43 protein-coding genes, 1 tRNA gene and 2 pseudogenes are annotated in these 44,245 nt (G+C 69.6%); 34 read left to right on the top strand and 12 right to left on the bottom strand.

Annotation, left to right across the window (positions count from 1 at the left end):
• Both G5S38_RS15665 and G5S38_RS08450 read left to right on the top strand, forming a co-directional pair.
• Positions 1 to 258: pseudogene (locus G5S38_RS15665) on the top strand (hypothetical protein); the annotation flags it as partial.
• 51 nt (positions 259 to 309) lie between these two features.
• Complete coding sequence (locus G5S38_RS08450; protein ID WP_165067239.1) at positions 310 to 825, top strand: putative immunity protein; 516 nt, start codon at positions 310 to 312, stop codon at positions 823 to 825.
• Between the two features lie 94 nt (positions 826 to 919).
• Here the strand turns inward: G5S38_RS08450 and G5S38_RS08445 are convergent, their stop codons facing one another.
• Together G5S38_RS08445 and G5S38_RS08440 are read right to left on the bottom strand one after the other, a co-directional pair.
• On the bottom strand, positions 920 to 1,126 hold the full coding sequence (locus tag G5S38_RS08445; protein ID WP_165067237.1) for a helix-turn-helix domain-containing protein: 207 nt from the start codon (positions 1,124 to 1,126) through the stop codon (positions 920 to 922).
• Positions 1,126 to 1,575, bottom strand: a complete 450-nt coding sequence (locus G5S38_RS08440) for a DUF2975 domain-containing protein (RefSeq protein ID WP_165067234.1) — start codon at positions 1,573 to 1,575, stop codon at positions 1,126 to 1,128. Before G5S38_RS08440 ends, G5S38_RS08445 begins: the two co-directional genes overlap by 1 nt.
• 265 nt (positions 1,576 to 1,840) lie before the next feature.
• Here G5S38_RS08440 and G5S38_RS08435 point away from each other — a divergent pair, with 265 nt between their 5' ends.
• The 3 genes and pseudogenes from G5S38_RS08435 to G5S38_RS08425 all read left to right on the top strand — a co-directional run.
• The gene (locus tag G5S38_RS08435) at positions 1,841 to 2,455 is read left to right on the top strand and encodes a recombinase family protein (RefSeq protein WP_165067232.1); all 615 of its coding nucleotides are present in this window, start codon (positions 1,841 to 1,843) and stop codon (positions 2,453 to 2,455) included.
• A gap of 125 nt (positions 2,456 to 2,580) precedes the next feature.
• Entirely contained in the window at positions 2,581 to 3,141 is a 561-nt protein-coding gene (locus tag G5S38_RS08430) for a response regulator (RefSeq protein ID WP_165067230.1), read from the top strand.
• Positions 3,138 to 3,863, top strand: a pseudogene (locus G5S38_RS08425) (MBL fold metallo-hydrolase); the annotation flags it as partial. The gene G5S38_RS08430 and the pseudogene G5S38_RS08425, both read left to right, overlap by 4 nt.
• Positions 3,864 to 3,955: 92 nt before the next feature.
• Here the strand turns inward: G5S38_RS08425 and G5S38_RS08420 are convergent.
• From G5S38_RS08420 to G5S38_RS08410, 3 genes are all read right to left on the bottom strand, one after another.
• Positions 3,956 to 5,020, bottom strand: coding sequence for a zinc-binding dehydrogenase (locus G5S38_RS08420; protein ID WP_165067228.1), 1,065 nt, complete (start codon positions 5,018 to 5,020; stop codon positions 3,956 to 3,958).
• Between the two features lie 49 nt (positions 5,021 to 5,069).
• Positions 5,070 to 5,426: a hypothetical protein gene (locus tag G5S38_RS08415; protein ID WP_165067226.1), complete on the bottom strand. Its 357-nt coding sequence runs from the start codon at positions 5,424 to 5,426 to the stop codon at positions 5,070 to 5,072.
• Positions 5,427 to 5,538: 112 nt separating this feature from the next.
• Positions 5,539 to 6,144, bottom strand: coding sequence for a TetR/AcrR family transcriptional regulator (locus tag G5S38_RS08410; protein WP_165067224.1), 606 nt, complete (start codon positions 6,142 to 6,144; stop codon positions 5,539 to 5,541).
• 121 nt (positions 6,145 to 6,265) lie between these two features.
• Here G5S38_RS08410 and G5S38_RS08405 point away from each other — a divergent pair, with 121 nt between their 5' ends.
• From G5S38_RS08405 to G5S38_RS08370, 8 genes are all read left to right on the top strand, one after another.
• Positions 6,266 to 6,661 (top strand): TIGR03618 family F420-dependent PPOX class oxidoreductase, encoded by a 396-nt coding sequence (locus G5S38_RS08405; RefSeq protein WP_165067214.1) that lies wholly within the window; start codon positions 6,266 to 6,268, stop codon positions 6,659 to 6,661.
• A 92-nt stretch (positions 6,662 to 6,753) separates the two neighbouring features.
• A complete protein-coding gene (locus G5S38_RS08400; protein WP_165067211.1) occupies positions 6,754 to 7,167 on the top strand; it encodes a VOC family protein in 414 nt (137 codons plus the stop codon).
• Positions 7,168 to 7,328: 161 nt separating this feature from the next.
• Positions 7,329 to 8,591, top strand: a complete 1,263-nt coding sequence (locus G5S38_RS08395; protein ID WP_235928971.1) for an MFS transporter — start codon at positions 7,329 to 7,331, stop codon at positions 8,589 to 8,591.
• Between the two features lie 83 nt (positions 8,592 to 8,674).
• Positions 8,675 to 9,124 (top strand): type II 3-dehydroquinate dehydratase, encoded by a 450-nt coding sequence (gene aroQ / locus G5S38_RS08390; protein ID WP_165067208.1) that lies wholly within the window; start codon positions 8,675 to 8,677, stop codon positions 9,122 to 9,124.
• A 202-nt stretch (positions 9,125 to 9,326) separates the two neighbouring features.
• Positions 9,327 to 10,289: a 3-oxoacyl-ACP synthase III gene (locus G5S38_RS08385; protein ID WP_235928970.1), complete on the top strand. Its 963-nt coding sequence runs from the start codon at positions 9,327 to 9,329 to the stop codon at positions 10,287 to 10,289.
• A 44-nt stretch (positions 10,290 to 10,333) separates the two neighbouring features.
• Positions 10,334 to 13,081 (top strand): alpha/beta fold hydrolase, encoded by a 2,748-nt coding sequence (locus G5S38_RS08380; protein WP_165067202.1) that lies wholly within the window; start codon positions 10,334 to 10,336, stop codon positions 13,079 to 13,081.
• Positions 13,078 to 14,079: an NAD-dependent epimerase/dehydratase family protein gene (locus tag G5S38_RS08375; RefSeq protein ID WP_165067199.1), complete on the top strand. Its 1,002-nt coding sequence runs from the start codon at positions 13,078 to 13,080 to the stop codon at positions 14,077 to 14,079. The genes G5S38_RS08380 and G5S38_RS08375 overlap by 4 nt, the downstream gene beginning before the upstream one ends.
• A gap of 256 nt (positions 14,080 to 14,335) precedes the next feature.
• On the top strand, positions 14,336 to 14,662 hold the full coding sequence (locus G5S38_RS08370) for a hypothetical protein (protein ID WP_165067195.1): 327 nt from the start codon (positions 14,336 to 14,338) through the stop codon (positions 14,660 to 14,662).
• A 38-nt stretch (positions 14,663 to 14,700) separates the two neighbouring features.
• On the opposite strand, the gene G5S38_RS08365 is transcribed toward G5S38_RS08370, so the two are convergent.
• The gene (locus G5S38_RS08365) at positions 14,701 to 15,354 is read right to left on the bottom strand and encodes an MBL fold metallo-hydrolase (RefSeq protein ID WP_165067192.1); all 654 of its coding nucleotides are present in this window, start codon (positions 15,352 to 15,354) and stop codon (positions 14,701 to 14,703) included.
• Positions 15,355 to 15,463: 109 nt separating this feature from the next.
• On the opposite strand from G5S38_RS08365, the gene G5S38_RS08360 reads away from it, so the two are divergent.
• From G5S38_RS08360 to G5S38_RS08310, 11 genes are all read left to right on the top strand, one after another.
• Positions 15,464 to 15,536: transfer RNA gene (locus G5S38_RS08360), tRNA-Glu, on the top strand.
• A 160-nt stretch (positions 15,537 to 15,696) separates the two neighbouring features.
• Positions 15,697 to 15,945, top strand: coding sequence for a hypothetical protein (locus G5S38_RS08355; protein ID WP_165067123.1), 249 nt, complete (start codon positions 15,697 to 15,699; stop codon positions 15,943 to 15,945).
• Between the two features lie 163 nt (positions 15,946 to 16,108).
• Positions 16,109 to 17,134: a TerC family protein gene (locus G5S38_RS08350; RefSeq protein WP_165067189.1), complete on the top strand. Its 1,026-nt coding sequence runs from the start codon at positions 16,109 to 16,111 to the stop codon at positions 17,132 to 17,134.
• 230 nt (positions 17,135 to 17,364) lie between these two features.
• Entirely contained in the window at positions 17,365 to 18,849 is a 1,485-nt protein-coding gene (gene leuC, locus G5S38_RS08345; RefSeq protein WP_165067186.1) for a 3-isopropylmalate dehydratase large subunit, read from the top strand.
• Positions 18,849 to 19,445, top strand: coding sequence for a 3-isopropylmalate dehydratase small subunit (leuD, locus tag G5S38_RS08340; RefSeq protein ID WP_165067183.1), 597 nt, complete (start codon positions 18,849 to 18,851; stop codon positions 19,443 to 19,445). The genes leuC and leuD overlap by 1 nt, the downstream gene beginning before the upstream one ends.
• Positions 19,446 to 19,480: 35 nt before the next feature.
• The gene (gene murA, locus G5S38_RS08335; RefSeq protein ID WP_165067180.1) at positions 19,481 to 20,848 is read left to right on the top strand and encodes a UDP-N-acetylglucosamine 1-carboxyvinyltransferase; all 1,368 of its coding nucleotides are present in this window, start codon (positions 19,481 to 19,483) and stop codon (positions 20,846 to 20,848) included.
• A 169-nt stretch (positions 20,849 to 21,017) separates the two neighbouring features.
• Entirely contained in the window at positions 21,018 to 21,689 is a 672-nt protein-coding gene (locus G5S38_RS08330; protein WP_165067251.1) for a lysophospholipid acyltransferase family protein, read from the top strand.
• Between the two features lie 2 nt (positions 21,690 to 21,691).
• Positions 21,692 to 22,726, top strand: a complete 1,035-nt coding sequence (locus G5S38_RS08325) for an NAD(P)H-dependent glycerol-3-phosphate dehydrogenase (RefSeq protein ID WP_235928969.1) — start codon at positions 21,692 to 21,694, stop codon at positions 22,724 to 22,726.
• A 3-nt stretch (positions 22,727 to 22,729) separates the two neighbouring features.
• Entirely contained in the window at positions 22,730 to 23,503 is a 774-nt protein-coding gene (locus tag G5S38_RS08320; protein ID WP_165067177.1) for an alpha/beta fold hydrolase, read from the top strand.
• Positions 23,500 to 25,056, top strand: a complete 1,557-nt coding sequence (locus G5S38_RS08315) for a Mur ligase family protein (protein WP_165067174.1) — start codon at positions 23,500 to 23,502, stop codon at positions 25,054 to 25,056. The genes G5S38_RS08320 and G5S38_RS08315 overlap by 4 nt, the downstream gene beginning before the upstream one ends.
• Before the next feature lie 62 nt (positions 25,057 to 25,118).
• Positions 25,119 to 26,324: a D-alanine--D-alanine ligase family protein gene (locus G5S38_RS08310; RefSeq protein WP_165067171.1), complete on the top strand. Its 1,206-nt coding sequence runs from the start codon at positions 25,119 to 25,121 to the stop codon at positions 26,322 to 26,324.
• 12 nt (positions 26,325 to 26,336) lie between these two features.
• Here G5S38_RS08310 and G5S38_RS08305 read toward each other — a convergent pair whose 3' ends face one another.
• Positions 26,337 to 26,933: a DUF3515 domain-containing protein gene (locus tag G5S38_RS08305; protein ID WP_165067168.1), complete on the bottom strand. Its 597-nt coding sequence runs from the start codon at positions 26,931 to 26,933 to the stop codon at positions 26,337 to 26,339.
• 24 nt (positions 26,934 to 26,957) lie between these two features.
• On the opposite strand from G5S38_RS08305, the gene thiL reads away from it, so the two are divergent.
• Positions 26,958 to 27,938 (top strand): thiamine-phosphate kinase, encoded by a 981-nt coding sequence (gene thiL / locus G5S38_RS08300; RefSeq protein WP_165067165.1) that lies wholly within the window; start codon positions 26,958 to 26,960, stop codon positions 27,936 to 27,938.
• Here thiL and G5S38_RS08295 read toward each other — a convergent pair whose 3' ends face one another.
• Positions 27,939 to 28,544: an RsmD family RNA methyltransferase gene (locus G5S38_RS08295; RefSeq protein WP_165067162.1), complete on the bottom strand. Its 606-nt coding sequence runs from the start codon at positions 28,542 to 28,544 to the stop codon at positions 27,939 to 27,941.
• Between the two features lie 121 nt (positions 28,545 to 28,665).
• Here G5S38_RS08295 and G5S38_RS08290 point away from each other — a divergent pair, with 121 nt between their 5' ends.
• The 3 genes from G5S38_RS08290 (at position 28,666) to coaD (ending at position 33,183) form a co-directional block, all read left to right on the top strand.
• Positions 28,666 to 30,378: an acyl-CoA dehydrogenase family protein gene (locus tag G5S38_RS08290; protein ID WP_165067158.1), complete on the top strand. Its 1,713-nt coding sequence runs from the start codon at positions 28,666 to 28,668 to the stop codon at positions 30,376 to 30,378.
• Positions 30,379 to 30,434: 56 nt separating this feature from the next.
• A complete protein-coding gene (locus tag G5S38_RS08285) occupies positions 30,435 to 32,630 on the top strand; it encodes an ATP-dependent DNA helicase RecG (RefSeq protein WP_165067155.1) in 2,196 nt (731 codons plus the stop codon).
• Positions 32,631 to 32,694: 64 nt separating this feature from the next.
• Positions 32,695 to 33,183 (top strand): pantetheine-phosphate adenylyltransferase, encoded by a 489-nt coding sequence (gene coaD, locus G5S38_RS08280; RefSeq protein ID WP_165067152.1) that lies wholly within the window; start codon positions 32,695 to 32,697, stop codon positions 33,181 to 33,183.
• 12 nt (positions 33,184 to 33,195) lie between these two features.
• Here coaD and G5S38_RS08275 read toward each other — a convergent pair whose 3' ends face one another.
• The 3 genes from G5S38_RS08275 to G5S38_RS15525 all read right to left on the bottom strand — a co-directional run bounded on the left by G5S38_RS08275 (position 33,196) and on the right by G5S38_RS15525 (position 37,253).
• Positions 33,196 to 34,692 (bottom strand): HNH endonuclease signature motif containing protein, encoded by a 1,497-nt coding sequence (locus G5S38_RS08275; RefSeq protein ID WP_165067149.1) that lies wholly within the window; start codon positions 34,690 to 34,692, stop codon positions 33,196 to 33,198.
• Between the two features lie 174 nt (positions 34,693 to 34,866).
• Positions 34,867 to 35,628 carry a hypothetical protein gene (locus tag G5S38_RS08270; RefSeq protein WP_165067146.1) on the bottom strand — a complete coding sequence of 254 codons (762 nt, stop codon included), beginning with the start codon at positions 35,626 to 35,628 and terminating at the stop codon, positions 34,867 to 34,869.
• Positions 35,629 to 35,972: 344 nt separating this feature from the next.
• Positions 35,973 to 37,253 (bottom strand): helix-turn-helix domain-containing protein, encoded by a 1,281-nt coding sequence (locus tag G5S38_RS15525; RefSeq protein ID WP_201276626.1) that lies wholly within the window; start codon positions 37,251 to 37,253, stop codon positions 35,973 to 35,975.
• Between the two features lie 130 nt (positions 37,254 to 37,383).
• On the opposite strand from G5S38_RS15525, the gene fgd reads away from it, so the two are divergent.
• The gene (gene fgd / locus G5S38_RS08260) at positions 37,384 to 38,403 is read left to right on the top strand and encodes a glucose-6-phosphate dehydrogenase (coenzyme-F420) (RefSeq protein ID WP_235928968.1); all 1,020 of its coding nucleotides are present in this window, start codon (positions 37,384 to 37,386) and stop codon (positions 38,401 to 38,403) included.
• A 64-nt stretch (positions 38,404 to 38,467) separates the two neighbouring features.
• On the opposite strand, the gene G5S38_RS08255 is transcribed toward fgd, so the two are convergent.
• Complete coding sequence (locus G5S38_RS08255; protein WP_165067141.1) at positions 38,468 to 38,956, bottom strand: hypothetical protein; 489 nt, start codon at positions 38,954 to 38,956, stop codon at positions 38,468 to 38,470.
• A 163-nt stretch (positions 38,957 to 39,119) separates the two neighbouring features.
• On the opposite strand from G5S38_RS08255, the gene G5S38_RS08250 reads away from it, so the two are divergent.
• From G5S38_RS08250 to G5S38_RS08230, 5 genes are all read left to right on the top strand, one after another.
• Positions 39,120 to 39,539: an antibiotic biosynthesis monooxygenase family protein gene (locus tag G5S38_RS08250; protein WP_165067137.1), complete on the top strand. Its 420-nt coding sequence runs from the start codon at positions 39,120 to 39,122 to the stop codon at positions 39,537 to 39,539.
• A gap of 49 nt (positions 39,540 to 39,588) precedes the next feature.
• A complete protein-coding gene (locus tag G5S38_RS08245; RefSeq protein ID WP_165067134.1) occupies positions 39,589 to 40,596 on the top strand; it encodes a TIGR03557 family F420-dependent LLM class oxidoreductase in 1,008 nt (335 codons plus the stop codon).
• Positions 40,597 to 41,469 carry a coenzyme F420-0:L-glutamate ligase gene (locus G5S38_RS08240; RefSeq protein WP_165067129.1) on the top strand — a complete coding sequence of 291 codons (873 nt, stop codon included), beginning with the start codon at positions 40,597 to 40,599 and terminating at the stop codon, positions 41,467 to 41,469.
• Between the two features lie 395 nt (positions 41,470 to 41,864).
• The gene (locus G5S38_RS08235; protein WP_165067242.1) at positions 41,865 to 42,839 is read left to right on the top strand and encodes an AAA family ATPase; all 975 of its coding nucleotides are present in this window, start codon (positions 41,865 to 41,867) and stop codon (positions 42,837 to 42,839) included.
• A 6-nt stretch (positions 42,840 to 42,845) separates the two neighbouring features.
• Positions 42,846 to 44,147 (top strand): DUF58 domain-containing protein, encoded by a 1,302-nt coding sequence (locus G5S38_RS08230; protein WP_165067126.1) that lies wholly within the window; start codon positions 42,846 to 42,848, stop codon positions 44,145 to 44,147.
• The last annotated feature ends 98 nt before the right edge of the window (positions 44,148 to 44,245 follow it).

Raw genomic sequence — 44,245 nt, 5'->3', positions numbered from 1 at the left:
ATCCAGGGTGGACGCAGGCGAATCGCGGTCATTGGTGCCCATCTCGAAGAGGTGGTCGGGTCTGCAGCTCTTCGCTTGCAGGGGTACCGCCAGGCGCTTGAAACAGCGGGAATTCCCTTCGACCCCGACCTGGTCAGTTACACAACGCTTTGGCACCGGTCCGACGGTGCAGAGTCGATGCGAGCCTTGATCGCCAGCGGAGTCGAGGGACAGCCCGTTCCACCGTCCCGCAGGAGGATCTTCCTGCGCACGCACTAGCAGGGGTGGTGTGTTGCCGCCCGGGCCGGAAGGGGAGTAAGAAACAGTCTTATGATCCTTCCTGCTGTTCGCGATCCTCGTCTCGTGTCCATCCGGCGCGGTGGACTCCTGGCCGAAGCCGATCATCAGCTCCTGGCATTGTGGGCGGCTACCTGCGCCGAGCATGTTCTAGGGCTGTTCGAGACTTCAAACCGTGAGGATCACCGGCCTCGTGCGGCAATCGAAGCGGTACGAGCCTGGACGCGCGGCGAAGCGAAGATGATGGTCACCCGTGCAATCGGAGGACACGCGATGGGTTCGGCGCGTGTCTTGCGTGGTGCTCCACGGTTCGCGGCGTACGCAGCCGGTCAGGCGGCCTGTGTCGCCCACGTTCCCGAACACGACCTGGGGGCGGCCGCTTATGCCATCAAGGCCGCTGCAGCTGCAGCACCCCGCGATCAGGAACGAGGCGCCGCGCGTGCTGAGCGCGACTGGCAGCGTCAGCAGATTCCCGGGTACCTCCGCCCCCTTGTCCTCGAGGACCAAAGCCGCAGGAACAGCATCTGCTGGTCCGTTTTCGACGACTAAACACCGCTGGTGAGCAGTTCGTGAGCCATCCGTGAACGGTCGTTGGTATTCCGGGCCAGACGCGGGCCTGGAGGGATGGGCTGGGTGCTAGGGGTCACTCATCTTCCCAGAGCAGGATCTCGCCAGGTTGGCAGTCGAGCACACGGCAGATTGCCTCGAGGGTGGAAAATCGAACAGCTCTGGCCCGCCCATTTTTGAGGACGGCTACGTTTGCGGGCGTAATCCCCACTCTGTCTGCAAACTCACCCACTGACAGCCCGCGCTCGATCAGGAGAGCGTCGATCATCACACGGATAGGCATCAGACGACCCCGTCGAGTTCCGTTCTCATGGAAGCGGACTTACGCAACAGGGAGCGAAGCGTAAGCAGGACCAGAGTCAGCGTTACTCCCACGAGTGCGCCGCCGATCACAAGGAGGCCGAGTGCCGGAGGCCCGGGAATCAGGAACAGTGTTCCCACCACAATCGCAGTCGCGATAGCGAGGGTGGCGGCCATGACGTCTACCAGCTTGAGCGAAGACGACCCGAAGATACGGCTGTCCCGGATATATCCGACAAGGGCCCCGGTGATCACGAGAACGACCTGAATGCATATCCCGAACAGGATTGCAGCACTGACGAGGGGAGCCTGTAGATCGGAGAACTCCGGATAGTCCGCCACCATCGACTGAGCAGTGAGCACGACGACGATTTGTCCAGCGATGACCGCGATGAAAAGCAGGGCGAGTGCCACCCGCGTCACGAGCACCATCGTGGGTCCAACAGATTCCCCAAAATTCTCCATGCGTCAGTATCGATATTCAATCGATTGAATGTCAATAGATCAGAGTCCTACGGAGGGAACCGTCCGCAGGCGGCTCTAACCACGTACGGCGAAACGAGGGGTCCGCAAGCCGGTCCCTCACCGCACCACCGACCGGAACACAGAACAATGCTCATGCTGGTGGGTGTCATTTGCGCAAGACCCGCTCGATAAAGAGCACGGTGATCGGGGGCAAACTGCAACACTGACCCCCATGAAAATCGGGTACGCACGGGTGTCCACGACGGAACAAGACCTCACCGTCCAACGGATCGGTCTCGCTGCTTTGGGCGTCGAGCCGGACTACGTCTTCGTCGATCACGGGCTCACCGGCACCAATCGGGCGAGACCCGGGCTCGGATTGGCGCTGGCGGCCGTGCGCAGCGGCGACACCCTCGTCGTCACCAAGCTCGACCGGCTGGCGCGGTCGCTGCCCGACGCGCGCGACATCGCCGACGAGCTGACCCGCAAGGGCGTGGCGCTCAGCCTGGGCGGCAGCGTCTACGACCCCACCGACCCCGTTGGGCGGTTGCTGTTCAACGTGCTGGGCATGGTCGCTGAGTTCGAGTCCGACCTCATCCGAATGCGCACCCGCGAGGGCATGGCCATCGCAAAAGCAAAAGGGCGCCTGCGGGGTAAGCAGCCCAAGCTCTCCGCCCTGAAGCGCCGCTACTTGTTTCAGCTCGTCGACGCAGGCGAGCACACGCAGGCAGAGATGGCCGCGCTGTTCGATATCTCCCGCGCCACGGTCTACCGCGAGATCAGGCGCCGGGCGTCCGTTGCCACGCCGACCGCACGGGAACGGCCCGCTCAGCCGACTCGGCACTGACAGGCCGCCCGCGCGTACTGTCGAAGCCCCCGTTGACGGTCGCCCATCCCCGGAACAGCCCTTTCCTCACAACGGCCCTATCCTCGGAACGGCACGGTGGCACACGGCGACGATGGGGGAGTCCGGTGAAGAGCAGCGCCCGCATCGTGATCGTTGCCTCTGACCAGCCGCTGCCGCGCGCAATCCGCTCCGAACTCGAAGCGCGGCCCGGTTTCACCGTCGTCGACGACGTCAGCGACGGCCCGGCCGCGCTCGCCGCAGCAGAGGTGCACCGGCCTGACATCGTGCTCCTCGACGTGCAGCTGGTCTCCGGTGACGCGTTCGACGTAGCGCGACGCATCACCGAGGCATGGCCAGACACGTGGATGCTGGCGCTCACCCACCCCGCCGACTACCCGGTCGACGTGCTGATGAACGGCGCATCCGGGTTCCTGCACAAGGACGCGCGCCCCGCCGACCTCGTCGCCGCCATTCGGGCGGTGCTGCGGAACGACGTGGTCGTCGCCGACGACACCCCCCGCATCACCGCGCGGATGATCGAACGGCGTTCCCCGGCGACCGGGACGGCTACGCGACGACGGGAAGGAAGCGCCGGGTGCAGCTCATCAGCGTGGGCTTCGGGCTCGGGGTGCTGTCGCGAGAGACTGGAGCGACCCCCGACCCCCGACCCCTGGAGCTCCCCATGACACGCACGATCACCGTTCGCCACGGACGCCCGGATGCAGCCCTGACGGAGTCGACCACCCACTTCGACCGGGGCGTGGCGCCCGGCATCCATCGCCTGCAGCATGCGTTCGTCAACTGCTACATCGTCGAGGGCGACGACGGGGTGACCATCGTCGACACCGCGCTGCCCGAGACCTGGCCGTACCTGCTCGAGGCGCTCGAGCTGATCGGGCGGAGCGTCGACGACATTCGCGCCGTAGTGCTCACCCACGCGCACTTCGACCACCTCGGGTTTGCGCACCGTCTGCAGGAGCGCGGCGTGCCGGTGTTCGCGCACGAATCCGAGGCCTACATCGCCGAGCACCCCTACCGGTACGACCACGAGAGTCCGCGGTTCGTGTACCCGGTGCTGCACCCCGGGTCGATTCCCGTGCTGACCCGCATGGCCAGGGCGGGGGCGCTGCGGGTTCCCGGAATCACCGGCCTGCGCTACTTCGGCCCCGGCGAAACGCTCGATGTTCCGGGTGCCCCGATGGCCGTCTTCACGCCCGGTCACACCTACGGCCACTGCGGACTCTTTTTCATCGATGCCGACGCGCTCCTCACCGGCGACGCTCTCGTTACCCTCGACCCCTATACCGGGGCGACCGGGCCGCAGATCGTGTCGGGTGCGGCCACCGCCGACAGCCCGCTGGCACTGCTGTCACTGCGTGCCCTCGAAGAGACCGGCGCCACCACGGTGCTGCCGGGCCACGGTCAGCCGTGGCGGCACGGCGTGGAGAAGGCGGTGGAGCTGGCCCGCGCGGCCGGGGCGTCGCAAGCGAGGGTTCGCGGTCACGGCCGCAGGATGACCTTGCCGCTCGTGGTGCGGGCCTCGGCGAACGCGAACGCCGCTCGCACGTTTTCGAGCGAGAACTCGGCCGCGATCTCGGGCACGATCGCCCCGGTGCGCAGCAACTCGAATAGCTCGGCGAGGTCGCTCTCCAGGGCGGCGCGATAGCGTGCCGGCCGGATGCGGTGGCCGTCCCAGATGTTATAGAACGCCGCGCGTCGGCGGTTCGGCAGCAGGTTCCAGGCCGTGAGCTGGGCGATCGCCTTCATGTAGGGCCCGGCCGGGCTTCCGTCGGTGTCCCTGATCGACATGATCGAGTAGCAGAGCAGCATGCCGCCGGGCGCGACCATGCGCCACGCGGTGTACATCATCGGGCCGCTGACGTTGTCGAACACCGCCGCCACCCCCTGCGGGGCGAGCACCGCGACCTTCTCGGCGAGGGCGGGATCGGCGTAGTCGAGGGGTTCGACGCCCCTCTCCCGCAGGGCGTCGTGATGGCGGGGGGACGCCGTGCCGATCACCCGAACGCCGGCCCGCTGGGCGAGCTGCACCAGGATGCCCCCGACGCCGCTGCCCGCACCCTGCACCAGCACGGTCTGCCCAGCCGACACGCGCGCCTTTCGTAGCATCTGCACCGCAGTGACGCCATTCACGATCACGGCCTCGGCGTCGACCGACGAGATGTCGTCGGGAACCCGCACGGCATCGCGCGCCGGCACGATCGCGTGGGTCGCCCATCCGCCGGTCTTCGTCAGGCAGGCGACGCGCGCCCCGATGAGCGAGGGGTCGCCGTCCGCGGGCACGGCGGTCACCGTTCCGACCAGGTCGTATCCCGGCACGAATGGAAAGGCGGGCTGCCCGTAGTAGCGGCCGAGGCGCATCGCCTTCTCGGCTGCCGAGATGCCGGTCGCCTCGACCGCGACGAGAAGTTCCCCGGACTCGGGGTTCGCGAGGGTGCGCTGCCGCAACTCGACGCCGTCGGGTTCGACGACGGAGGGGAGGATCGCCTCGAGGGCGACGGTGGGGGCCGACGGTGATGTCGACGAGGAGCGGTTCGGGGAGGTCATTTCGGGTCTCATTTCTGGGTTCTGGGTGGGTTCTGGGCGGGTGCGCGGTCTACCGGCGGCGCAGGTAGGTGCGCAGCAGCAGCGCCAGCGAGGCGACGACGATCGCGGTGAGCAACGCCGGGTGCAGGTCTTTCGACAGGCTCTGCGCGCGGTCGGGCCGTGCGGCCCAGATCGCGATTCCGGTGGCGTAGAGCCCGACCAGTGCACCCGCGTAGGGAAAGAGGGGGTGGATGCGTCGGCGAACGATCACCGTCGCGAGCGCCACGATGGGCACGATCGCGAGCATGGCGAACTGCCCGACGAGAAGCACGGGTATCGACCACGCCGAGATGATCGCGAAGCGGGGGAGGCGCTGGCGGATGCTTCCGGCAGTGGGTTGGTTCGCGGTGGTGCGGGTGTCGTTCATGGTGTGCCTTTCTGCGGATGAGTGGATGGGTGATATTTTGGAGAAACGGGGGAGTGGTTGGTCACTCACTACTGGGGAGCAAAGTGCGCTGTGGGTAGCACGCGCTTTCCGATCAGGGGTGGCGGATACCGTGGGCAAGGATCGACGCCCAGGTGCCGGAGTCGTCGGCTGCGGCATCCAGCGCATCAGCGGTCTCGGTGGTCTCGGTGGTCCCGGCCGGGTCGGCGAGTCCGATCGTGACGATCAGGTGGCAGAGCTGCCCGTAGGCCATGAAGTGCTGCACCGCGTCGTCGCTCGCGCCCGAGCGGGTCTTGGCGAACATCGTGAGGCGCTGCAGGCCGGCTCGCAGTGCGCGTCGTACCTCGGGCACGTCGGCGACCGACTGCGCATGAACCTGCATGAGGATGAGCGTGCGGTCGCTGATGAGCTGGGCGTATGCCCCGCCCATCGAGTGGAGGATGGCGTCGGGATCGGAGGACGGTGCGGCGTCCGCACCTTCTTCGAGGGAGACCAGGATGCGGTCGAAGCAGTCGTCGAGCGCGTCGACGAACAGGCGTTCCTTGCTGGGGAAGAGCTTGAACACGTAGGCGGGGGAGATGCGCGCCGCGTTCGCGACGGTGGCGATGGTCGTGCCGTGGTAGCCGCCGCGGGCGAATTCCTGCAGGGCGCTCGCGATGACGATGGGCCTGCGCTGTTCGGCGGTGGAGAGGATCGACATATGAGTGACTGTACAGTCACTCTCTCGAGCGGCGCAAGGGTCTCGGCGACATTGCAGGACGCCGATGCCCAGCGACCTCGGCGAGACTGGGTACCCGCACCTTTTGCGACTGGAGCCCCGCATGGCCATGACCCTCACCGACGATGCGACCGCATTCGTCACCGACCGCCATCTAGCGATCCTCTCGACACACGCATCCGACGGGTCGATCCACTCGGTGCCGGTCGGGTTCACGGTCGAGAACGGCATCGCACGCATCATCACGTCGGACGGCACGCAGAAGGTACTCAACGTGGAGCGCGGCGGCCACGCAACCGTGGGGCAGGTAGACGGTGGGCGGTGGATCTCGCTCTCGGGCGACGCGAGCATCAACCGGCATCCGGACGCCGTCGCACACGCCGTCGAGCTCTACGCCGCGCGCTATCGGCAGCCGCGCGTGAACCCGAAGCGCGTCGTGATCGAGATCGCGGTGACCGGCATCATGGGCTCGTCGGGAATGGTGGACGCCCGGCAGTAGCGGCCAGGGGTGGGCGGTGGCGATAATCGGCACCATCGGCCACGACAGCCGACACCCGGCAGCTGTGCCACGACAGCAGAAAGAGGAGCCCCATGACTGTCACCCTCAACCCCTACCTCAACTTTCGCGACACCGCGAAAGACGCCCTGGCGTTCTACCAGTCAGTGCTCGGCGGTGAAGTCACCACCAGCACCTTTGCCGACTACCAGGTCAGTGACGACCCGGCCGAGAGAGACAAGATCATGCACGGGATGCTGGCCGCCGGCGACCTCGTGCTGATGGCGGCAGACACGCCCAACGCCATGGAGCTGACGCCCGGCACCAACTTCTCGGTATCACTCAGCGGGTCAGACGAAGACGAGCTGCACGCGCACTGGAACAAGCTCGCCGAGGGCGGTATCGTGACGCTTCCCCTCGAGAAGGCGCCATGGGGCGACAGCTTCGGCATGGTCATCGACAAGTTCGGCGTGAACTGGATGGTGAACATCGCGGGCAGCGCGAGCTGACGCGGTCGCGATCCCAGAACGGCCCGGCACGATGCGTGCCGGGCCGTTCTGCGTGCGAGGTCGTAGCACCTCTGCGCAAGCCCCTGTCACTCGCCTGACGCCACCGTAGGCTTGACCCACCGCTCGATGCCGAGTTCGCCCCTCGACCTCGAAAGCGTGCTGTGTCTTCTCCCGCCTCCACCCGCTCCCGCACCACCGACCCCGAGGTTCCCGCGCTCTCGGCCACCCGCCAGCGCCTGGCGCTACTCGCGCTCGCCCTCGGCGGGTTCGGCATCGGCGCGACGGAGTTCGTGGCCATGGGCCTGCTACCCGACCTCGCCGCCAACCTGTTGCCGACGCTGTACGAGCAGTCGCCGGAGGAGGGAATTGCGCGGGCCGGCTGGCTGATCAGCGCCTATGCCCTGGGTGTAGTGGTCGGCGCACCGACCATCGCGGCCGGCGCCGCCCGGTTCCCCCGCAAGAGCCTGCTGCTCGTGCTGACCGCCGCGTTCACGATCGCCACCGTCGCCTCCGCGCTGCTGCCGACGTTCGAAACCGTGCTGGCCGCGCGCTTCATCGCCGGCCTGCCGCACGGCGCGTACTTCGGCATCGCGTCGCTCGTCGCCGGCCAGCTGATGGGCCCCGGCAACCGCGGCAAGGGCATCGCCCTCGTGCTCAGCGGGCTTACCATCGCGAACGTGATCGGGGTGCCCTCCATCACCTGGCTCGGCCAGGTCGCCGGTTGGCGCGCGGCCTACCTCGTGGTCGCCGCCATCTTCGCCGCGACGTTCGTGGCCATCGCGCTCGTCGTGCCGCTCATCGCGGGCGACCCCTCCGCGTCGGTGAAGCGCGAGCTATCGGCGTTCCGCCGCCCGCAGGTGTGGATCGCCATCGGCCTCGGCTCCATCGGGTTCGGCGGGTTCTTCGCCGTCTACGCCTACATCGCGCCGGTCGTCACCGACGTCGTGGGCATGGGCGAGGGGTTCGTGCCGTGGGTGCTGGTGACCGTCGGCATCGGCATGACCATCGGCAACCTGCTCGGCGGGCGCATGGCCGACCGCAGCGTTCGCCTGACCCTCTACTCGGGGTTCGGCCTGCTGGTGCTGTCGCTCGTGGGCTTCGCGCTCACCGGCGGAACCGTCGTCGGCGTGCTGGTCTTCGGGTTCGCGATCGGCTTCACGAGCGCATACCTGTCGCCCGGCATCCAGGCCAGGCTGATGGATGTCGCGGGCGACAGTCAGACCATTGCGGCGGCCCTGAACCACTCGGCCCTCAACCTCGGTAACAGCCTGGGCGCGCTGCTGGGTGGCCTGACCATCGCCGCGGGGCTCGGCTACCTGTCGCCGGCCTGGCTCGGCGTGGGACTCGCGACCACGGGATGCATCATCGCCACGATCAGCTACGGACTCCAGCGACGCGGCGGTCGAATGGCGCCGACTCGGTAACCTGTAGACCGGCGCACAGCATCTCCGCCCGCGGGTAGCGGCGGGGGAGCACCGGCCCACCCGACTCGAGAAAGCGCGGCACCGTGAGCGACGACCCCCGCATCCTGGTTCTCAACGGACCGAACCTCAACCTGCTCGGCACCCGCGAGCCGCACCTCTACGGCACCGACACCCTCGCCGACGTCGACGCGCTCGTCACGGCGAAGGCCGCCGAGCTGGGGTTCGCGATCGACAGCCTGCAGTCCAATCACGAGGGCGTGCTGATCGACCGGCTGCACGAGGCGCGCACCACCCACGCGGGCCTCGTGATCAACGCCGGGGGGCTGACGCACACGTCGGTCGCCCTGCGCGACGCGATCGTCGCGTCGACCCTGCCCACCGTGGAGGTGCACGTCAGCAACGTGCACGCCAGGGAGCCGTTCAGGGCACACTCATACATCTCCGACATCGCGGTCGCCGTGATCGTCGGGGCGGGCGTCGCGGGCTACGGCTTCGCGGTCGAGGTACTGGCGTCGCGGCTCGCCGCGAGATAGCAGCCGGAAAGCCTACCCCACCGGCCCATGCGCCGCGACGGGTGCCCGGGTGGGACAACGCCCAGCCGTTTAAGGGGTAAATTTACGAGGCGGAAGTCCGACGGGCGCCACTGGATTTGAGATTTTTCGACAGGGAGAACCGTTGGACGGAAACGCCACGACAATGCATCGCAATGTCGCACTGCTATCGGTAGCGAGCAAGATGCCGACGCGCATCACGACCTCCGAGGAGATCGATCGCCGCCTGCACCCCGTTCTCAAGCGCCTCCGCCTGCCCACCGGGCTGCTCCAGCGAGTCGCCGGAGTGCACGAGCGCCGCAACTGGGAAGACGGTCAGAATTTCGACGACGCCGCGATCGTCGCCGGCAAGCAGGCCATGCGCGAGGCGGGTATCGACCCCAGCGAGGTCGGCCTGCTCATCAACACCTCGGTCACCCGCAAGCACCTCGAGCCCTCCGTCGCCGTGCGCATCCACCACGGACTCGGCCTGCCGTCGTCGGCCATCAACTTCGACATCGCCAACGCGTGCCTCGGGTTCGTCAACGGCATGAGCCTCGCCGCGACCCTCATCGACTCCGGCCAGATCAAGTACGCCGTGGTCATCGACGGCGAAGACGCCGACGAGATCCAGCACAACACCATCGAGCGCCTCGCCGGTTCCGACCTGGCCCGCTCCGACTTCATGAGCGAATTCGCCAGCCTGACCCTTGGCTCGGGAGCCGCCGCCGCCGTGCTCGGCCGCGCCGACGAGCACCCGGACGGGCACCGCCTGCTGGGCGGCGTCACCCGTGCGGCCACCGAGTTCAACGAACTGTGCGTCGGCAGCGTCGACGGCATGTTCACCAACGCCAAGGCGCTGCTCAAGGGTGGCCTCGACCTCGTGTTCTCGGCCTGGAAAGAGGCGCAGCGCGACTGGAACTGGTCGAGCATGGACCGCTACATCATCCACCAGGTCTCCGACGTGCACACCGACTCGATCGTCAAGGCGACCGGCATGGACCGCGCGAAGATCCCGCTCACCTATCCCCAGTACGGAAACGTCGGCCCGGCATCCATCCCCATCACCCTTGCGCAGGAATCGCCGCAGCTCTCGGCCGGCGACCGCGTGCTGCTGATGGGCGTCGGATCCGGCCTGAACACCGCCATGCTGGAGATCGCCTGGTGAGCTACCGCCTGCCACGGGCGGCTTCGGCGCCCGCGCGGGCAACGATGCCGCCACTCGGCCTCGACGGACTCGACCCGGCCTTCTCGCGCGTCGTCGAGGCGGCGGGACGCGGCTGGCACGTGCTCGACAACGGGCAGCAGCTCGCCGACCGTGGCATCGAGCCGGTCGGCACCATCCTGTGCGTGCACGGCAACCCGACCTGGTCGTACCTGTGGCGCAAGCTCGTCTCGGGCGCGACCGACGCCGCGATGAATGCTGGCACCGATGCTGCGATGGATGCCGCGGCGCCCGGTTCCGCCGGCGCGTGGCGTGTCATCGCCGTCGACCAGCTCGACATGGGCTTCTCGGAGCGCACGGCGCAGCGGCGCACGCTCGCGCAGCGCGTGCGGGATCTCGGCGACCTCACCGACGCCCTCGCGCTCGACGGACCGGTCGTCACCCTGGGGCACGACTGGGGCGGCGTCGTCTCCCTCGGGTGGGCGGTCGACCACCCCGACCTGCTCGCGGGAGTGATGCTGCTCAACACGGCCATCCACCAGCCGGAGCAGTACCCGATTCCCGCGCCGCTGCGGCTCGCCCTGCAGAAGTCCGTGCTGGGCGCGGCAACCGTCACCACCCCCGCATTCCTCGAGACCACGCTTGCCATCGCGCACCCGCGCCTGCCGCGCGTCGTCGCCGACGGCTACCGCGCGCCGTACCGCACGGCCGACCGCCGGGGAGGCATCGGCGGGTTCGTCGCCGACATTCCGGTCGGTGTCGATAAGAGTGGCGTCGCGCACGAGAGCATCGCCGAGCTCGACCGCATCGCCGAGGGCATCCGCTCGATCGGCGTGCCCGCCCTCATGCTGTGGGGCCCGCGCGACCCCATCTTCAGCGACCGCTACCTCGACGACCTGGCCGAACGGATGCCGCATGCCGACGTGCACCGGTTCGAGGGCGCCGGCCACCTCGTGGCCGAGGACGCGGACTACGTGCACCCCGTGCTGAGCTGGCTCGCGGACCTGCGCGCCGCGGAGCCCGCGACGGACGGCTCGCCCGCGGACGACGCATCCACCCCCGCACCGGCACCCGACGGACGCGCAGCCGCGGCCTCCGCACCCGACTACCGGCCGCTGTGGCGCCACCTCGACGCGCTGCGCGACAGCGACGACCTGGCGCTGGTCGAGATGGTTCCGCCGACCGGCGATGCGCCGCGGCTCGTCAGCTGGAAACTGCTCTCGCGCCGGGTGCGCGAACTCGCCGCGGGCCTGACCCTGCTCGGCGTGCAGAAGGGCGACCGGGTGTCGCTGCTCGTGCCGCCGGGGGCCGACCTCACCGCCGTGCTCTACGCCTGCGTGCGCATCGGCGCGATCGTGGTCGTCGCCGACGCGGGCCTCGGCCTGCGCGGGCTGACCCGCGCGGTGCGCGGTGCCCGGCCCGACCACCTGATCGGCGCGCTGCCCGGGCTCTCCGCAGCGCGCGCACTCGGCTGGCCGGGCAAGCGCATCTCGACAACGCGCCTGCCCGAGGTGACCCGTCGCCTGCTCGGCGTGCACTGCGCGCTGGCCGACGTGATCGCGCTCGGGCGCGGCGTCGACGGTGCGGGCGAGGAGCTGCCAGAGGAGCCCGCCGCGACCGACACCGCCGCGGTGCTGTTCACCTCTGGATCGACCGGGCCGGCCAAGGGCGTCGTCTACACGCACGGGCAGCTCGCCGCGGTCACGGCTGCGCTGTCGGACCAGTACGGCGTCGGCGTCGGTACAGGGCTCGTCGCCGGGTTCGCGCCGTTCGCGCTCCTCGGGCCTGCGCTCGGTGCGCGGTCGGCGACCCCGGACATGAATGTCACCTCGCCGAAGACGCTGACCGCGGCATCCGTCGCCGCCGCCGTCGCCGCGGTCGATGCCACGGTGGTGTTCCTGTCACCCGCCGCGATCGCCAACGTGGTCGCGACCGCCGGCGAGCTCACCGCGGACGACCGGCGTGGACTTGCGGGAGTGCAGACGTTCCTCTCGGCAGGCGCGCCCGTCTCGGAGTCGCTGCTCACGTCGGCGGCCGAGCTGATGCCCAACGCGAGCGCACACACGCCGTACGGCATGACCGAGGGCCTGCTGATGGCCGACATCTCGCTCGACGGGATCCGCGACGCGCTCGGGTCGCTCAGGTCGCTCAGGTCGGTCGGCGAGGGAGCCGCTGCCGGCGGCGTCTGCGTCGGTCGCCCCACCGCGACCACCCGCATCCGTATCAGCCCGCTCGACGACGACGGGCGCTCAACCGCGACTCCCGTCGACGTGGCCGGGGTCACCGGCGAGATCGTGGTCTCCGCCCCGCACGTCGAAGACCACTATGACCGACTCTGGATCACCGACCGCGCCTCGAGGCGGGGAACGGATGCCACGGAGCGCTGGCACCGCACGGGAGACGTCGGCCACCTCGACGACTCCGGCCGCCTGTGGGTGGAGGGGCGCCTGCCCCACGTGATCACCACCGCCGATGGCGTGGTCACCCCCGTCGCCCCCGAGCAGCGCATCGAGCGCGTCGCGGGGGTCGGCCGCGCCGCGGTGGTCGGTGTCGGCCCGCGCGGCGTGCAGCAGGTCGTGGCCATCGTGGAGACGACGGCGGGAACGCGTCGGCCGGGGCTCGCCGCACCGTCGCTGGCCGCCGCCGTGCGGGCATCCATTGCCCTCCCCATCGCGGCCGTGCTCGTCGTGCCCCGCCTGCCCACCGACGTGCGCCACAACTCGAAGATCGACCGCTCTCGCCTGTCGGCGTGGGCGGGCGGCGTGCTGTCTGGTGAGCGGATGGTCGCGCCGTGAGGGTGCTCGTCACGGGCGCCAGCGGGCTGCTCGGCCGCCACGTCGCGCGGGAGGTGCAGGCGGCGGGCCACGAGGTGCGCACGTTCCAACGTCGGCCGTCCGGCCTCGCCGACGGCCGCCACGCAGCTGCGGGGATCGAGGATTCGCTCGGGTCGCTGACGGAACCCGGCGACGTCGCCAGGGCGATGGACGGGATGGACGCCGTCGTGCATCTCGCCGCGAAGGTCTCCCTCGCTGGCGCGAGCGAGGAATTCGAGAGGGTCAACGTCGACGGCACGCGGACGATGCTCGCGGCCGCCCAGTCCGCCGGGGCATCACGGTTCGTGCAGGTCTCGTCGCCATCCGTCGCCCACTCCGGCAGGTCGATCGTCGGGGACGGCGCGCTGCCTGCCGACCCGTTCAGGGCGCGGGGAGACTACGCGAGGACGAAGGCCGGGGCGGAGATGCTCGCCCTCGCCGCCGATGCGCCGGGATTCAGCGTCGTCGCGGTGCGTCCGCACCTCGTCTGGGGCCCCGGTGACACGCAGCTCGTCGGGCGCATCGTCGAGCGGGCGCGTGCTGGCCGGCTTCCGCTTCTCGGGCACGGTGCCGCCCTCATCGATACGACCTACATCGACAACGCCGCATCCGCCATCGCCGCCGCCCTCGAGCGCGCGAACGAGGTACGCGGGCGCGCGTACGTGATCACGAACGGTGAACCCCGTCCGGTCGCCGAGCTGTTGGGCGGGATCTGCGCGGCGGCGGGAGTGCCCGCACCCGCCTGGCGGGTGCCCGCGGCGGTGGCCAGGGCAGCGGGGTCGGCCATCGAGGCCGCCTGGCGGGTGCGCCCGGGCGCCGACGAGCCGCCGATGACGCGGTTCCTCGCCGAACAGCTGTCGACGGCGCACTGGTTCGACCAGCGGGCCGTGCGCGATGACCTGCTCTGGCGGCCGGCGGTGAGCCTCGACGAGGGGTTCCGGCGGCTCGCCGCGCACTACCGCGCCCACCCGCTCCGATAGCCGGCAGCCCCAGGCCGGGGGCCGTGCCCGGCCGCGCACTACCGCGCCCACCCGCTCGGGTAGCCCACCCGCGAGCCCCCAGGGTGGCGGCGGCATTGTCACACACCGCGGGTGCTCCAGAAAGGGGGGTACCCGTTCTGTACCCCACTATTGACGGCGATTGCGCGCCAGACGTACATTCGCTGTGTTGCTCCAGACCCCCGGCAATGGGCCAACGCCACAGAAGGCACGTTCCATTTGGACGAAGGGGGTTGTCATGTCGAGCACCATCAGCACCATCAGCACCGAGACCGCGCAGGTCGAGACCTTACCGTTTTCGACGGTCACCGAACTCGACCTGGTACTCGTGCAGGTCGCTGCGCACGGCTGGCGGGTATGCGATGCACGTCGACACGAGGACGATCCGCATCGCCTGCTGGGGTTCGTCGAGGAGCGTTCCGGTGAGTTCGAGGTCATGCAGCTCGGCGGTGGGTTCCAGTGGTCGACGTTCGCGACGATGCGTGACGCCCTCGCGTACCTGACGCGAACGTCTGCCGCGATGACCGAGGACAGGATGGCCGGCGAGCTGTCCTGGATCGCCTAGCTACAGGTCCAGGGGTTGGCTGCCGGTCGAGGGACTGTCTACAGGTCCAGGGACTGTCCGGGCTCGATCGGGTAGAACTCTCCGCCGTTCTGCTCGGTCGCAGCCTGGATGCGTTGGTTCGCCATGGTCTTTCCGGCGACCGACAGCACCATCTCGTGCATCGGAAAGCTGCGCTTCGGCTTCACGGCGTCGACGTAGTCGATGACCTCGCTGATCTTGAGCCATGGGGCACCGGCCGGCACGGCCAGCGTCGGCACGCTCACTCCCTCGGGGATGAAGAACGAGTCGCCCGCGTAGTAGAGCTCGTCGTTCACCATCACGCCGACGTTGTCGATGAGGGGGATCGAGCGGTGGATCTCGGCGTGCGTTCCGCCGAAGAAGCGCAGCGTGAATGCACCGACCTCGAGGGTGTCTCCCGGTGCGACCGTGGTGATGCCGAACTCTCCTGCAGCGGCGGCCTCGGCCGCGGCGACGACGCCGGCGGGGCCGATGATGCGCGCGTCGGGGTTCATGTCGAGGATGCGGCGCAGTTGCTCGGGAGTCCAGTGATCGGGGTGTTCGTGAGTGATCACGATGGCTACGACGCCGCGCGCGTCACCGAGCGGGGTGGTGAACGATCCGGGGTCGATGATCAGCACATCGGATGCCTGCTGGATCACGAGGCAGGAGTGTTCGCGTTTCGTCACCTTCATGGTCGAAAGCCTATGCCAGCGGCGCAGGCGCCCCGTTTCGGCGCCGCTGGCCCCGCCAGTTTTGTACACCCGTCTGGCGTGTGGCATACTCGGGGAGTTGTCCACTTGCGGCCCCATCGTATAGCGGCCTAGTACGCTGCCCTCTCACGGCGGTAACACGGGTTCGAATCCCGTTGGGGTCACGATTGCCCGGTTCGCTCCATTCAGGAGCGGGCCGGGCCTTTTTTCTGCCATCGAGCGGTGCCTTGCCGACTGGTCGGCGCCGACCGGGCGGCAGTCAGTCGGGCGTGGCACGATAGACGGTGGCCCCGATCATGGGTCATCGCAACGGAGGGATTCACCATGAGCGACACCACGGGTGCAGACAGCGCCACCGAGAATGCGACCAGCGCAGACGGCACCACTGAGACCACTCAGATCACCGAGACCACCGCGCCCGCGACCGACAGCGAGGGCACCGAGAAGGCCGGCGGCCTGGGCGGCGACGGCACGATCCCCGCAACCTCCGACGGCATCGCCGCGGGAGTGGGCGACGAGCAGTCGAACTTCAACCCCGAAGAAGACCCGGACGCCGCCGCCGACGCGAACTGACGGCCATCGCCGCCCGCGCGAATCGAGCGGGCGCGCGCCAGCCCTGACACAACTCTCCTGAGAGCGCCTATTATCTAGGCTCCGAGAGCATCGAGGCTCCGAACGCGGGCACCCGGCACGATTCGCCGGGTGCCCGCGATCCGTCGCCATCCGAGAGGCTCCCGTGGAGCTACCCACCGAACTACCCCTCGCGTTCGAGGTCGTCTCGATCGCCGTGCTGGTCGCCATCCTCGCGGTAGACCTGCTGCTCGTCATCCGCCGCCCGCACGTTCCGCACATTCGCGAGCTGGGCCTGTGGGTCGCCTTCTACGTCGGGCTCGCGCTCGTCTTCGCGGTGCTCATGTACTTCGTGGGCGGGCCGGAGCACGCAGGCCAGTTCGTCGCGGGATGGCTCACCGAATATGCCCTGAGCGTCGACAACCTCTTCGTGTTCCTCGTCATCATGTCGAGGTTCTCGGTGCCGGCCAAGCTGCAGCAGGAGGTGCTGATGATCGGCATCGTCATCGCGCTCGTGCTGCGGGGCATCTTCATCCTGCTGGGCGCACAGCTGATCGAGAACTTCAGCTGGGTGTTCTACCTGTTCGGCGCCTTCCTGCTCGTCACCGCGTTCCGCCAGGCGTTCACCTCCGAGGAGTCCCTCGACGAGCAGAACACCGAGGAGAGCCGCAACAACGTCGTGGTGCGGTTCATTATGAAGCGGGTTCCGACCACCACGGAGTTTCACGGGTCGAAGATCCGCACCACCGTCGACGGTCGCCGGGTCTTCACCCCGATGCTCATCGTGTTCCTCGCCATCGGGTCGACCGACCTGCTGTTCGCCCTCGACTCGATCCCCGCGATCTTCGGCATCACCACGAGCGCGTTCATCGTGTTCACCGCCAACATCTTCGCCCTCATGGGACTCCGCCAGCTCTACTTCCTGCTCGGCGGACTGCTCGACCGCCTGGTGTACCTGCACTACGGCATCGCGGCCATCCTCGCGTTCATCGGAATCAAGCTCGTGCTGCAGGCCATGCGCGACAACCAGCTCGGCTTCATCAACGGGGGAGAGCCCATCGAGTGGGTGCCGGAGATCGGCACCGTCGCATCACTGGGCGTCATCGTTGGTGCGGTAGCCATCGCGACCATCGCCAGCCTCATTAAGTCCGGCCGCGACGAGCGCGCGGTCGCGGCCGACCGCGACTCCTGACCGCCCAGAGCAGCTGCCCGCCGCCCCCCGCCGCTGTCCGAAGCTGTTCGGCGCGACCCGTCGCACCCCGCCGGGGGCTCCGAACCGGTGATACCCTCGTCAGATGCTTCCGGGACAGCTCCTTCTCCGCCGCGCCGGCTCCTGATCTACCAGGCCCCAGTCGTCGCGGAGTTCTTCGCCTGCTGACCCACGAGAAGCCTGCTCCACATGAGGGAAGAAAGACCGCACCCATGACCCACACACCTGCGCCCGCCGCGGCTCGCGCCAGCACGGCCCGCCCCCGCACCCTCGCCGAGAAGGTCTGGGACGACCACGTCGTCGTCGAGGGCGACGCGGGCAACCCCGACCTCATCTACATCGACCTGCACCTCGTTCACGAGGTCACCAGCCCGCAGGCCTTCGACGGGCTGCGCCTCGCCGGTCGCCCCGTGCGCCGCACCGACCTGACGATCGCGACCGAGGACCACAACACCCCGACCCTCGCCATCGACCGGCCCATCGCCGACCTAACGAGCCGCACCCAGATCGAGACCCTGCGCCGCAACTGCGAGGAATTCGGGGTACGCCTGCACTCCCTCGGCGACGTCGACCAGGGCATCGTGCACGTCGTCGGACCCCAGCTCGGGCTCACCATGCCCGGCATCACGGTCGTCTGCGGCGACTCGCACACCTCGACCCACGGTGCGTTCGGCGCCATGGCGTTCGGTATCGGAACCAGCGAGGTCGAGCACGTGCTCGCCACGCAGACCCTGCCGCTGACCAAGTTCAAGACCATGGCCATCACGGTCGAGGGCACCCTTCGGCCGGGCGTCACCGCGAAGGACATCATCCTCGCCGTGATCGCCAAGATCGGCACCGGCGGCGGTCAGGGCTACGTGCTCGAGTACCGCGGCAGCGCCATCCGCTCCCTCTCGATGGAGGGTCGCATGACGATCTGCAACATGTCGATCGAGGCCGGTGCCCGCGCCGGACTCGTCGCCCCCGACGAGACCACCTACGCCTACCTCGAGGGCCGCCCGCACGCCCCGACCGGTGACGACTGGACGGCTGCCGTCGAGTACTGGAACACCCTCGCCACCGACGACGACGCTGTCTTCGACGCCGAGGTGTTCCTCGACGCCGACGAGCTGGAGCCGTTCGTCACCTGGGGCACCAACCCCGGCCAGGGCGTCTCGTTGAGCGAGGTCGTACCAGACCCCGCATCGTTCGCCGACCACAACGAGAGAGCCGCCGCCCAGCGCGCGCTCGAGTACATGGACATCGCCGCGGGCACTCCGATGAAGGACATCGCGGTCGACGCGGTCTTCATGGGGTCGTGCACCAACAGCCGCATCGAAGACCTCCGAGCCTTCGCATCCATCATCAAGGGCAAGCAGAAGGCCCCCGGCGTGCGCGTCATGGTCGTGCCGGGCTCCGCGCGCGTTCGCCTCGAGGCCGAGGCGGAGGGCATCGACAAGGTGGTGACCGAGTTCGGCGCGGAGTGGCGGTTCGCCGGCTGCTCGATGTGCCTCGGCATGAACCCCGACCAGCTCGCCCCCGGTGAGCGGTGCGCGTCGACCTCGAACCGCAACTTCGAGGGCCGCCAGGGCAAGGGCGGGCGCACGCACCTGGTGTCGCCGCTCGTGGCCGCCGCGACCGCGATCCGCGGAACGCTCTCGAGTCCCTGGGACCTCGAGCATGCCAGCAGCTCGACGCTCTCGGAGGTGACCGCCTGATGGATGCCGTATCCGTCGTCACCGGTATCGCCGCGCCGCTGCCGTTCTCGAACGTCGACACCGACCAGATCATCCCGGCGGTGTTCCTCAAGCGGGTTACCAAGACCGGCTTCGAAGACGCCTTGTTCCACGAGTGGCGCAAGGACCCCGACTTCGTGCTCAACCGCCCCGCCTTCGCCGGCGCGCGGGTGCTCGTGGCCGGCCCCGACTTCGGCACCGGCTCCAGTCGCGAGCACGCCGTCTGGGCGCTGCGCGACTTCGGAATCCAGGCGGTGCTGAGCCCGCGGTTCGGCGACATCTTCCGCGGCAACTCCGGCAAGCAGGGACTGCTGGCCGCCGAGATCACCGAGAAGGACGCCGAGACGTTCTGGGCGCTCATCGAGGAAAACCCCGGTATCGAGGCGACAGTCGATCTCGTGACACGCACCGCCACGATCGGCGCGCACACCGTCGAAATCGTCGTCGACGATTACACTCGGTGGCGGCTGCTCGAAGGTCTGGACGACATCAGCCTCACGTTGCGCGACGAAGCGCAGATCACCCAGTTCGAGCACAACCGCCAGTCATGGCGACCCACAACACTCCCGGCACGATAGGGACACCGAATCAGGAAGTCAGCGCAGGTACCTCAGTGAATCCACTTCTCACCGCCGCACAGAACGCGGCCGAGCCACTCGGCACCAAGTCCGACTCCATCGTCATCACCGGAGGCAAGCCGCTCAAGGGAACCATCGCGGTGCGCGGGGCCAAGAACCTCGCCACCAAGGCCATGGTCGCGGCCCTGCTCGGTGACACCCCCAGCACGCTCAAGGACGTGCCAGACATCAGCGACGTGCAGGTCGTGCGCGGCCTGCTCTCGGTCTACGGCGTCAAGGTCACCGACGGCGCCCGCGGCGAACTGCACTTCGACACCAGCAAGGTCGAGAGCGCGCACTTCGCCGACATCGACGCGCACGCCGGAGCCAGCCGCATCCCGATCCTGTTCTGCGGCCCCCTGCTGCACCGCCTCGGCGAGGCGCGCATCCCCGACCTCGGCGGTTGCCGCATCGGCGACCGCCCCATCGACTTCCACCTCGACGCGCTGCGCCAGTTCGGTGCCACCGTCGATAAGAGCTACGAGGGAATCCACCTCACCGCGCCCGACGGCCTGCACGGCGCCGAGATCGCGCTGCCGTACCCCAGCGTCGGTGCCACCGAGCAGGTGCTGCTCACCGCCGTGCTCGCCAAGGGAACCACCGAGCTGAAGAACGCCGCGATCGAGCCCGAGATCATGGACCTCATCGCGATCCTGCAGAAGATGGGTGCGATCATCTCGGTCGAGCCCAACCGCGTGATCCTCATCGAAGGCGTCGACCGCCTCGACGGCTACACGCACCGCGCCCTGTTCGACCGCAACGAGGTCGCCAGCTGGGCATCCGCCGCGCTCGTCACCCACGGCGACATCTTCGTCGAGGGCGCCAAGCAGGCCGAGATGATGACCTTCCTCAACGTCTTCCGCAAGGTCGGCGGGGCGTTCGACATCCAGGAGAACGGCATCCGCTTCTGGCACCCGGGCGGCAACCTCAAGCCCGTGACCATCGAGACCGACGTGCACCCCGGCTTCATGACCGACTGGCAGCAGCCGCTCATCGTGGCGCTGACCCAGGCGCACGGCGTCTCGATCGTGCACGAAACCGTGTACGAGAACCGGCTGGGCTTCACCGAGGCGCTCAACGAGATGGGCGCGCAGATCGTCGTGCACCCGTCCGGGCTGCCCGACCACCCGCGTCGCGTCGCCCGCCGCGACTTCGAGCAGGCCGCGGTCATCACCGGCCCGACGAAGCTGCACGGCGCCAACATCCGCGTTCCCGACCTGCGGGGCGGCTTCAGCCACCTCATCGCCGCGCTCAGCGCGGAGGGCCAGTCCGTGATCAGCAACATGGGGATCATCGACCGCGGGTACGAGCACATCATCGACAAGCTCGACGCACTCGGGGCCGACTTCGTCTACGAAGGCTGATCACCCCGTGGCACCAGAGCCAACAGGGGCTGAGCCAACGGGGGCCGAGCAGGCTGGGCCCGAGCAGGCAGGGCCCGAGCAGGCAGGGCCCGAGCAGGGCGCGTCGCAGCACCGCAAGTCCGAGAAGACGCCGATCTTCAGGTTCCTCGCGGTGCTGCTGTTGCCGCCGATGAACACGCTCGCGCGCTACCGCATCCACGACGGGCACAAGCTGCCCAGCACCGGTCCGTTCGTGCTCGCGCCGAACCACTACAGCGAGATCGATCCCGTGGTGGTCGGCGTCGTGATGTGGAAGCTCGGGCGCATGCCGCGCTACCTCGCCAAGGCGAACCTCTTCAAGTACCCGATCATCGGGTCGCTCCTACGCGCCTCCGGGCAGATCCCCGTCGAGCGCGCTGGCGCCGTGCGCGGCAGCGACCCCCTCGTGGCCGCGCGCAAGATCGTCGACCAGGGCCTCGCCGTCGTGATCTACCCCGAGGGTTCGCTGACGCGCGACCCGGGGCTGTGGCCCATGCGGGGAAAGCCCGGAGCCGTGCGCATGGCGCTGGAGACCGGCATCCCGATCATCCCCATGGCGCACTGGGGCACCCAGAAGGTGCTTCCGCGCTACGCGAAGCGCATCAGTCTGTTCCCGCGCAAGACCATCGACATCAAGGTCGGCGACCCGGTCGACCTGTCGGCGTTCCGCGGAAAGCCGCTCGACGCGGCCACCACCACCGCGGCCACCGCCGCCGTCATGACGTCGATCACGGCGCTCCTCGAAGACCTCAGGGGAGAGCCGGCGCCGACCGACCGCTGGGATCCCAGCAAGAACAACCAGAAGGAAACCGGACGCTTTTGAGCATGACAATGCCCATCCGGCTGCCCAGGCCCGGAGTGCGCCGCATCGCCGTGCTCGGCGCCGGTAGCTGGGGAACCACGTTCAGCAAGGTGCTCGCCGACGGCGGATCCGACGTCGCCCTCTGGGCCCGCCGCCCCGAACTCGCCCGGGAGATCACCCAGAGCAAGCGCAACAGCGACTACCTGCCCGGCATCAACCTGCCCCGCAACCTGTGGTCGAGCTCCCGCCTGCCCGACGTGCTCGACGGAGCCGAGTTCGTGTTCATCTCGGTGCCCAGCCAGTCGCTGCGGGCGAACCTCGCCATCGTGAGCGAGCTGATCCCGTCGACCGCCATCGTCGTGAGCCTGATGAAGGGTGTCGAGAAGGGCAGCGGGCTGCGCATGAGCGAGGTCATCACGCAGGAGCTCGGCATCGATCCAGACCGGATCGCCGTGGCATCCGGCCCCAACCTCGCCCTCGAGATCGCCCGCGAGCAGCCGACCGCCGCCGTGGTCTCGTCGCGCAGCCTGGAGACCGCGAGTGCCGTCGCCGTGGCCGCGACCAACCCGTACTTTCGCTCGTACGTGAACACCGACGTGATCGGCACCGAATTCGGCGGGGTGCTCAAGAACCTCATCGCGGTCGCCATCGGCATCGTCGACGGCGTCGGCTATGGCGAGAACACCAAGGCGTCGATCATCACGCGCGGCCTCGCCGAGATGACCGAGTTCGCGGTCGCCTACGGTGCGCGCGCCGAGACCCTCGCCGGCCTCGCCGGGCTCGGCGACCTCATCGCCACCTGCGAGTCGCCGCTGTCGCGCAACAACACCGCGGGGCGCCTGCTCGGCCAGGGCTACACGTTCTCCGACGTCGTCGAGCAGATGAACCAGACGGCGGAGGGGCTCTCGTCGGTCGCCCCGGTACTCGCCCTCGCCGAGGCCAAGGGCGTGTCGATGCCCATCGTGCGCCAGGTCGCCGAAGTGCTCGCCGGTACGATGAATCCGCGGGATATCGCGCCGCACCTCACGACCGACAGCGATGAACCACAGGGGGAGTGAGCAGTGATTACTGCGCTGTCCGACGGCCGGGTACTGGCCGAGAAATGGGGAGCCACGCCCCCGAGCGTGATCGCCCTGCACGGCTGGGCGCGCTCCGGAGCTGACTTCGAACGCGTCGTCGACGGCCTCGACGCCGTCGCCATCCACCTGCCCGGCTTCGGCATCACGACCGAGCCGGACACCGCGTGGGGCACCGTCGAATACGCGGATGCCGTCGCCGAGGCGCTCCAGGGGCTCAGCGCCGCGGGAGCCGCGACCGGTGGTGGCGCGCCCGCACCGGTCGTCATCGTCGGGCACTCCTTCGGCGGTCGCGTCGCCGTGCGCCTCGCCGCCCGCCACCCGCACCTCGTGTCGGGGCTCGTCCTGACCGGAGTCCCGCTGCTGCGCCTCGGTGCGGCACCAAAGCCGGCGGTATCGTACCGGGTCGTGCGCGCACTCGCGAAGCGCAGGGTGCTGCCGCAGTCGATGCTCGAGAAGGCCCGCCACACCCACGGGTCGGCCGACTACCGCGCAGCGCACGGCGTCATGCGCGACGTCATGGTGAAGGTCGTCGCCGAGGACTACCGCGACGACCTGGCCAGGGTCGCCGTGCCCACCCGCATGGTCTGGGGAGAGCTCGACACGTCGGCCCCCGCAGACGCGGCCATCGCCGCCAGCACGCTCATCCCCGGCGCGACCTTCCAGTCCGTTCCCGGCGCCGCCCACCTGCTCGAGGGACCCCTCGAGATCGCCGTTCGCGACGCCCTGCGCTCGCTCCTCGCGGAGGTCTCCTCGTGATCGTCGTCATCGTCACCCTGCTCACCGCGATCATCGCCGCCGCGGCATCCGCCGGTCGCTGGCTGAGGGTCGCCCAGCGCGAGCACTACATCGCGCCGTGGGTCTCCATCCTCGCGATGCTGTGGCTCAAGGTGCGGCCGATCAACGCCGTGCTCGCGATCGTCGCGCTGGCACTGTCCATCGTCGGTGCAGTGGGGTGGATGCAGCAGTCCGCCCTCGTCTGGGCGACGCCCGCCGCGCTGCTGCTGATCGCGGCCCTCCCCATCGGGCTGGGCATCCGCGGCACCAGCGCGAAGCTCGCCTGGACCGACCGCCTCAAGCGCCTCACCGCCATCTGGGCCGTCGTGATGATCGTCGCCGGCGCGCTGCTGTGGCTGCTGGTCGGCATTGCAGGGCTGCCCGTCGTGCTGCTGCTCGCGCCGCCGCTGATGGACTTCGCCCTGAAGCTCGCGGTTCCGCTCGAGCGGCGCCTGTCGCGCAAGTTCGTGGTGAGCGCCCGCAAGCGCCTCGCACAGGTGCGGCCGATCATCGTCGCCATCACCGGGTCGTACGGCAAGACCTCCACCAAGAACTACGTCGCGCACCTGCTCGCCGGCAGCACCGCGATCGTCGCCTCGCCCGCGAGCTTCAACAACGAGATGGGCCTCGCCCGCGCCGTGAACGAGCGCGTCGTGCCAGGCACCGAAGTATTCGTCGCCGAGATGGGCGTCTACGGGGTCGGCGACATCCGGGCGCTGGCCAAGAACTTTCCGCCCGACATTGCGGCCATCACCACCATCGGCGAGGCGCACCTGGCCCGTATGGGCTCGCGCGAGGTCGTGTTCGAGGCCAAGTCCGAGATCACCGAGGAGGCACGCACCGTCGTGCTTCCTGTCGACGAAGACATGCTCGCCGGGCTCGCGGAGACCTGCCGCCAGCAGGGCAAGCGCGTGATCACCGTGTCGACCACCCCGAGCATCCCCGCCGACGTGGTGGTCGACGAGGCCGGGCAGCGCATCACCGTCACCCAGTTCGGGCAGACCGTCACCTCGGAGCTCGTCGTGCCGCGCACCGGGCACGCCGTGAACCTCGCGGTCAGCCTCGGCATCGCGGTCGGCCTCGACATCGACGTCACCCCGGTGCTCACGCGCCTCGGCGACCTTCCCCAGGCGCACCACCGCGCCGAGGTGCAGTACGCGCCGAGCGGCGCCGTCGTGATCGACGACACCTACAACTCGAACCCGGTCGGGGCCGAGCGGGCGCTACGCGGGGCCGCGCAGCTCGCCGAAGAGCGCGGGGGTCCGCTCGTGGTCGTCACCCCGGGAATGGTCGAGCTGGGCACGGCGCAGGCCGAGCGCAACGAGGCGTTCGCGGCATCCATCGCCCGCTCCAACGGGCACCTGTTCGCCATCGCGCGCACCAACCGTGCCGCCCTCGTCGCGGGCGCATCGGGCGGCCAGCACCCCGTCAGGACATACGACCAGCGCCAGGCCGCCGTGGCTGCGGCCGTCGATCAGGCCGGTGACCGGGGCGTTATCCTGTACGAGAACGACTTACCGGACCACTACCCGTGATGACAGCCGCACCGGGGGATCGCCGGTTCGGTTAGTTGCGGCTGGAATTGTGATGGGTTGAAATGGCGAATCAATGGGCTGTGGTGTTCGGCGGACCGTCGCCGGAACACGAGATCTCGATCCTCACCGGGTTGCAGGCGGAGCGCGTGCTCACCGCCGCCGGTGAGAGCGTCATCCCCATCTATTGGGCGCCGTCAGGCGAGTGGTTCCAGCCGCCGCTCGGCACCGAGGCGAAGGATTACCTCGAGGGCCCGTCGTCGTCCTGGACCCCACTGATCGTGCGCGTCTCGGGTGGTGCCGGCATCTTCGTCAAGAAGCGCTTCGGCACCGAGGAGCTCGAGATCTCCGCCGCTCTGCTGTGCCTGCACGGCGGCATCGGCGAGGGCGGAGGAGCCGCTGCGTTGTTCTCACTGCTGGGCATCCCCGCCACCGGCTCGTCGCTCTACGCGGGCGCGGTCGCCATGGACAAGCTCGCCTTCGGCGCCCTCATGCACCACGCGGGCATCGCGTCCCTGCCCCGCGAGCTCGTGTCGATGACGGCCGAGCCGTCGTTCCCCGGCCCGTACATCGTCAAGCCCCGTTTCGGCGGATCGTCGATCGGCATCGAGATCGTGGATGACCTCGCCGCCGCCCGCGCGGTGAGCAAGGCCAGCGCGCACCTCCGAGCCGGAGCCGTCGTCGAGCCGTACCGCCCGGAGCTGGTCGACCTGAACATCGGGTTCCGCACCCACCCGGTCTTCGAGACCACGCAGCTCGAGCGGCCAATCCGCGGCGGCAGGACTGCTGCCGCCGGTGGCGCCGGTGCTGCCGGTACTGCCACGGGCGACCCGGCGGGCAAGCCCCGCACGGGTGTCTATTCCTACGCCGAGAAGTACCTCTCCGGGGGTGCGGGCAGCGACGCCGGCCTGAGCAGTGCGCCGCGCGAATTTCCCGCGGTGGTCGCCGACGGCATCGCCGAGACCGCGCGGCAGCTCGCCACGCGCACCGCCGAGGCCACCGGCCTCACCGGTGTGGTGCGGGTCGACCTGCTGCTCGACGAGGCGACCGGCGAGCTGTTCGTGAACGAGGTCAACTCGATCCCTGGCGCGATGTCGCTGTACCTGTGGGCACCGCAGGCCGCGGCCGCGACCGTGCTCACCGACGCCCTCGTCGAGGCGCGGGATGCCCGCGTCGTTGGACCCGCTGCCGGATTCGGTGCCGGAGCCGCGCTGCGTGCCGCCGGCGGCATCGCGGGCAAGCTCGTCGGGCTCGACGGCCCGCGCCGCTGACGGCAAGGTCGGTTACTCGGCGGGCGCTTCGGGGATGAGCACCGCGTCGCCGCCACCGAGAACGTCTTCGGCGGTGGTGCATGCGCCATCGGCGGGGATGCCGCCGACGGCTCCAGCCAGGGCGTTGAGCGCGTTCGAGTCGGAGGTGTCGTGGTCGACGACGACCTGCACGGCCGGGTCGCGCCCGTAGGTGGTGAACGTTCCGTACTCCTCGACCGAGTCGTCGACGAGCCAGTCGACACCGTCGATCGTCACGCAGCGCAGGGTCGACGGGCCGGGAACCTCCACGCCGCAGCGCAGCAGCACGAGCGCCGGGTCGCCCCAGGCGCCGGTGGCCTGCGCGTCGGTCTGCCGCAGCTCGAGGTCGTCGATCGCGTCGGGCAGTCGCACGCTCACCTCGGCACACGTCGGGTTGGCGGCATCCGGAGCTGCCTCCATCGGAACGGCGGCGGTACACCCGGTGATGCCGAGCATCGCGATCGCGCCGACGGACGCTGCGGCGGCCCGCAGAGTGCGGGGGCGGAGAATGCCGGAAGCGTCACGGCGGAGGGTACTGGCGAGCAGGGTGCGGGCGAACACGGTGCTGACTCGTGCTGCGATCCCGTTCATCGCGTTCAGGCTACCGTGAAGACCATGACGGATCCTGACACGCTCGGGGGCATCGGCGAATCCGCCACCTTGCAGCGCATCTTTCCCCGGCTGCCCGCCGCGGCCGCCCAGCTGCTCGGTCCAGGCGACGATGCCGCGGTCGTCGCGGCACCCGACGGCCGGTTCGTGGTGACGACCGACATGATGATCCACGGGCCCGACTTTCGCCTGGCGTGGTCGACGCCGCACGACCTCGGCTGGAAGGCCGCGGCATCCAACCTGTCGGATGTCGCCGCGATGGGAGCCACCCCGACCGCCCTCGTCGTCGCCATCGCGGCGCCCCGTGACTCACCGGTATCGCTGCTCGAGGGCATCGCCGACGGCCTGCGCGACGCCTGCGAAGCGATGGCTCCCGCGTGCGGCGTCGTCGGCGGCGACCTCTCGGTCTCGGACACCCTGACGATCGCGGTGACGGCGTTCGGCGACCTCGGCGGACGCCCCGCGGTGCTGCGCTCGGGTGCGCGGCCCGGCGACATCGTCGCGGTGTCGGGTGACCTCGGCGTCGCCGGCCGCGGACTGCAGCTGCTCTTCGCCGGAGGTATCATCGATGGGCATCCGGATGCTGCCGCCGCCGCCCCGGTGCGTGCGGAGCACCCCGATGCGGTCGGTGCGCAGCTCGCGCCGCGGCCCCCCATCGCCGACGGACCGGCCGCGGCCGCCGGCGGCGCCACCGCGATGCTCGACCTCAGCGACGGACTCGCGATCGACGCGGGCCGCCTGGCGGCGGCGAGCGGCGTGATGCTCGACTTCGATTCCACGCTGCTCGGTGAGGACCCGGCCCGCGCCCTGGCCGGCGGGGAGGACCATTCGCTGTTGGCGACGTTCCCCCCGGGTGGCGAACTGCCGGGCGGCTTCCGGCGGATCGGCCGAGTGCTGGAGGGTGCCGGAATCGTGGTCGACGGCGTGCCGTACGACGGCAGCGCGGGCTGGGACCCCTACCGCGGCTGGGACGGCGACGCGGGCTAGCTACTCGTCGTCGTCGACTTCGGCCGTGCTGGCCCACCACAGCGTCGTGTCGCCGTAGTTCGACCGGCGGTCGAGGGTCAGGCCGTCGGGCCAGGCCGGCTCGGTCGAGCGCGAGCTGCGCTCCACCATGACGATCGCCCCCGCGGTGAGGAGCGGCACCAGCAGGGCCAGGTCTTTCGCCAGGTCGTCGTCGCTGAGGTCGTACGGCGGGTCGAGGAACGCGATGTGCCACGGGGCACCGGCCGGTGCGGTGGGGGAGGCGAGGTAGGACTGCACCGCGGCGGCCCGCACGTCGACGGTCGGCGTGTCACCGGCGGCCCGTCGCGGTGCACTCCGCAGCACCGTCGCCGCGTTCCGGCGGCAAGCCATCGCGGCTGCCCCGTTCTTCTCCACCAGGGCCGCGGATTCTGCCCCCCGGCTCACCGCCTCGAGCCCGAGCGCCCCCGACCCGGCGTACAGGTCGACCACCCTCGCCCCGGCGAACCCGCCCCTCGACTCGAGCGATGAGAAGATCGCCTCGCGCACCCGGTCGCTCGTCGGCCGTGTACCCCGACCGGGCACCGTGATGGTGATGGATCCGGCGAATCCCGCGATGATTCGTGTCATTCGCCCCACGGTACCCACGATTGGCGAAACGGCAGCACGGGGTCCCCGCGGCCCGGTGCGACATTTGTAGAGAACTCACAATCAGTTCGAGGCATCCATATCGTCAATCCACACTGTGGGCATGGCTACCGTCGACCGTTCCAGCAGGCCCTCCTTCACCAAGTCGCTGTTCCTCGGGCGCATCGCATCCGACCTCGTGATGCCGTACCCGGTGATGGCCGCCGACGAGCGCCACAAGGTCGACGCGCTCGCGGCGTCGGCCCGCGAGTACCTCGACACGATCTACGACCCGGCCGCCGCGGAGCGCAATCGCTGGGTGGGCGACGACACGATTCGCGACCTCGGCGAGCGCGGCCTGCTCGGCCTGTTCGTCGACGAGCAGTACGGCGGCCAGGGGCTGAGCCAGAGCGGCTACTGCCGCGTGATGGAGGAGTTCGGTCGCGTCGACGGCGGCCTCGCCGTGGTGATGGGCGTGCACCAATCCATCGGAACCAAGCCCATCCACCTGTTCGGCAACGACGAGCAGAAGGCGCGCTGGCTGCCCGACCTCGCCGCCGGGCGCAAGCTCGCCGCCTTCGTGCTGACCGAGCCCAACGTCGGCTCCGACGCCTACAACCTCGAGACCTGGGCAGAGCGGCAGTCCGACGGATCGTGGATCCTCAACGGGGAGAAGCGCTGGATCGGCAACGGCGACCAGGACGTGCTCACGGTCTTCGCCCGCTCCGACCTCGGCCACGTCGCCCTCGTCGTCGAGAAGGGAATGGATGGGCTCAGCACCGGGCCGCGGTTCGAGACCCTCGGCCTCAAGGCGAACCGCCTGCAGCGCGTGCACTTCAACGACGTGCGGGTGCCAGCCGAGAACCTGCTGGGCGAGCCGGGCGACGGCTTCCGCATCGCGATGAACACGCTCAACAACGGGCGCATGTCGATGGGCACCTCGATCGCCGGTGGAATGAAGCGGTTCCTCGACTTCACCCTCGAGCACGGCACCCAGCGCACCCAGTTCGGGCGGCCCCTGCTCGACTTCGAACTCGTCGAGGAGAAGGCGGCATGGATGACGGGGCAGATCTACGGCCTCGAATCGATGTCGTACCTCACCACGGGGCTGGTCGACCTCGGGGTCGCCGATTACTCCCTCGAATCCGCCATGACCAAGATCGTCGCGAGCGACGTGGGCTGGAAGTCGCTCAACAAGGCGTTCCAGGTGCACGGCGGCACTGCCTACATGGACGACCACCCGCTCTCGAAGGCGTTGCGCGACTTTCGGATCTTCCCGATCTTCGAGGGTGCCAACGACGTGATGCGGGCATTCGTCGCCCTCGGCGGGCTCAAGGCGCTCAGCGAGGAGCTGCCCGATGTGCGCTCGCTCAGCATCAGCGACCCGGCCAAGGCCATCGGGGTGCTCGCGCCCTACATGTCGGGCCGCATCAACCGCGCGATCCGGCCGGGGCGCCTGACCGGGGCGCACCCGACGTTCGCGAAGCACACCGCGCTGCTCGGCGAGCAGACCGCCAGGCTGCGGGATGCAGCAGAGGGCGCGCTCCGCAAGCACGGCAAGAAGGTGCAGGAGAAGCAGTTGCTGCAGAAGAGGCTCACGGCAGTGGCATCCGGGATCTACTCCCAGGTCGCCGTGATCGGACGGGCATCGGCGACCCTCGAGCGCGACGGGCTGGAGGCGTCGGCCGCCGAGAAGGTCGTGGCCGTGAACTTTCTCAAGCACAGCCAGCGGCAGGTCGCCCGGCAGCTGCGCTCGCTCGAGGTCAACGACGACGCCTACTCGGCGAAGATCGGTACCGCGGTGAGGCAGGCCGGCGGGTACACGTTCACGATGTGAGCCGCGGACTCGACCAGGCGGTGAGCATCGTCGGCGGCGCGGAATAGCATCGGAGCATGGCGGATTCCCCTCTCGACGTGCGGCTGAGCGCAGTGCTCGGTGGTCGTACCGCGGGAGCGTTCGCGCGGGGCCTCGCGCTCGACACCGTCGGCGACCTGCTCAGCCACTATCCGCGCCGCTACGCCGGCCGGGGTGAGCTGACCGCGCTCGCCGATGTACCCCTCGACGAGAACGTGACGATCGTCGCCGAGGTTATCGAGGTGCAGGAGCGCGCCATGAAGGTCAAGAAGGGGTCGATCCTCGAAGTCAGGATCAGTGATGGCAAGGGTGTGCTCGTTCTCACGTTCTTCAACCAGGGCTGGCGCACGAAAGAACTGCGCCGGGGCGTTCGCGGCATCTTCGCGGGCAAGATCGGCGACTACCGCGGTCAGCTGCAGCTGGCGCATCCCGACTACGAATTGTTCCCACCCGACCAGCCCACCGACGGCATGAGCTCGAGCGAGTCGATCGCGGCGTGGGCTGCAGTGCCCATTCCGATCTACCCGGCGACGGCATCGATCGCGTCGTGGCAGATCGCGAAGGCGGTCGGCGTGGTGCTCGACACCCTGCCCGCGGTGCCAGACCCGGTGCCGGCACGGGTGCGATCCCAGCGCAAGCTCACGACGTTCGCCCGCGCTCTCGAGCTCATCCACCGCCCGCAGAAGGATTCCGACTGGGGGGCAGCGCGCGCCGCGTTGCGCTTTCAGGAGGCTTTCGTGCTGCAGGCCGCGCTGCTCGAGCAGCGGGCCGCGCTGCGGATGGCCGACGCGACCAGGCGCGAGCCGAAGCCCGGGGGGTTGCTCGAGCGGTTCGATGCGGCGACGCCGTTCGTGCTCACCGGTGACCAGCGCACCGTGGGGGCCGAGATCGCGGCGGACATGGCGTCGGACGCCCCGATGAACCGGCTCATCCAGGGGGAAGTCGGGTCGGGCAAGACCCTGGTCGCCCTGCGCGCGATGCTCGGCGTCGCCGAGTCGGGCGGGCAGTCGGCGCTCCTCGCCCCCACCGAAGTGCTCGCGGGGCAGCACCTGCGGTCGATCGTGCGCACCCTCGGCCCCGACCTCGCGGCGACCGTGCGCCCCACCCTGATCACCGGGCAGCAGCCCGTCGCCGAACGACGCAAGGCCGCGCTCGCCGCCGTGACCGGGCAGGCCGGCATCGTCGTCGGAACGCACGCCCTGCTCAGCGACAACGTGGGATTCTTCGACCTCGGGCTCGTCGTCGTCGACGAGCAGCACCGTTTCGGCGTCGACCAGCGGGAGGCGCTGCGCCGCAAGGGCGAGACGCCGCCGCACGTGCTCGTGCTCACGGCGACCCCGATCCCGCGCACGGTCGCGATGACGGTCTTCGGCGACCTCGACATCTCGACCATCGCCGAGCTGCCCGCCGGGCGCGTGCCGATTGAGACCTTCGTGGTTCCGCTCGCCGAGAAGCCGGGCTGGGTGCGGCGCATCTGGCAACGGGTGGCCGAGGAGGTCACGCTGGGGCGGCAGGTATTCGTGGTGTGCCCCGCGATCGATTCGACGGCCGCCGCGAAGGGCGAGGTGGGCGACGACGGCGCGGGCATCGCACCGGAGGGCGAGCCAGCCCCCGCGCGCGCCGCGGCGAACGTGACCGACGTGCTCGCCGAGCTGCAGGCCAACCCGGTGCTCGCGGGCCTGCGCATCGAATCGCTGCATGGACGGATGCCGGGCGACCGCAAGGATGCCGTCATGCAGACGTTCGCCGCGGGCGAGATCGACGTGCTGGTCGCCACCACGGTGATCGAGGTCGGGGTCGACGTTCCCAACGCGTCGGTCATGGTGGTGCTCGATGCGGACCGCTTCGGGGTGTCGCAGCTGCACCAGCTGCGGGGTCGCGTGGGGCGCGGCGGCGTTCCGGGATTGTGCCTGATGGTGACGGCCGCGGAGGAGGAGACGCTGTCGCGCGAGAGGGTCGAGGCGGTGGCATCCACTCTCGACGGTTTCGAACTCGCGCAGCGGGATCTCGAACTGCGGCGCGAGGGCGACGTGCTGGGCAGCATGCAGTCGGGTGGGCGGTCGTCGCTGCGCCTGCTGAGGGTTGCGAAGGACGGCGAGCTGATCTCGGAGGCGCGGGCGATCGCCGCGGACATCATCGAGGGCGACCCGACCCTGGAACACCACCAGGACCTGCGCGGCGCCCTGGACCGCCGGCTGGACGAGACGACGCGGGACTTCCTCGCCAAGAGCTGAGGTGTCGTCAGCGCTCGGCTGCCCGTGTCACCTTCCGGCAACATTCGGCGGATAGGGTGCAGGAATGAAGCGGATCGCGGTCGTCCCTGGCTCTTTCGACCCCGTGACCCTCGGGCACCTCGACGTGATCGAGCGTGCGGCGCACATCTTCGACGAGCTGCACGTACTCGTGGTGCACAACCCGGGCAAGACCGCATTGCTGCCCGTCGCGCAGCGGGTATCGCTCATCGAGAAGTCGGTCACCGACGCGAAGCTGGCCGGAGACATTCGCGTCACCTCGTGGAGCGTGGGCCTGCTCGTGGACTACTGCACAGAGGTCGGCGCGAGCGTGCTGGTGAAGGGCGTGCGCTCGCAGGTCGACGTCGCGTACGAGACCCCGATGGCGATCGTGAACCGCAACCTCGCGGGCGTCGAGACCGTGTTCATGCTGCCGGATCCCGCGCACGCCCACGTATCGAGCTCTCTCGTGCGCCAGGTGGCGTCGCTGGGTGGGGACGTGGGCCCGTACGTCCCGAATGCCGTCGCCGAGTTCCTGCAGAAGCCCCGCGGGTAGCGGACACAGCTTCTACCGTCGAAGAGCCGTCATCAGCGCCCGATTGCGACCGAGGGGCTTCCACGCCTGCTGCGGGTCGAGCCAGGGCGGGGAGAGCAGGCGCGGCCGGCCCTGAATCATCTTCATGGTGAACGCCGAAGCGTGCAGCATGTGGTGGTGGTTAGAACAGAGGAGTGCCCCGTTGTCGATGTCGGTGCGCCCGCCATTCGTGTATTCGACGATGTGGTGGGCCTCGCACCAGCTCGGCGGGGCGGTGCACGATGGCCAGACGCACCCGCCGTCGCGTGCGCCGAGCGCCGTGCGCTGGGCGCGGGTGAAGAAGCGCCTGGTGCGCCCGAGATAGAGCACCTCGCCCTCGTCGCCGACGATCATCGGTCGGTAGCCCGAGTCGCAGATCATGGTCTGCATGGTCACCGCCGAGACCGGCTCGGTCACGTCGTCGAGCCAGCCGACCCCGATACCCGCCTCGAGATCTTTAAGGCTCACGACCGCCGTCACGGTCGCGAGCGGACGCTGCCTGCCGCCGCTTCGGCCGCCGCCGGTGCTCTCGCTGTCGTTGCTGCCACCGTCACTGCCGCCGTCGCTCCCACTGCGACTTCTGCCAGCGTCGTCGATGACTCCGAGGCCCGCCTTGAGCGTTCCCATCAGGATGTCGAGCTGGCGCTGCTCTCGTGAGCGCGGGTCGGTGAACTTCACGACGATGTCGCCGTCGGGGGAGGGGATCACGGTGCTGCCCGCCCCGAGGTCGTCGTCGGAGATGAACCACGGCGACCGCGCGGGGTCGCCACCGTTCGACAGCATCGACCTCACTAGTGCCGCCGCCTCCGGGTTCAGCATCATCACGCCCCGGGTCATGCCGTTGACCTCGCGGCCGAGGGTTAGGGCGCGGCGCCGCCGCAACTCCTCGTCGCGCGGCTCTGCGCCGTCGGGGTCGAGTGCCTCGCGGTAGGCGATCGCCTGCACCGCGACGAGGTCGGCTGGCTCGTCGCGCGCGTACTCGACGAGCGCCGCCTCCGCGATGTGCAGGTCGACGGGGTCTGCGGTGGAGGAAACCTGGCTTAGCGCGCGAAGGATTGCGTTCGCGGCATCCACCCCGAGACGGCCAGCGGACAGTGCGTCGGCCATCGCGGGATACAGCGGCGGCATCGACCCTCCGCCGAGACTGGTTCGCGGACTCACGGCAGTACCCAGCCGGATGCGTCGGCTCGCCTCGGCCGCAGACACCCGTGTGACCCGTTCGACCAGGCCCGCTCCGCGGCTGTGCCCGTGACGGCGCGACAGTCCTTCGTTGCCGAGCTCCCGACGGGATCGCTCCTCGATCTCGGCAGCCGCAGCTATCGAGATGGCGGCGTTGTATCGGGCTGTCTCTTCGGCGGAATCGGCCAGTTCGATGAGGGCCTCATCGCTGAGCCCCTGCGCGGCGATAGCAATGTCATCGGCCACGGGCACGAGTGCCGCCGTCGCGAGGCGCACTGCCAGAAGCGGATCGGCGACGTGGGGTTCTTGCATGTCTCTACTCTCAACCCGACCACTGACATTGTGTTTTTGCTGATCAGCGGCGTGATTATTTGTGGAGAACTGTCCCGCCGACCTGCCTGTGGAGGAGGAGACGTAGCCCACCGGCCCGATGAAACCGCACTGAGCAATATTCAGCAGCCGCGGCATCCATTGGCCGTTGCCGACTCACGCAGCAGCCGCATCGACGGCGGGCGTCGCGGTGTTGGCGAGAACCGCGCGGGCCGAGTACCCGCCCAGGATGATGAGCATGACACTCTGCACGATCGCCGTCGGTGCCACAAGCACCGGCAAGGGTGGCAGGAGAGCTCCGACAACCAGAACCGCGGTCGTCGACGCGGGCACCCACAAGGGCAGCCCGCGCGACAGGATCAGCGCGACGAGTGTCGCGAGCATTCCGACCGGGATCAGCAGGTTACCGAGCAGGATGATGTCGGTCATCATCGGTACTTCCTCGATGCCACGCAGGAACCCCGCGCCGGCATCGGCGTCGACGACGGCAGTGTTCAGTGCCCACGCCCAGGTCGCGGCCTCGGCCGCCAGTCCGAACGAGAACAGCACGGCACCCGCGCCGGCGACCAGTCCACCGAGTATGGCGAGCAGCTGCGCTACCCGGTGTCGCAGGCAGACCAGGACGGCCAGGGTGCACAGGGCCGGGAACAGCAGCAGAACCGAGGGCGCCCCGGCGAACAGGTGCCAGGCGAACCACGCGTCGCGCATCGGCGACATCGTGTCGTAGTCATAGAGGTCGGTGCCGACCGGGGGGTGCCAGAACAGGAACGCGAGCCGCAACAGCACGCCGACCACCACCAGGCCGAGAAGCACGATGATCGCGGCGCTGCCGGATCGGGCCGGGTGCCTCTTCGGGGTGGCTGCATCGCTGGAGGGGGATGAGTGCGCGGTACCCGCCGAGGCGGGGTCAGCCGGCACGTGGCCGGACACTGCAGGCTCAGCCGCGGCGCGGCCAGACTTGGCAGGCCCAGATGGCGCAATGTCGGACATGGCAGGCCCGGAAACAGCAGGCCCGGAGACAGCAGGCCCAGACGCGGCAGGCCTAGAAACAGCGGGCCCGGAAACAGCACGCCCAGACGCGGCAGGGTCGGGGGAAAACGACGCGGATTCAGACACGGGGTGACCTCTCGTTGGGGCGGGAACCTCCCGCCGCCCCCAGAATCCGCGTCGTGGACCGTCTCGGGTATCCGGACTTTCCCGTAACCTGCCCAATCCGGCCCGCAACCTGCCCAATCCGGCCCGTGAAATGCCGCCAGCTCGCTCTACGATCCCGCGCCGGCTTCTGTCCACGCGCGCACCGCGAGTACCCGTCGGTTGCGCCCGTCGCCGGTATCCAGTCCCAACTTGGCGAAGATCCGGGTCAGGTGGCTCTCCACGGTGCGCTCCGACAGGTGCAGGCGGGCAGCGATCTCCGCGTCGCGAACACCGTCAGCGAGCAGCGCCATCACCTCCCGCTCCCGCGGGCTCAGGAGCGCCAGCCGCACTGCGGGATCCGGTTTCTCGTGGGTCGCAAGCCACCCGAGGATGGCCGACACGGCTAGCCACCACCCCGTGCCGACCGAGAGGGTGATGGCCGCCACGACGAGACCGGAGACGAGGGGTCCGGCCGGCACCAGCATCGCGCCGAGCCAGGTCGCCGAGAGCACCACGCCGACTGCCGCGTAACCCCCGAGGATCCCGCCGACGATGCGCCTCATCGCCGGTCCGTCTGCGGTCGGCCGCACGAGGGAGAGGGCGATGGATGCCGCGAGGCAGCCCACCGCGATGGACACGAGGTACCCCACGCTGCCGATCGACGCCGACACGTTCCCGGGGTCGCGCGCGACGGCCAGGCCGACGCACACCACGACCAGGAGCGGCGGGATCGCCGCTGCGGCCACCGCGAGGAGACCGGCGACTCGCCGCGCCCGGTCGGCGTGGGCGAGTCGGACCGCGAGCAGTACGGGCGTGGTGACCGTTGCCAGAAAGTAGAGGGTGACGAGCGCACCGGCCACGGGTGGAGACGACCACCCCTCCGGGGCAGCGGGCGGTACCCCGGCGAACGGATCCACGGGCTCGGCCAGCACTGCCGCGAACAGGACCGAGAGGCCGGCCAGCGCGCCGAAGGCGATGGACCACCCACGCGTCCGCGGCATCGTGCGCAGTGCGGCCAGCTGCACGGTGGCGAGCGGAACCGCCCACCACGCGTTCCACAGCCCCACGACGGCGGGAGTGACCGGCGACCCTCCCTGTGTGAGCGTCGTGGCAAGCGCCCCCAGCCCCAGATACGCCGCGACCCCGACGGCAAGGCCGAACAGCCAGCGACTACCCGCCCGGTCGCCGAGTGCACCACGGCGCGCGCCGAGCATCGCGATCCCGGTCGCCGATCCTGCCAGCGCCAGTGTTGCGACCGGGTGCGTCACGAATGTTCGGAGGCCATCCATCCAGTGGAAGGCGAGGGCGACCACCGCGACCAGGCAGACGGCGAGCACGACAGCGGGCGCCGCCGCACGAGAGCGCGGGACGCGCACAACAGACGTGAACCCGCGCACCTGGTCCAACACGATGACCGCAGGATATCGATCTGCATGGGCCTGGCGATACCCTCAGTTGGATCGCCCCCCAGAAACACCGACACCGCCCACAACCCCCACCCCACCCCCAACCTCCAGCCCGGCACGACAGAATGGACCCGTGACCCTCAAACTCGGCTACAAGGCATCCGCAGAGCAATTCGACCCCCGCGAGCTGGTGGAGATCGGCGTCGCCGCCGAGCAGCACGGCATGGAGAGCGTCGCCGTGAGCGACCACTTCCAGCCCTGGCGCCACGAGGGCGGGCACGCCCCCTTCTCGCTCGCCTGGATGGCGGCGGTCGGCGAGCGCACCAGCACGATCCAGATCGGCACCTCGGTGATGACGCCGACGTTCCGCTACAACCCCGCCGTTCTCGCCCAGGCCTTCGCGACCCTCGGCGTGCTCTACCCGGGTCGCATCATGCTCGGCGTCGGCACCGGGGAGGCCCTGAACGAGGTCGCGACCGGCTTCCGCGGCGCGGGCGAGCAGCACTGGCCCGAGTTCAAGGAGCGCTTCGCCCGCCTGCGCGAGGCCGTGCAGCTCATGCGCCAGCTGTGGACAGAAGACCGAGTCAACTTCGAGGGCGAGTACTACTCAACACACGACGCGAGCATCTACGACCGTCCGGAGGGCGGCATCCCCGTCTACATCGCCGCGGGCGGACCGGTCGTGGCCCGCTACGCCGGACGCTCCGGCGACGGCTTCATCTGCACCTCGGGCAAGGGATCGGAGTTGTACACCGACGCGCTCATCCCCGCCGTCAAGGAGGGCGCGGAGAAGGTCGGCCGCGAGTTCGAGAGCATCGACCGCATGATCGAGATCAAGCTCTCGTACGACACCGACGCCGACGTCGCCCTCGAGAACACGCGCTTCTGGGCCCCGCTCGCGCTCTCGAAGGAACAGAAGCACGACATCACCGACCCGGTCGAGATGGAGAAGGCGGCCGACGCGCTGCCCATCGAGCAGATCGCCTCGCGCTGGATCGTCGGATCCGACCCCGACGAGGTCGTCGCCGAGATCGCCAAGTACGTCGGATACGGCATGAACCACCTGGTGTTCCACGCGCCGGGACAGGACCAGCGCCGCTTCCTCACCCTGTTCGAACGCGACCTCGCGCCCCGACTGCGCGCACTCGCCTAGTCACGCCGGGACACCCCAGAAGCCGAGTGGATGCGGCGGCGCGCGTCTTGAGCGCCGCCGCCCGTCACAGCCGCCGAAACGCCCCGACAGCGGCATCCACCACGACCTGGTCATCGGTGAGCGCGACGCCCGTCACGACCAGGCCCTCGACGCGCGAATCGACCGCCTTCTGCACGTCGACGAGTACGACGGGGTCGCCGTCGCCCCGCTCGATGCGGACGATTCCGTCGGGCAGCCCGGCCTTGCGCACCGCCCCGGCGATCGGATCGACGAGGTAGGGCAGCAGCTTGTGGGCGGGCAGCCCCCACGCGTGCGCCGTCACGGCGACCGTGGCGACACCGGCTGCGAACGACACGACCCTGGCCGTGACGGTCACGGTGCCGGCGGCAGCGAGCGCGAACCGCATCGCGGTCGAGGTGCTCGGAACCTCCCGCAGGTCGATGTCGGCGTGCGCCGTCGACCCCTCGCTGCGCAGCCCCGCGACCATGGGAGGCAACGGACCCTGCGACGCGGCGAGGGCGAGCACCTCGACGAACGGGATGGAGATGTGCATGGCTGCCTCGAATCGGATGCTGGCGCTCGCGAACCGAAGAGGCGCGACGCGGTGCCCCCAGAATATGCGCTGGCCGATTCGAGCCGCACCGGCCGCCCAGCCGGGCGTGGAAGCATTGCCGTGCACCCGCGAGGCGTGCATTCGCCAAACCGAGGAGAGCCCGATGAGCATCATCAAGATCAACGCCATCACCGTTCCGGCCGACAGCGGGGACGAACTCGCACACCGCTTCGCCGCCCGCGCCGGAGCCGTCGACGGCCAGCCGGGGTTCGAGGGCTTCGAGCTGCTCAAGCCCACCGACGACCGAACCACCTGGCTCGTGATCACCCGCTGGAGCGATGACGCGAGCTTCCAGGCCTGGGTCGAGTCGCCATCGTTTGCGCACGGACACCGCGGCGGCTCGGAGAAGCCCGACGGCGCAGCATCCACCGACGCACCGGCAGCCAGTGCAGCAGACGCACCCCACGCCCACGCGGGCCGTGGGCCCGTCGGCATCAGCGCCGAGCTGTGGTCGTACGAGCCCGCGGGCGGGTCCACCAACGCACAGGCCGCCAACCCACAGGGCACCAACGCACAGGGCTGAAGAACACAGCGGTAATCGAGAACCGGTCATCCTGGCCGACAATGGGAGCATGCCTCCCACCGCCGCCCACATCGGCTACGCCGCGATGCTCGAGAGGTTCAACCCGACCGAGATCCTCGACTTCGCGGCGCACGCCGAGCGGGCCGGGTTTCGCGGCATCATGGCGGCCGACCACTTCCAGCCCTGGGTTCCGGCCCAGGGGCAGGCGTCGTTCGTGTGGAACGTGCTCGGCGCCCTCGGGCAGACCACCACCGGAGACCTGGGCACCGGTGTCACCGCGCCCACTTTCCGCTGGCACCCCGCGATGGTCGCGCAGGCGTCGGCGACCCTCGCCGCGATGTATCCCGGCAGGCACTGGCTCGGACTCGGCAGCGGTGAGGCCCTCAACGAGCACGTGATCGGCCAGTACTGGCCGGAGGCCCCCGAGCGCATCAATCGCATGTTCGAGGCCGTCGACATCATCAAGAAGCTGTTCGCGTCGGGGCTCGCCGGCAAGGACGTGCGCCACGACGGCCACTTCTACAAGCTCGAGTCCACCCGGCTGTGGACCATGCCGGAGGTCGCGCCCGAGATCCTCGTCGCGACCGCCGGGCCCGTCGCCGCCAAGCGCGCCGGGCGCACGGTCGACGGGCTCATCACGGAGGCAGCGCCGATCGAGAAGGTCGCGACCCTGCTGCAGCGGTTCGCCGATGGCGCGCGTGAGGTCGGCAAGGATGCATCCACCATGACGACGGTGCTGCGCCTGCACCTGAGCTGGGCCGAGACCGACGAGAAAGCGATGCAGAATGCCGTCACCGAGTGGCCCAACGGTGCCATGAGGTTTCCCCGAAGCGACATCCGGTCGCCGTTCGAATTGGAGCAGATCGCACGCATGGTCAGGCCAGCAGACTTCGAGGGACGGATGCCGGTGAGCGCCGATCCCGACGTGCACCGTGCCTACATCCAGCAATTCGTCGACCTCGGTTTCGACCGCATCTACCTGCACAACGCCGGCCGCAACCAGCGGGAGTGGATCGACGTCTTCGGGCGCTCGGTGCTGCCCGCCCTGGTGCGCTGAGTGTTCTCGGTATGGGCTGTCGAGGGCATCGGCGAGATCGTCGCCGGTGACGACCTCGCGCGCCTGATCGGCGACGCGGTCGGGTCGCTCGAGGAGGGCGACATCGTGTCGGTCACCAGCAAGATCGTGTCGAAGGCCGAGGGCCGCACGATCGCCGCGGCCGACCGCGAGAACGCGATCACCGCAGAGACGGTGCGGCTCGTCGCGAGCCGAACGCACCCGAACGGCGTCACCCGCATCGTCGAGAACCGGTTGGGGCTCGTGATGGCGGCGGCCGGTGTCGACGGCAGCAACACCCCGGAGGGCACCGTCCTCCTTCTTCCCCTCGATCCGGATGCGTCGGCGCACGCCATCTGCCGGGCGCTGCGAGAGCGGTTCGGAGTGCCCGTGGGCGTCGTCATCACCGACACCCTCGGCCGCCCCTGGCGTGACGGGCAGACCGACGTCGCGATCGGCGCGGCCGGCCTGCGCGTGATCGACGACCTCCGCGGAACCACGGACGCCAACGGCCGCCCGCTCAACGTGACGCTGCCGGCGGTCGCCGACGAGCTCGCCGGCGCGACCGACCTCGTGAAGGGCAAGGCCGACGGGTTGCCGGTCGCCGTCGTGCGCGGGCTCGGGCGTCTCGTCGCCGACCTCGACGAACCGGGGGCGGCGCGACTCATCCGCCCGGCCGAGAACGACATGTTCCGCCTCGGCAGCGACGAGGCGCACGCGGAGGGGCATGCGGACGGGCACGCCGAGGGGCACGCGGCGGGCCGGGCAGACGGCTACGCGGCCGGCCTTGCCGCAGCCCGTGCCGAGCGCGCGGCCGGCCTGGCCGAAGCCCGTGCCGAGCGCGCGGAGCGCTTCCGCGGTGCGGCCGACCACTGACGTGCGTCAGCTTTCATCATTCAGGAACATTCGAGGGGTCGAAGGGTGGATGCCGCGCTGACACGCCATCACGCGGCATATTTCGCTACTCCAGCCCCAGATCTTCCTGAATCCTGAAACGAATGCCCGCGGCGCTCCTGAATGATGAAAGGAATGCCCGCGGCGCTCCTGAATGATGAAACAAATACCAGCGGCGCTCCTGAATGATGAAAGCCGTGGGCGCTGCCGGGCACTCTGGGGCTTTACACATCTGGTCTGGCAGACTGCAATGACGTCAGCGTTACCAAAACGTCATCACCGCCACCGCGAGGAGCACCGTGAGCAGTCTTGCCAGCGAACCCGTCCTCGACGCGCACGGCGCCCGTGACCGTCCGGCCGACGCCCGTCACGACACCCTGCCGATCGACGAGTTCCGCCGCCTGAGCGACGCCGTATTCGACAGCATCGAGACCGTCATCGACGGCAAGCCGGAGGCGGTCGAGCTCGCCATGACGGTGCTGCTCGCCGAGGGGCACCTGCTCATCGAAGACGTGCCAGGCGTGGGCAAGACCATGCTGGCGCGGGCACTCGCCAGGTCCGTGGACTGCTCGGTCTCCCGCATCCAATTCACCCCCGACCTGCTGCCATCCGACATCACCGGCGTCTCGATGTTCAATCAGGCCAGCCGCGAGTTCGAGTTCATTCCGGGCCCGGTGTTCGCGAACATCGTCATCGGCGACGAGATCAACCGGGCGAGCCCGAAGACCCAGTCCGCGCTGCTCGAGAGCATGGAAGAGCACCAGGTCACCGTCGACGGCAGCACCCACGAGCTCGCCTCGCCGTTCACGGTCGTCGCGACCCAGAATCCGGTCGAGATGCAGGGCACATACCCGCTTCCCGAGGCGCAGCGCGACAGGTTCATGATCCGCATTTCGATGGGATATCCGGATGCCGCGGCCGAACTCGCCATGCTGAGGACGCGCGGCACGAGCAGCCCCCTCGACCTCGTGCGACCGGTCATCACCGGCGACCAGCTTCTCGCCATGATCCGCACCGTGCGCACGGTGTTCGTCTCCCGTGCCGTCGAGCAGTACGCCGTCGCCATCAGCCAGGCCACCCGCGTCGACCGCGACCTGCGCCTCGGGGCGAGCCCCCGTGCGACCCTGCAGCTCGTGCGCGCCGCGAAGGCCCGCGCGGCCCTCGACGGCCGCGAGTTCGTGCTGCCGGACGACATCGACGCGCTCGCCGTTCCGGTACTCGTGCACCGGCTGATCCCTTCCACCAAGCTCGCGGCCGTCGCCGGTGCCGCCCAGTCGGCGTCGCTCACCGACGTCGTGTACCGCATCCTCGCGGCGACCCCGGTTCCGCTGGGCTCCGCGCCCTCCGCGTGACCCACGATGCCGCGCCTCCCGCTCCGGGCCGATGACGGCAGGGTCACCCGGCTCTCGCGCCGTGGCTGGGGCCTGCTGACCGTCGGTGCGGTACTCATGGTGGTCGCCTACGTGGGCGACATGGCCGAATTCGCCTACGGGGGAGCGCTCGCTCTGCTGCTGCCCGGCATCGCCTACGTCATCGCCCGCTTTCGCCGGGTGAGCCTCGAGGTCACCCGCACCTTCAGTCCGGCGGTCGTCTCGCTCGGCGACGCCACCACCGTCGACCTGCAGATCCGCAACCGCGGGGTGGTTCCGACGCCGCACCTCATCTGCCGCGACGTTCGCCCGTGGTCGTCAGGGCCCGACGGCTTCGCCCAGGTGCCCCCGATCTCGTCGTCGCGTGGTCGTGCGCTTGGTCGGGCCTCAACGGTCGGCACCGGCGGCTTCCGCTACGAACTGCTGCCCCCGCACCGCGGCGTATTCTCGATCGGGCCGATGGAGGTCGTGCTCGCCGACCCGTTCGGATTCGCCAGCACCGAGATCTCGATCGGGCAGGCCGACCGGCTCATCGTGACCCCGCGCCTCGTCGACATGCCAGATACCGGGCTCGCGGTGCTCGCCAGTGAGGGCAGCTCGATGCTCGTGCGGCGGTCGGTCGGCGGCGACGACGACCTCTCGACCCGCGAGTACCGCCGCGGCGATGCGCTCCGCCGCGTGCACTGGAGGGCGACTGCCAGGCACGGCGACCTCATGGTGCGCCAGGAGGAGCCCCGCAGCCACGCCGAGGCGCGCGTCATCCTCGACACCCGGCTGGTCGGTTATACGGATTCACTGGTGTTCCGGTCGGAGGACGACGCAGAAAGCGCCGCCTTCGAGTTGGCAATCTCGCTCGCGGCATCCATCGCCCTGCACCTCGCGCGCGGCGGCTTCGAGGTCGAGATCGTCGAGACCGGGCCGACCCAGCTCGACTCGGTCGCCGCCATCGACGAGTTCCTCGAGACCCTCGCCGAGATCGCGCTCACCGAGACGACCGGCGGGTACTCGACCGACCCGTCGCTCGACCCGTTCTTTCGCGCGGAACCCGGCAGCGGCTCGGTCTTCGCCATCCTCTCCGAGGCGGATGCCGCGACCGTCGACCGCCTCGTCGGCGAGCCGTCGTCGTTCGAACTCGCGATCGCGTTCGTGATCGGGGCCGCGCCGGGCTCGTCCGTCGTCGACCGGCTGCGCGCCGCGGGGTGGACCTGCGTTCCGATGGGCCTCGACGACACGGTCGACGGCGTGTGGCGCGCGGTCTCCGAGATGCGGGGTGCACGCGATGGCCGTTAGCGCGCCCACCCGCCCCCGCGGCGCAGGCACCCCTCCCCGCCCCGGCGCGGGCGGCCCGCAGCGCCCCCGCGGCACCAGCGCGGCGGTGCGCCCGGAGC

Origin of the sequence: Marisediminicola senii (genome assembly GCF_011057645.1) — a bacterium.
Lineage (GTDB): Bacteria > Actinomycetota > Actinomycetes > Actinomycetales > Microbacteriaceae > Marisediminicola > Marisediminicola senii.
The sequence above is the reverse complement of the archived record's forward strand: the minus strand, read 5'-3'. Positions and strand labels throughout refer to the sequence as shown.

What these genes read in the sequence shown, in the direction of transcription:
- G5S38_RS08450 (WP_165067239.1), top strand. Translation starts at nt 310, where the DNA reads ATGATCCTTCCTGCTGTTCGCGATCCTCGTCTCGTGTCCATCCGGCGC.
- G5S38_RS08445 (WP_165067237.1), bottom strand. Translation starts at nt 1,126, where the DNA reads ATGCCTATCCGTGTGATGATCGACGCTCTCCTGATCGAGCGCGGGCTG.
- G5S38_RS08440 (WP_165067234.1), bottom strand. Translation starts at nt 1,575, where the DNA reads ATGGTGCTCGTGACGCGGGTGGCACTCGCCCTGCTTTTCATCGCGGTC.
- G5S38_RS08435 (WP_165067232.1), top strand. Translation starts at nt 1,841, where the DNA reads ATGAAAATCGGGTACGCACGGGTGTCCACGACGGAACAAGACCTCACC.
- G5S38_RS08420 (WP_165067228.1), bottom strand. Translation starts at nt 5,020, where the DNA reads ATGACCTCCCCGAACCGCTCCTCGTCGACATCACCGTCGGCCCCCACC.
- G5S38_RS08415 (WP_165067226.1), bottom strand. Translation starts at nt 5,426, where the DNA reads ATGAACGACACCCGCACCACCGCGAACCAACCCACTGCCGGAAGCATC.
- G5S38_RS08410 (WP_165067224.1), bottom strand. Translation starts at nt 6,144, where the DNA reads ATGTCGATCCTCTCCACCGCCGAACAGCGCAGGCCCATCGTCATCGCG.
- G5S38_RS08405 (WP_165067214.1), top strand. Translation starts at nt 6,266, where the DNA reads ATGGCCATGACCCTCACCGACGATGCGACCGCATTCGTCACCGACCGC.
- G5S38_RS08400 (WP_165067211.1), top strand. Translation starts at nt 6,754, where the DNA reads ATGACTGTCACCCTCAACCCCTACCTCAACTTTCGCGACACCGCGAAA.
- G5S38_RS08385 (WP_235928970.1), top strand. Translation starts at nt 9,327, where the DNA reads ATGCCGACGCGCATCACGACCTCCGAGGAGATCGATCGCCGCCTGCAC.
- G5S38_RS08380 (WP_165067202.1), top strand. Translation starts at nt 10,334, where the DNA reads ATGCCGCCACTCGGCCTCGACGGACTCGACCCGGCCTTCTCGCGCGTC.
- G5S38_RS08370 (WP_165067195.1), top strand. Translation starts at nt 14,336, where the DNA reads ATGTCGAGCACCATCAGCACCATCAGCACCGAGACCGCGCAGGTCGAG.
- G5S38_RS08365 (WP_165067192.1), bottom strand. Translation starts at nt 15,354, where the DNA reads ATGAAGGTGACGAAACGCGAACACTCCTGCCTCGTGATCCAGCAGGCA.
- G5S38_RS08355 (WP_165067123.1), top strand. Translation starts at nt 15,697, where the DNA reads ATGAGCGACACCACGGGTGCAGACAGCGCCACCGAGAATGCGACCAGC.
- leuC (WP_165067186.1), top strand. Translation starts at nt 17,365, where the DNA reads ATGACCCACACACCTGCGCCCGCCGCGGCTCGCGCCAGCACGGCCCGC.
- leuD (WP_165067183.1), top strand. Translation starts at nt 18,849, where the DNA reads ATGGATGCCGTATCCGTCGTCACCGGTATCGCCGCGCCGCTGCCGTTC.
- G5S38_RS08330 (WP_165067251.1), top strand. Translation starts at nt 21,018, where the DNA reads ATGAACACGCTCGCGCGCTACCGCATCCACGACGGGCACAAGCTGCCC.
- G5S38_RS08325 (WP_235928969.1), top strand. Translation starts at nt 21,692, where the DNA reads ATGACAATGCCCATCCGGCTGCCCAGGCCCGGAGTGCGCCGCATCGCC.
- G5S38_RS08310 (WP_165067171.1), top strand. Translation starts at nt 25,119, where the DNA reads ATGGCGAATCAATGGGCTGTGGTGTTCGGCGGACCGTCGCCGGAACAC.
- G5S38_RS08305 (WP_165067168.1), bottom strand. Translation starts at nt 26,933, where the DNA reads ATGAACGGGATCGCAGCACGAGTCAGCACCGTGTTCGCCCGCACCCTG.
- thiL (WP_165067165.1), top strand. Translation starts at nt 26,958, where the DNA reads ATGACGGATCCTGACACGCTCGGGGGCATCGGCGAATCCGCCACCTTG.
- G5S38_RS08295 (WP_165067162.1), bottom strand. Translation starts at nt 28,544, where the DNA reads ATGACACGAATCATCGCGGGATTCGCCGGATCCATCACCATCACGGTG.
- G5S38_RS08290 (WP_165067158.1), top strand. Translation starts at nt 28,666, where the DNA reads ATGGCTACCGTCGACCGTTCCAGCAGGCCCTCCTTCACCAAGTCGCTG.
- G5S38_RS08285 (WP_165067155.1), top strand. Translation starts at nt 30,435, where the DNA reads ATGGCGGATTCCCCTCTCGACGTGCGGCTGAGCGCAGTGCTCGGTGGT.
- coaD (WP_165067152.1), top strand. Translation starts at nt 32,695, where the DNA reads ATGAAGCGGATCGCGGTCGTCCCTGGCTCTTTCGACCCCGTGACCCTC.
- G5S38_RS08275 (WP_165067149.1), bottom strand. Translation starts at nt 34,692, where the DNA reads ATGCAAGAACCCCACGTCGCCGATCCGCTTCTGGCAGTGCGCCTCGCG.
- G5S38_RS08255 (WP_165067141.1), bottom strand. Translation starts at nt 38,956, where the DNA reads ATGCACATCTCCATCCCGTTCGTCGAGGTGCTCGCCCTCGCCGCGTCG.
- G5S38_RS08250 (WP_165067137.1), top strand. Translation starts at nt 39,120, where the DNA reads ATGAGCATCATCAAGATCAACGCCATCACCGTTCCGGCCGACAGCGGG.
- G5S38_RS08245 (WP_165067134.1), top strand. Translation starts at nt 39,589, where the DNA reads ATGCCTCCCACCGCCGCCCACATCGGCTACGCCGCGATGCTCGAGAGG.
- G5S38_RS08230 (WP_165067126.1), top strand. Translation starts at nt 42,846, where the DNA reads ATGCCGCGCCTCCCGCTCCGGGCCGATGACGGCAGGGTCACCCGGCTC.